Source organism: Micromonospora sp. MH33 (assembly GCF_003013775.1).
Taxonomy (GTDB): domain Bacteria; phylum Actinomycetota; class Actinomycetes; order Mycobacteriales; family Micromonosporaceae; genus Micromonospora; species Micromonospora fulviviridis.
Map to the genome: position 1 here is coordinate 1 of NZ_MUYZ01000026.1, position 41,966 is coordinate 41,966.

A 41,966-nucleotide genomic window follows, 5' to 3' on the forward strand; every position below is an offset into this window, starting at 1 on the left:
GCCGCGATGCCAGCGGCCAGCCCGGCGCCGAGGGCCTCGACCGGCCGGGCGGACACCAGCCGTCGGGGCCGGTCCAGCTCGTCGGCGCGCGCCCGGGCCAGCGGGTGGAACCGGAACAGGGCACCCAGCCGGTCCCGCCACCCGGCGGGCCGTCCCTCGACGCCGAGCAGCGCCCGGGCACTCGCCACGTCGTCGCCGCCGAGGCGGGCGTCCGCGGCGAACTCGCGGGCCCGCAGGACCGACCAGGCGGACACCTGCACCACCACCGCGAACAGCGCCAGCCGCCACACGTCCCGGGCCAGGTCCGGCGCCCGGAGCGCGCTGAGGAAGGTGCCGGCGAACGGGACGATCACGCCCAGCGGGAACGCCCACGCCAGCGCGACGGTGAGCCGGGTCAGGTCCACGTCCGCGTTGCGCAGGTGCGCGAGTTCGTGCAGCACGACGGCCCGGAACCGTGCCGGGGCCGTGCGGTGCGCGTGCACCAGCCCCAGGTCGAGCCGGACATAGCGGCCGGCGACCGTGCCGAAGGTGTTCCCGCTGACCCGGGCCGACCGGGAGACCAGGAACGTGGGCGCCCGCCGCAGGCCCGCCTCCCGTACCAGCGCGGCCAGGTCGGCCCGCAGCGCCTCGGTACCCGGCACCCGGTCCAGTCGGCGCAGGCCGCGCAGCGTTCGCTCGGCCCACGGCGCGGCCAGGTAGACCAGCGCGGTCACGGCCAGGAGCACCGCCAGCCCGGTGAGCAGCTGCCGCCGCACGTCCGCGTCGAGGGTGCCGAGGCACCGGTCCACGGCAGCCGCCGACTCGACGTCGACCGTGCCGGCCCGCACGTCGATCGCCGGTGGCAGACCCCGCAACCCGGCCAGGCAGGCGGCCCGCTCCCGGGTGGCGGCCGGATCGACGAGGACGATCTGCCAGCCGAACATGCTGGTCCCGACCACCGCCGTCGCCGCGGCGACGAACCGGCCCAGGGTGGCCGAGGGGAGCGGCGGGTGCGGCGCCCCCGTGTGCCGCGCCGGCTCACCCACCGTCGGCGTCCGTGCCGAACCGGGCGGCGAACGCCTCGCGCACCGCGTCCCGCAGGACGGCGACCTGGTCCTCGGTGAGCTGCCAGCCCGGGTCGCGGGCCGCCGCGGTGACCGCCTCCTCGATCCGCAGCAACTGGCCCGGCCGCAGCCGCACCGGCGCCGCCGCCAACTCAGGGGGACGACGGGACCGCCACCGCCGGCCGAGCGTCCGCAGGCCACCCCGGACCGCGTCGGTCGCCTCGCCCTGCACGGCGTCGCGCAGCGCCGCGAGGCCGACGCCGCACAACACCATCACGTACGGCAGGACCGGCTCGACGACCTCGGCGAACCCGCCGCCACCGGCCTCCCCGCCGCCCACCCGGGTCAGCGCCCGCGGGTCCCGCCGCCACCGGTCGGGACGGCGCCGGTAGGCGGGTTCGAGGAAGGGCAGCAGGTGCTCCTCCTCGGGCGCGACCGCGCGGATCGCCAGCCGGACGAGTTCGTCCTCGGTGCTCCTGTCGGGAGCGTGCCTGGTGGGGCTCATGCCGTCGCGCCTCCGGGCCGTGGTCGGGAAGTGGCGGCTTCCGGCGTCAGGGTAGGGGCGGAACAGCGCGATCACGATCAGCAATCGGACAGTAACCCTGTGAGTGCGGTCGTGGCAGCCGGCAGGCCAGCCAGCCGACTCCCGGACCGGCTGTGTGGCGGCGGAGCCGGGTCGGTCAGCTACATGGACGGGGCCGGTTGCTCGGGCAGGCCTCCGCGGGCTCGGATGCCGTCCGCAACGGCGACCCCGGCCAGGACGAGGGTGACGGTGAGCCCGGCCACCAGTGCGGGCGCGTGCAGGAGAAGCGGTGCCGCGACGGCCAGTACGAGCAGCGCGACCAGGCGGGACGCCGACACCCGGCTGAACACCTCGTACTCGAACCGGGCCCGACCGACCAGGAACAACGCGGGTCCGCCGAGCATGACGCCGGCCAGCCAGGGCGTGGTCGGCTCGGCGGGGTGGACGATGGCGATCTCGAAGCCGGCGGAGGCGGCGACCACGCCGGCCACCATCACCAGGTGGGTGTACGGCGCGGACCGCACGAATCCACCCGGGTCCCTCGCGGACTCGATGGTGGCCTGCAGCAGGGACCCGGCGCGGTGGACGTAGATCTGCCACAGCAGCACGGTGGCGGCGAACGCGACCAGGAGCACCCCTGTCCGGCCGGCTGTCATGTCGTGGTCGGCGTAGGTCAGGGTGGTGACGAGGATGAGGTCACCGAGGGCGAGAGTGAAGAACTGCTGGTAGCGCTCCGCCAGATGGTCGGCCGCCACCCGGTACTGGGATGCGGGTACCTTCCCGAGCCCAGGAGTGGGGTAGCGGAGCCAGGCCGACCCGTAGTCGACGGCGAGCGCCGCGGTCCACAGCACGCCTCGTGCCGTGCCTGCCACGAGAGCGCCGGCGAGCCACGGCGCGGCGGACAGGACGAACCAGAAGATGAACCGGCTGGCGTGCAGTCGTGCTATGCGGCCGTGCAGCGCGGCGACCAGGAAGATGCCGCGTCCCAGATGGATCGCCACGTACGCGCCCGCGAAGGCCAGGGCGTGGTCCGAGAAGGCGTCGGGCAGCGTGCCGGCCATCAGGATGGTTCCGAGCATGACCCAGAGCGTCATGACGAAGATGGGGGGCCGCTGCCCGTGGTAGAGGTCGGTGGCCAGCGCGGTGACGGACCAGACCCACCAGATCGCCATCAGCAGCACCACGGTCTGGAAGACCCCGGCCGGGTCGAGTCGCTGGGCCAACGATCGTGAGGTCAGGGCGAGGGCGGCGACGAACACCAGATCGAGAAACAGTTCCAGCAGGGTTGCCCGCTGTGGCCCACCGTCTGCGCGGGTCAGCCCTACCGCCCGGTCGGTCGTCATCAGGTGCCCGTCTACTGACTCCGGCATCTTGCGGGACTCGACAGCGGCCCGTGACGGGCGGAACCGGTCGACCCGGACGCGGCTGGCGTGCCCCGATCGACACTAGGTGAGTATCGGACCCAGCGGGCGGGAACGCGGTCCGCCCACCCTCGGCTGACGCCGGTCAGTCACGCCTCGCGTCGGCCCCTCGGCCCGCTGGCCGTTCTGCGGTACGAAGATCAGGAGCAGGAGGAGCACGATCGCGAACAGCACGGCGACGGTCCACCCGCCCTCGGTCCTGGTGCGGTCGCATCCCGTGAGGCGTACGGTGAGCACGTCGCCCCGGATCCCGCCAGCCGCCAGTTGTCGCCGCCGTTCGTGAGCATGGCCCTTTTCGGGCGGCTCTAGCAGGGAGCACCCGATGAGGATCGCCCGGCACAGGATCGTCAGCCTTCTTCGCGAACGCGGCCAGCAGGTCAGGGCCGACTGGGTCGAGCGTGAGCTACCGGAGCGGGTGAACCCCGAGGAGCACGTCGGGTTGTTCGCCACCCTGCGGGTCGATCCGGCCGACCTCGTCGACGCGCCGTCCCCGTGACGGCCGCTCCGCCCGGACCGGTCCCGCGGTCGAGCGCGCCGGCTCCAGGCATCGTCGTACGCCTCCCGATGGCGCTCGGGCGCAATGCGCCCGTTTCGCCCCGACGGGGCTCGGCGATTGCCGAGACTGAGGGGGACAGGCGTAGGCCCGCCAGCGAGCAGGCCGGCCGGGAGGGGAGCCACCGTGACGTCGGGATCGATGAGCCAACGGATCAAGGGCCTGGTCAACAGCCGGCGAGGGCGCGACCTGATGCGGATCGGCCGCCGTCAGGCGGCCAACCCCGGCACGCGGCAGAAACTGCAACAACTCATGGCCCGCATGACCGGCTGGTCGAGCCGGCGCGGCTGAGCCAACCGTCAGGGCGCTACCAGCAGGAGAAGCCGTCGTGAGCGACACCAGCATCGGTGCCGAACGCCAGCGGGGCAGCGACTACGCCGACCTGTCCCGGCAGGTCCGCGCAGCAGGCCTGCTCGACCGGCGGCGAGGCCACTACGCGGTACGGATCGGCCTCGTCGTCGGCTCCTACGCCGGACTGTGGGCCCTGTTCGTCAGCCTGGGCGAATCGTGGTGGCAGCTCGCCGTCGCGGTAGCCCTCGCGGTGGTCTTCGCGCAGGCCGGGTTCATCGGCCACGACGCCGGTCACCGGCAGATAGCCCGCTCGCGACGAGCCAACGACCTGATCGGCATCCTGCACGGCAACCTGTTGACCGGGATCAGCTACGGCTGGTGGGTGGACAAGCACAACCGGCACCACGCCCACCCGAACACCGAGGGCAAGGACCCGGACATCGGCGTGGCAGCCCTGTCCTTCACCGCCGGCCAGGCCCGCCGGCGGGGTCGCCTCGGCGCACTCTTCGTGCGTCACCAGGCGTACCTGTTCTTCCCGCTGCTCCTACTGGAAGGCCTGCACCTGCACGCCAACAGCGTGCGGGCCGTCCTCCGGCCGCGCCCCCTGGCGCGTCGCCCCGCCGAAGCCGGGCTGTTGGCCCTGCACCTGGGCGGCTACCTCACCACCGTGTTCCTGGTCCTGAGTCCGGCGCAGGCCGTCACGTTCATCCTGGTCAACCAGGCCGTGCTCGGCCTCTATCTCGGCTGCTCGTTCGCCCCCAACCACAAGGGCATGCCGATCCTCGGCGCCGAGGACGACCTCGACTATCTGCGGCGGCAGGTCCTCACCTCCCGCAACGTGCGTGGCGGGAAGTTCGTCGACACCGCGCTCGGTGGCCTGAACTACCAGATCGAACACCACCTGTTCCCGAGCATGCCGTGCCCCAACCTGCGTCATGCCCAGCCGTTGATCCGGCGGTTCTGCGCCGAGCACGACCTGGACTACCACGAAACCACCCTGGGTCGCTCCTGGGCGGAGGCACTGCGCCACCTGGACGATGTCGGCTCCCGTGAGCCGCGATCGGCTCGCCAGACGTCGACCCGCCCATAACGCGACTGCCGCGCCGTGGGCGGCGCGCGCGACCGGCGCTGCCGGCCCGAGTCCGCCGTCGAGCGTGCGGCGGTTTCGTTGGCCGGGTACGTGGCACCGGCGTCGGGTCGTCGTCCGCCACGGCTCTCGCCATGCTCACTCGACAGGCCGGTTACCCTGATGCCCGGCTGCCAGAGAATCTAGGCCGAACCCACTAGATATCTTCTGCGGTATGGCATACTCTTCTTCGAGTCGAGAGGAAAGATCCGTCAAGACGCAGACGGGCCGTCCGGCCGTGAGGTCACGACGGGCGGCGAGGGAAGGGAACGACAACAACCGTTCCTCCCGCTAGTAGGTCAGTTCCGGCGTGACACGCGCCGGGTGCAGGTGGGGCCAGGGCTTTTTCGGGGCTCCAGCTGATGTTCGCCGTGTAGGAGCCATGAAGTCGCGTGGGTTCCAAAGCCGGCGGACCGTACGTCAGTAAGGGAAAGAAGTAGCAGAGGAAAGGGAGGGCCATACACCGTTGGATCGCCCGCCGTTGGCCGTCTTGTCGGGCCTGGCGGACACCGCAGTTTCCATCGAACGAGAGGTGGTCTCCGGTCACGCATATGCGATCCTCGCACCCGAAGCCGTCAATGACGGCTGGTGCGGATACGAGAAGCCGACGTTCCGGTCGGCAGATGGTGTTCTGACCCGTAACCCTGGGCCCCGGCGCGTAAGCGCCGGGGCCCTCGACGTGGAGGTGACATGGGGCAAAACCCCGATGACATGTTCGGCGACGAGGACTACCCCGCCTACACCATCGGCCAGGCCGCGGAGATGCTCGGCACCTCGCAGGACTTCCTGCGACGCCTGGACGAGGCCAAATTGATCGACCCGCACCGCTCCAGCGGCGGGCACCGCCGCTACTCGCGGTACCAGTTGCGCCTGGCCGCCCGGGCCCGCGAGATGGTCGACCAGGGCACCGCCCTGGAGGCGGCCTGCCGGATCATCATCTTGGAAGACCAACTCGAGGAAGCCCTTCGGCAGAACGGCCAGCAGTAGCGTGTGCCGGGGGGCAGGAGTGGCCCGGCCCGTTCTCGTGTGAGGTCGTCGGCGGGCGGTGAGTCGGCCGGCCCCGCCAGGGCGACGATCCGCGTCGCCGCCGGGCAGGCCGGCGAGGGCCGCCGCGACTTCCATCTGCCGAGGGAGCTGCAGTTTCTTCGGCTGTCCCGCATCGAGCAGGGGTTGTGTATCGGCCCATGGCCAGGTCTGCAGGACTCGGCCAGCACGGAACTGACGTGGAGCTGGTTCTCCGTGGAGGGGTCACCGGCCGCTGGTGCGCTCCGTGTGGTCATCACCGGGCCCAGTCGACCGGGACAACGCAGGTCAGCGTGGGCCACTCCCTGCCACGCCGGGTCAACGCGCAGGTCGCTAGACTGACGACTCGCGCCCTCGTAGCTCAGGGGATAGAGCATCGGTTTCCTAACTCGAAAATCTATCGTGACCAGACGCGCGGCAGCATCCCGCGTCGCGAAGCGGCGTGGGATGGGTCGTGGTGGAGCGGTGGTTATGCGGCGAGGTCGAGGGTGACGCGGTAGCCGAGGGCTTCGAGTTGGTGGATGTGGTTGCGTTTGCGGCGTTCGGTGTCGGTGCGGCTGAGGTAGAAGTCGGCGCCGAGGTCGTGAAAGCGGGTTTCGGGGTTGGACAACAGGTGCCAGATGATGGTCAGGACTGAGCGGCCGGCCGCGACGATCGCGCGTTTGGCGCCGCGTCGTCGGGCGATGCGCCGATATCGCTCGCCGAGGAACGTGCTGGTGCGGGCGGCGGAAACTGCGATCTGGCCCAGGACGCGGGCGAGGTAGCGGTTGCCGTGACCGGTTGATCCGTTGCCCTTGCGGCGTCCGGCTGACTCCTTGACACCAGGGGCGAACTTGGCCCAGCCAGCCAAGTGGGCCGACGTCGGGAAGCGGGTCATGTCCACGCCGATTTCGGCGATGATCGCGGCAGCGGCGGCTGGGCCGACCCCGGGGATCTCAAGCAGCCGGGCCGCCGCGGGAGCGAAAGGGGCCAGTTGCGCCTCGATCCGGGAGTCGACGTCGCGGATGTCAGCCTCGATCGCTTCGACCCGGGCGATCATCTTGCCCAGTAGGAACGCGTGATGATCGGTGAAATGACCGGTGAGGGCCTCCTGCAACGCGGGGATCTTGCGCCGCAGGCTGGATCGGGCCAGCTCAGCCAACGTATGAGGGTCACGCTGACCGGCGATCAGCGCGGCCATCATCGCCCGCCCGGACGCGCCGAACAGGTCGCTGACCACGACCGACAGCTTGATCTGCGCGTCTTCGAGCAGCTTCTCCGCCCGGTTGCGTTCCGCGCCGGCCTCGGCGATCAGATCAACCCGGTAGCGGGTCAGATCCCGCAGCATCCGGATCGGTGACGGCGGTACGAAACTCGACCGGATCATCTGCCGTTCGGCGACCTTGCACAACCACACCGCGTCCAGCTTGTCGGTCTTCGGCCGGCCCGGTAGATGCTTGACGTCGCGGGCGTTGACCAGCCACACCTCGAACCCGTGCGCTTCGAGCAAGTAGAACACCGGCTTCCAGTAGTCGCTGGTGGCCTCCATCACCACCCGGGTCACCCCCAGCACGGTCAGCCGGTCAGCCAGCCCGATCAGCGAGCGGGTCATCGTGGCGTAGGTCCGCACCTCCTGCAGCCGCCGTCCCGGACGCGCCTCGTCCGGCACCCGTGCGCAGCACACCAGCGACGCCTTACCGATGTCCAACCCCGCGACATGCGTGATGATCTCTTCCTCGTCCTGGGCCTGTTCCAGCACTGACACCTCCCGACCAGCACCAACCAAAAGGGGGGAGATCGCCCGCGGCAGCCACAGAACGGGTGAATCTAACTCGCGTGCTCGCAGCAACAGTGAAGGGCCCATAACGCGGCTGCCCGCGTCCGACTAACCCACGACCTCGTACGGACCAAGGAAGCACGGACGCGTGGTCGGTGGAGGCGCACCTCGACCGCTGTGTGGTCTGCCGGACGAGCATCGCAATGGACGCGTCGACGGCTTCGGTGGTGGAGGCGGTCGCGGTGTCGCTGGGCGGCCGGTTGCCGCGGCAGGGGCGGGTGCGGCGGGCGACGGGCTGGCGGCGGGTCAGGGTGTTGGTGGGTGCGGGGCCTGCGGCGCGGGCGGCGTGGTTGCTGTCGGTGGCGGTCACCGGGGTGCTCACCGCGGGGTTGGCGGTCAGCCCGACGGTGGTCCCGCCGTGGTTGCTCTTGTTGGTCGCGCCGGCGCTGCCTGCGGTCGGTACGGCCCTGTCGTACGGGCCGCGGACCGATCCGCTGCACGAGCTGATCGCGGGAACACCGCAGGGTGGCCTGCGGATCGTGCTGTGGCGCACGCTGGCGGTCCTCGCGGTCGCGGCGCCCGTCGCGGTCCTGGCCGGCGCGGTGACGCGCATCGGTACGCCGGGGTGGTGGCTGCTTCCCTGCGTCGCGTTGACCGCCCTGACGTTGGCGCTCGGCTCGTTGGTCGAGCCCGCGTACGCCGCGCTGGTGGTGGCGGGGGCGTGGGCGGTGGTGGTGCTGGCGCCGCCGGTCGGCGGTCTGGCGGTTCTGGTGTCGAGCGGTCCGGGTTGGCTGGTCGTCACGGCGGTGGCCGCGGTGGTGGTGTATGTGCGTCGGGAACGGGTGGGAAGGCAACCGGCATGACGACGGTGAGCGTCGACGGCCTGCGGGTCAGCTACGGCAAGCGGATCGTCTTCGACGACCTGGACCTCGATCTCGGGGTGGGGGTGCACGGGTTGCTCGGCCCGAACGGCGCCGGCAAGACCACCCTGATGCGGGTCCTGGCCACGGTGCTGCGCCCCGACCGGGGTGAGGTCCGACTGCTGGGCCACCACATCGGCGACCCCGCGGCGTTGCGGCAGGCGCGCCGCCAGCTGGGCTACCTGCCCCAGGCGTTCGGGTTCTACCCGCGCTTCACCGTCCGGGAGTTCGTCGAGTACTTCGCCTGGCTGAAGGAGATGCCACCGGCGCGGATTCCGCTGGCGGTGGACCAGGCGATCGAGCGGGTCGGCCTGCTGGAGCGCGCCGACGACCGGATGAAGCACCTCTCCGGCGGGATGCTGCGCCGCGCCGGCATCGCCCAGGCCATCGTGAACGACCCGCGGCTGCTGCTGTTGGACGAGCCGACCGCCGGTCTGGACCCGGAGCAGCGGGTGCAGTTCCGGGCGCTGCTGCGGGAGCTGGGCCTGGATGCCGTGGTTCTGGTCAGCACGCACTTGGTGGAGGACGTCGTGGCGGCGTGTACCCGGGTGAACCTGGTCGACGGCGGGCGGCTGGTCTTCACCGGCCTGCCCGACGAGCTGATGGCCGCCGGTGGGGACGGTGACAGCGGCGACTCCCCGATCGAACGCGGTTACACGGCGGTGTTGCGCGGTGCTCGGACGGCACCGCGGTGAGGCGTGCGCTGAGGGTGGAGCTACGCCGCGGTACGGCGCCTTTCGCCGCTGCGGCGATGTTCGGCGCCGGCGTGTGGATGCTGGCCGTGCACCCGGACGACTGGGCCGGCCGGTGGGCGGGCCTCGCGAACTACCTGCGGGTGTCGCTGCTGATTCTGTGCGCTCTCATGATCGCGGCTGGGGCGTGGCAGTCCGGGCGGGAACGGCGGCGCGACATCGACGAGCTGATCGCCTCCACCTCCCGCCCGGGCTGGCAACCACTGGTGGTGGCCTGGCTCGCCGTGACCGTTGCCGGTGTCGCCGGACTGCTGGTGGCGTTCGCCGGGGCGGCGGTGCTGGTCGCCCGGGTTGCGACCTACACCGGCGGGGGCTGGTGGTGGACGATGGCCGTCGGTGTCCTCGCCCTGGCCGCCGCCGGCGCGGTTGGCGTCCTCGTGGGCCGGCTCGTTCCGCTGCGGGTGGCGGCCCCGATCGCCGGCCTCGCCACCTACCTGGGCCTGGCCATCGTCGTCTACTGGAACGGTGCGTGCGCTGCGTGGCTGTCTCCGGTCTACGGCGGCTGGGCGGTGTATTCACTCGTTCCCGACCGGGTCAGCGTGTTGCAGGCAGCCTGGCTGGTGGCCCTGACGGTCCTGCTGCTCGCCGCCGCCGCGCGGCGGCGGCGAGCAGCCCTGCTGGCCGGCGGACTCGCCGTCACCGTCGCGGTGCCGATCATCACCGAACCGGGCACCTACCGCCTCCCGGCCGACCCTGCCGCCGTGACGTTGGTGTGCACGAGCAGCGGCCCACAGGTATGCCTCTCCCGGATCAACGCCTTCCTGATCGACGACGTCACCAAGGTTGCGCAGCCGATTTTGGCCCGTCTCGACGGGATACCCGGAGCGCCCCGACGGGCCGCCGACCAGGCCGCCCAGCCGGCTGGCCAGTCCATCGAACGGGACTACGACACGGTCTGGCTCAACCTCGACTACCAGTCCACCGCGCTGGGCGGCCTGACCAGCCGAAAGAGCCTGCGGGCGGACTTCCGGCAGGTGACCCGGGCCAGATGCGAGGACCCGTCCGGGACACGCAGCATCGACCAGCGGGTCTACCGCACCGACACCCTGGCCACCGACTGGATGCTCAACGAGGCAGCGACCCCCGACGACATGCCCCTCACCAGACTCCGCGCATTACCAGAGCCAGCGCAGCTCACCTGGTTCGCCACTTACCTCGACGCCGCCCACCGATGTGACACCTCGGCACTGATTCGCCTCGGCGAGCAGCAGTGACCAGCCGCCTGCTCACGCTGCACCTGCGCTCCCGGGGCGCGTCCATGTTCGTGGTCGGTGTCGGCGTCATCACGCTCCTGGCCTGGGCCGCCGGAACCTGGCTCGACAGCAGGCCCTACTTCGACGGACCAGCCGCCCGCGTCCCCGTGGTCGCACTCGCACCGCTGCTGGCCGCACTCCTGCTCGGGCCCACCCTCGCCGGCGCCGACGAGGACCTCGAGCACAGCACGCCCCTGCCGTGGCGGGCCTGGCGAGCCGGACACCTTCTCGTCACCGTCTTCGTCACCGCCATGGCGCTCAGCCTGGCCGGGCTGCGGGAGTCCCACACATTTGGTGCCCATGCACTGGTGCGCAATGCTCTCGGTTGTATCGGATTGGTCGTTGGCGGCGCAGTGCTGCTCGGCGCGCGGCTGGCGTGGCTGCCCGCCTTCGTCTACGTGTGCGCCGTCTACGCCGCCGCGCCACGCCAGACCGGTGCCGTCGTCGCGGCTTGGGCCTGGCCGATCCAGCCCTCCACCACGGCGACATCCTGGTTGACCGCTGCCACGATCTTCGCCGTCGGTGCGGTGGGATACGTGCACGGCGGGGCCCGCGCCTCGGCTGGCCGCCGCTACCTTCCGAGACGCTGATGGTGTGCCCCACCTGCGCCAGCACGGCGTCTGAACCGCCAGGACTCGACCGCCGAGGTTCCCGCCGCCGTACGGACGCAGGCCCGTCGCCGTTGCGGGCCTGGTCAGATCGGGTGTTGACCGTGGTGGCGCCAGGCGCGGCCGTACGCTGCGATGATGGACACCGGGTATACCTGGGCATCGAGCAGCCGCCTGATCCCGCTGCGGCCAGGGTCGCCGACACGGACGCGGATGGCCTGACACCGGAGCAGTTGCCGGAGGTACGCAAACTGGCTGCGCGGGGCTGGCAGTTGGCTCCGGACGCTCCGATGCTGGTCTTTCTTCCCGCGGTGTGGCCTCCGCAGCTGCGTACCTGGGTGCCGGACCGGGCGACCCGCTACGAGACCTGGACTGAGCTGGACCCGAAGACGTACGAGGTGCTGCGGGAGCAGACCGTGCGGTCAAGCTGGGAGTCCCGCAACGAGGTCGAGAACGATAACGATGCTCTCCTGGCTGACGCGGGCATCACCGGCCGGCCTCGGGGCCGGCTGTGGCTGCTGAAGCCGCCGCCGAGGACACCGAAGGGCCACGCGCCAAGCTCAACCAACTCGGTCGCCCGCCAGATCTTGGCCGAACCCGAACCGGGGTTTGGACGGTTGGGCAGCGGGAAGTTCGGCTCAGCCTTCGGTGACTTCACCGGTCGACGCTGCTGGGCTCGTGGGTCGAAGCTGGCCGATTCGGGCTGCCACAGCGAGCACGCTGAGGATGCCGGTCAGCGCGAGCGCGATGACGGTGGCTGCCAGTGGGTCGGCGATCTGGTTGGCCAGCGGGTACATGTAGTCGGCGGCGAACAGCACGTTGGCGCTGCCCGGGTCCGGGAGCATGCTCAGCACGTTGTCCAGGGTGTTCACCCCGCCGGCGAGGAGAGTCGGTAGGCCGAGCAGCAGGATCAGCCACCGTGCCTGCCGTGCGGTTCGGGCGACCCGGTGAGCCATCCAGGTCATCGCCTGCCACACCACGATCAGCCCGACGACAAACCCGGTGATCGCGCCGGCGAGCACGCTGCTGGGCTCGATCGGGTAGGCGCCGACCGTGACGCCGGTCTGGTTGTCGTATCCGGACACGCGCAACAGCACCCCGTCTCGGGAGGCCCAGAAGACTCCGTGCGCGCTGTTCACGTCGGCCTGACTGTCGGCGCCACCCTGGCTCAGGGCGCCGGTGCGCCAGCCCGCGCTCGTCAAAAGCTGGTGGGCATCGGCCAGGACCGTCGGTGTGTCGGTGACCTGCTCGTAGACCCGGCTCTGGCCCATCGGCGCTGGTCGCCCGCCGTCCCAGCCCTCCATCGCGAAATCCTGGAACTCGCCGTACGTGCGGTAGGCGTAGGCCATGTCGAGGAGGTTGCCGCCCGGGAGTTCGTAGGCGGACGAGGCCGGGCGGCCGACCAACTCGTCGCTGAAGGCGGCGAGGTCGGGTTCTTCGGGGTTGGCGAGCGCCCAGACGGCCAGGGCGCCGGCCCCGCTGAGCACCACGGCCGCCCAGATCGCAACGAGGCCGGTCGCGAGCCGGCCGATCCAGGTGGGCGGCACGAACCGGTACCGCAGACCGTTCACCAACAGGTGGGCCGCCTCACCGCGCGATGGCCGGACCTGCCCCGGCTCGGCGGCGTCGAGCAGGGTGGTGAGGATTTCAGGTCCGCGTTCGCGTCGGTAGAAGCCGGGGTACGCCCAGAGCAGACGGCGGTAGGAGCGCTCCAGGTCAGGCATGCCGGACTCCCCTGGTGAAGCCGAACGCCTCGCGCAGCCGGGACGTGGCCACCTGGGCGTTCGACTCAAGCCGTGCCACCGCGGCTTCGAGCGCCGCCCGGCCGTCGTCGGACAGCACGTAGTAGCGGCGCAGCCTGCCACCCACGGCCTCTTCCCGGTCGACGGCGATCAGGCCCTCCGTGCTGAGTCGGTCCAGCGCCGCGTACAGCGTCCCGGCCTTGAGCTTGACCCGCCCGTCCGACAGCCGGTCGACGGCCTGGATGATCCCGTAGCCGTGCAGCGGGGTGGCGCGCACCAGCGCGGTCAGGATGAAGAACGTCGGTTCCTGCATCGCCATGGTCAGCACTATAGACCATCTTTATATACAGCTCGCCTGCATTTAGACGACTGCCGGCGTGTCGGCCCCTCGCGGCGACACGTGCGGCTTCGGCAGATGGTTGGTGCGATAAGGCAGAGAGGGTGGCGCAACCGGGCTGGGCGTTGGGTCTCACTCGCGGGTCAGCCCCGGTGGCAGCGCGTCTTCGTCGAGTCGGACCCGGCGGGCGTTGGCCACGGGGTCACGTTCGAGGGTGTGGATCAGTTGTTCCGGGCCGCCGAGGCAGGTCCAGGTGTCGTCCCAGAGGGCAGAGACCAGCCATGACCGGTCGGCCGGGAAGAACAGGTCGGGTAGCGCGCCGTGAGCGTGGCGGATGTGCCCACCGGTGCGCCAGGTGAGGGCTTGCTCGGGGCCGGCCTCGACCAGCACGTACGGCCAGTTCCAGTAGAGGAACACCCTCGGAGCGTGCGGGAAGACGACGTCGTGGGTGCCAGTGTCGAGGTATGCCAGCCACCACGGCTGGTCCGGAGTGTGCGTGATGAGGTCCTCGATCAGGGCCTGCTCGTAGGCGGCGGCGGTGATGTCATCGGCCTGGTACGTGGTTGCGTAGGCGTCGAAGACCGGCGGGACGGCGGTGGTGATCGAGACGCCGGCCGTGGTGTGACCGGCGATCCAGCCCACGTCGGAGGTCGCGCCGACGCGCCAGTCCCGCCCGTCCTTCTTGACCTGCACACCGCCATTCAAGTCGCGGCCGCGACGGTTGGCATGTGAACCAGATGATCAGTTCACGACCGCGTCAGGTCAGCGGGATCTGCCGCATTGCGGTTCGGGTGGCAGCGTAGATGGAGGGTGGCGGCTCGGCGAGACAGCGCTCGATATCGCGCCAGCGGCTCATCACGACCTCCAACTGGCCGAAGACGCTCCCCGCGTCAGCGGCTGTAAGGGCAAGCATCTTGGCCCGGTGCTCTCGCACGGCGGCTATTTCCAGTCGGTGCTCCTGGATGTGGCGGTCCCGCGTGATGATCAGCCAGCCGCGGCCCGCGACCTCAGGGATCCACTCCGAGTCCTTCACTGCGGGCGAGGCGATGGGGCACGCAGGGCGTTGGCGTTTGTGGATGACCGTGCCGGGGTCGCCGGGGTACGCGATGTCGGAGCGGAGTCCGGCGAGGACGCGCGCTAGGCCGAGGAGGTCGGCATCGATGTAGAACCGGACCTCGGCAGGCTTGATCCTGCTCACGCCGCGCGTTGGGAGTTCTCGTACGCCAGCGCCCACCGCACGTCAGGCACGTCGAGTTGGTACGTCTCGGCGATCTCCTCGACGTCCAGCCCTGCTTCGTCCTGCTCCCAGAGCACCTCAGTGCTGATCCCCTTGATCGACGGCCGACCGAACCGGACATCAGGGAGGATACGCACCGGTGACTGAGGGTTGGGGTCCGGTCGCCAGCCGGCGGCGACATCGCCGTCCCAGGTGACCCGCTCGACGAACGCCGCCGACGGAGGAGTGAGCAGCAACTGGTTCCCGACCGCAGCCACGAGACAGTATTCCGGGTCAAGGCCGGCCTCGGCCTGCGCTTCCAGCACTAGTTTCTTGCCGGCGACGTAGGGCCGGCGGTCGGCGAGTGGGTAGGGCACCCCGAACTGTTCGCGGAGCAGGTCGATGAATGCCCGCAACTCGACCATCGGCACCCGGTGGGTGCGTCGGTATTCCCGCAACAGTCCGGCCTCGACGAACTCGGCCCAGGTGACCGAACGGCCGCCGCGCGGCTCCGTGCGTAGCACGGGCTTGTGGCGGCGCCCCTTACGCTCGTCGCCCTCCAGCCAGTAGTGCAGCGTCGACTGCGCCACCCGCAGCAGCCGGGCAGCCTCCGCCTCCGAGAAGACCTCACGCTCCAGGACGCTCACCACCGTGCCAGTGTCCCACGCGTTGACTCCTCCGTGGGGCACGGCAGACCCCCTGTGCGCTGCGTTCATGTTCGGGTGAAACCGAGTGTCCGGTATCCGGGCATACGGCGTGGGAGTGAGGCGGCGAGGATGGGAGTGGCCGGGTCGTGGTAGTCGTGGACCTCGGCGAGGTCCTTGCCGGGCGCGGCGCGGATGACGCGGCCGGCGCACTGGACGAGTAGGCCGTCGTAGGAGATCGGGCCGGCGAGGAAGAGCGTGTCGAGCGCGGGGGCGTCGAAGCCTTCACCGATGAACGGTGTGGTACCGATGGCGAGCAGGCCGTCACCGGCCTTGGCGCCGTCGAGCCGGTCAACGACGGTCCGCCGTTCGCGGGTGCTCATCGCGCCCTGGAGCACGAGCGGCTGATGTCCGCGTGCGGCGAGCAGAGCGTTGAGGGCCTCGACCTGGGCGACCCGTCGGGTCAGCACGAGACAGTTGCGGCCGCGCGCCAGGGCCGCGGCGACATCTTCGGCGATCTGGGTGTTGCGGGGCTCGTCGAGGGCCAGCCTTCGGTGCACCTCGGCGAGTGCGCCGGGCGCGTCCAGGTCGACGTCGCCGGGTTGGAAGGTGGTTTCGTGGATGTGCAGCGCTCGACGGGGTCCGGCTTCGGTGTGCATCGCGGCCGCGAGGGTGCCTTGTTCCTCCTCGGTCAGGGTGTGGCGGACGGGTCCGAGTTGCCAGGTGACGAGTTGGCCGAGGCCGTCGCGTCGGGTGGGGGTGGCGGTCAGGCCGAGCCAGAACTGCGCGGCGATCCGTTTGACCGAGTGCTCGTAGGCTGCGGCGCCGAGGTGGTGGCATTCGTCGACGATGACGTGCCCGTACCCCTGGGTCAGGGTCGAGACGTCGTCGCGCCGGGCGAGGGAGGGCAGCAGCGCGATGTCCACCGTGCCGGTGAGCTTGCGTCGGCCGCCGCCGAGTTGGCCGGACTTGATTCCGAGGAACTGCTCGATGCGGAGGCGCCACTGGTCGGCGAGAGCTTTGCGGTCGACGAGGACCAGGGTGGAGGTGTTGCGTTCGGCGATCACGGCGCAGGCCATGACGGTCTTGCCGGAGCCCGGAGGGGCGACCAGGATTCCGTCGTCGTGGGCGAGAAGCGCGCCGACCGCGTTGGCCTGTTTGCTGGTGAGTTCGGCGGTGAACGCGGTGTCGATCTCGGTCCCGGAGTTTCGTGCGTCCGTGACGGCCAGTCGCGACCCGGCGTGTTCGACGATGGTGGCGATGGTGTGCCGCAGGCCCCGCGGGAGTATCAGGCGGTCGTCGAGGGTGAGGTCGTAGCCCTGGATGAAGCGGGGGGTGTCCCAGGTGGACTTGCGGAGTCGCTGCAGTTCGTAGAACTTTGGGTTGGCCATGGCGGCGGCGTGCTTGAACGTCGCCAGCGCGGCAGGGGTGAGCTGTCCGGCGTCGATGCTCAGCCCGGCACCGGCCTCCGCGTGGACCACCGGAGGCAGCGGTGGATGGACCTGGGTCGCGGCGGACCGGCTCATCGTGGCGACGTCGGCACCGGTGACAGCTTGCTTGGCCTGCCGGGCGATGTGTTCGGCGTCGCCGGGGCTGAGCCGGTCCAGTGTTGACAGGAACGCCCACTGGTCGGTGTGCGGCTCGAGTGTGCCGAGGTCGAGGAAGGTGGTGAGTCCGTCCTTGCGGCGGCGTCCCTGTAGCGGTGCGGCGATGAGGTTGCCGAAGCCACCCTCGGGCAGGACGTCCTGGTTGGGGAACAGCCGGTCGTACGAGCGCAGGTCCATCGACCCGCGCAGCACCATCGCCTCACGCAGCAGGACCGTGCCGACGGCCCGCGCGGTGGCCGCGGCAACAGCGCCGGTGAAGAAGACCCACACGTGGGCGCCGCGACCCGACTGGGAGATCTCCAACGCGGCGGGCACCGCGTTGGCTCGTGACGCCTTCGCGTAGGCGAGGGCGTCGAGCATCGCCGTCGGGCCGTCGAAGTCGGCCACGACGAAGTGGCAGGTGTTGCCGGGCATCAGCGGGTACAGGCCCATGAACATGTCGCCGACCAGATGCGCCGCGACGACCTCCGTTGTCCGGGGCAGGTAGGTGGCAGCGCGCCGGTCCATACCCTTACGCCAGCCTCCGGCGACCGCGGGCATCCATCCGGCGGCGCCGGTACGGGCGTTGTCCCACCGCACGGCGTACACGTCGACCCGGGCCCGGAACCGGTCGGCGAACAATGCCAGCTTGTCCCGGGTCGGCGAAGCCATGGTGACCAGCCCCGGCGGCTCAACCGGCGCGGACAACTGCTCCGGCGCCGCTGTCGTGTCCTGGCCACGCAGCTCCAGCAGACGCGCCAACCGGGCGTTCTCCGCCCGTAACCGCTCCACCTCCCGCCGAAGATCGACGAACTCGGCCACCGAACCCATGCCGACCATCCTCACGCATCGGGCTCCGAACACCCCGGCACCGGTCCGCTATCCTCCGCCGATGGCATCGAAGGGGGCCGCCGCGCTGGAGGCGATGATCGAGGAAGCCACCGCCGACACGGACGGTCACGAGGACGAGCGCGCCGGCCTGTCCGCCATGATCGAGGAGCATCTGGCGGTGCCGTTCACCACCACCGTCCTCTGTGTCGAGGTCACCGTGCGGCAGGTCGAGCTGACCGCGGACAGTATCGCCGCGGTCTGCGCCCGAGGCCGCCACCGCCAACGGGTCGGCCTTCTCGATTTGCCGCTGCCCACCCCCGCGCCGGACGGTGCCGGGTGGATCGACGCCTACCGGCACTGGGCCGGAAGGTAGGCCGGCAGTGGGCGAGTACCAGTACTACGAGTTCACCGCCGTCGACCGGCCCCTCACCGGCCGGGAGCGGGCCGAGCTGCGGTCCCTGTCGACCCGGGCCGACATCACCGCCACCAGCTTCGTCAACACCTACGAGTGGGGCAACTTCAAGGGCGACCCGCGAACGCTGATGGAACGGTACTTCGACGCGCACCTGTACCTGGCCAACTGGGGCACCCGCCAGCTCATGCTGCGGCTACCGAAACACGTGCTCGACCCCGCCACCGTCGCCCAATACTGCCAGGGCGACAGCGCATCCGCCTGGACCACCGGCAAGCACATCATCATCGACCTCCACGACGAGGACGAAGACGGCATCGACGAGTGGGACCTCGACGGCCACGGCCTGCTCACTTCCATCATCCCGGTCCGGGCCCGCCTCGCCGCCGGCGACCTGCGCCTGCTCTACCTGGCCTGGCTGCGCTGCGTACAGTCCGAGGAGATCGCCGACGACGAGCTCGAACCGCCCGTCCTCGCCGGACTGGGCACCCTCGACGCGGCCCTCACCGCCGTCGCCGAGTTCCTGCGCATCGACCCCGATCTGATCGCGGCCGCGGCGGCCGGGTCGTCGCCGGCCGCCTCCGGTGAACCGACCGCCACGCAACTACGCACCTGGGTCGCCGGGCTGCCCGCCCGGGACAAGGACGCCATCCTGACCGACCTGATCACCAGCGGCGACAGCCACCTAAGCAGCCGACTGCTGCGCCGCTACCGCGACGAACACCGCACTGATACGCCCACCCCGGCAGTCGCCCGTACCGCCGGGCAACTGCTCGCCACCGCCGCGGAGTTGCGCGCCGGACGGGAACGACGGGACGCCGAGCAACGCGATCGCGACTGGATTCGCCGCGAACGGTCCGCTGCGGCAGCCCGGCAACGACACCTTGACACCCTCGCGGTCGACCAACCCGCCGCCTGGCAGCGGGTCGACGAACTCATCGGCACGAAGAAACCCCGCGAGTACGACACCGCCGTTCAACTCCTCGTCGACCTGCGCGACCTCGCTGAACGAGACGGAGACAGCACATCGTTCCGAAATCGCCTGGCCGAGCTACGGACGGTGCACGCCCGCAAGCCCAGCCTGCTCGAACGCCTCAACCGCACAGGTCTCGAAACCTGACGCATGGTTCCCCGCTGACCGTCGCCAAGGTGCGACGAGGATCGTGGAGGGCCGGTGCGGTGTGCCAGCGTGACGCCCCAGACAGTCGACGCCGGCGGCGGTGCGCTCCAGGCGTCCGTCGGGACCCGCAACCGGACATCGAACCGCGTCGTTTGGCGGGGTGGACCCGGAGGGTCGGGTGACTGTCTGGGTGTGTGCTGCCGATGTCATGGCCAGCTTGGAGTAGGACGCCCCGGCCCTCGCTGATGACCGCTGTATCAGCACTGGATGGAGACTTGCGACCGATCGCCCTTTCCGAAGTTGTGACTACTGAACCGCGGCGGGTCCACGCCCCTTGATCAGACAACCGAAGAGGGTGAGGCCCGGTGGGCAGCCTGTGGGCCGGCGTCGACGTCGGCAAGACCCACCACCACGTGTGCGTCGTCGACGACGACGGCACCGTCGTTCTGTCCGAGAAGATCCCCAACGACCAGCAGGCCATTTCCGGCATCGCCGGACGGCTCGGTAAGCGCCGTAAGCCGATCCGCTGGGCCGTCGACCTGCGGGGTGGACCTGCCTCGCTGCTGTTGGCGGTCCTGTTCGACCGGGGCGCGGACGTGCGCTACGTCAGCGGCACCGTCACCTCGCGGATGGCGGAGGCGTTCCACGGCGAACGCAAGACCGACGCTCACGACGCGTACGGCATCGCCCAGACCCTGCGCATGCGCGCTGACCTACCGACCCTCACCCTCGCGGATGGGGTGCAGCAGCAGTTGAAGCTGCTCGTCTCCCGCCGCCTCGACCTGGTCGCCGACCGGGTCCGCATCACCGCCCGCATCCAGGACCTCCTGACCATGATCAGCCCCGCCCTGGAGAAGACGCTGAACCTGCGCAGTAAAGGTGCGGTGCGGCTGCTCGCGCAGTGGCAGACCCCTGGCGGGCTGCGCCGCGCCGGTGAGGCCCGCATCCTGGCCTACCTGCGCCAGCACGGCGTGCGGGCCGCCAAGGCACTGACCGTAAAAGCTCTCACCGCCGCGCGGACCCAGACCGTCGCCGTCGCGGGAGAAGCCACCGCGGCCAGCATTGTGGCGGAGATGGCGACCGATCTGGAGGCGGTCAACGATCGCATCGCCGCGATTGAGGAAACCATCGCCGCGGTTGTTGCCGACCACGAGTTGGGTGAGATCGTCACCAGTCTGCCCGGCATCGGCACCACTCTCGCCGCCGAGTTCCTCGCCCACGCCGGCACCCTCACCACCTACCCGAGCGCTGCGGCACTCGCCGCCCACGCCGGGCTCGCGCCGATCTCCCGCGACTCCGGCCGCAGGCAGGGCCACCAGGTCCGGCCACACCGCTACCACCGTGGTCTGCGCCGGGTGTTCAGCATGTCCAGCTTCACCGCCCTGACCCACTGCCCACGGTCACGCGCCTACTACGACAAGAAGAGAGCCGAGGGAAAGACCCACCGCCAAGCCACCGCTGCCCTGTCCAGACAACGCCTCAACGTCCTTTGGGCCTGCATCCGCGACAAGACCCCCTACCAGCCCAAACAACCAAGATCAGCAGAGGTGGCGCTGTACGAACTCGCGTAGAGACTCCGCTTGCGTGAGATCTGCGGCCGAGCCGTTGCTTGGCTGATGCGGTGGGTGATGTGCCGGTTTATGCTCATGCCGAATTCGCGACGCCGATAGCCCGGACCAAATGCTGTGGAAGGGCTTCGCATTGCTTCCGGGTGCCCTCTGAAGTAATGACCCTTTGGAGATGAAACGGCCGCTCAGGTGCACCGAGTGGAATCGGCTCAACTCGACGCCACCCGCGTGCCGATACCGCCTTGACTGCAGTAAGGTAGGTGGAGTCGCTCATGCGACCGAGAGTTTTCACCCGCATGAGTAGGGTGGCGAGAGAAACCTGCCACCGACGCTCACGGCCAGGGCTTGATACGGTCATTGCGGTTCCCTTCGCTGATTGGTCTGTCGCCTGGTTGGCCGACCGCGACAAATAGAAAGTTCCGGGATCGAACTGATTGATGTCACCAAGCCGGATCAGCGCGGCCGGCTCAGGCCGCCCGCCGGGCTCGGGCCCGTGCGGATCCCGCGGCCAGGGCTCGGCCGGCCATCAGGAGTGCCAGGGGGACGAGCGCGATGATCGCCAGGATGGACAGCAGCGAGTAGTTGGTGGCGGCCAGCAGCGGCCCGGCGAGGAACGCTGCGGTGGCACCGCACAGATTCGACAGTGCGTCGACCCCGCCCTGGGCGGAGGCGCGTGTCTCGGTGGAGACGACCGAGCTGAACAGCGCGGACCCGGCGACGCTCACGAACGACCAGCCCACGCCGAGCAGGATCAGCGACACGATGATCGTTCCGGTGTCGTCGGGCCGTACCGCGCTGATCAGGAGTGAGGCGGCGAAGATGCCGATACCGGTGCTGATCGCCGATCGGTGCCCGAACCGGTCGGCCATCACGCCGACCAGTGGTGACGGCGCGTACATCCCGGCGACGTGCAGGCTGATCGTGAGGCCGATGATGGTGACCGAGCCGCCATGCTGGGCGACGTGGACCGGGGTCATCGTCATGATTGCGACCATGACGATCTGGGCGGTCAGGACGGCGGCCAGCGCGACCCGGGCTTGCCGGTTCGTGCGCAGCTCGGCGAAGACCTGCCGGATGCGGCCCGGTCGCTTGCCGGTCGCGGCGGCGGAATCCGTGGTCGCGCTGCGCTTGAGCAGCAGCAGTGGGTCAGGGCGCAGCCAGACGAAGACGACGGCGCCGGCGAGGGCCAGGCAGATCGCGGCGATCAGGAACGCGCTGGCGAACACGGTGAGCCCGGTGGCGGCCCCGATGAGCTCACCGGGCGCGCCGAGGTTGGGGCCGAGTACGGAACCGAGAGTTCCCACCCAGACGACCAGTGCCAGGGACCGGGCTTTGCGCTGGGGCTTGGCCAGATCGGTGACGGCGAACCGGGACTGCAGGCTCACTGCCAGGCCGACGCCGATCAGGAGGAGGCCGACGAAGAGCGGCACAACCAGGCTCCACTGCGCCGCCGCGACCAGCAGCGCCCCGCCGCCGGCGGCGGTCCACCAGCCGGTGGCCAGCGCGATGCGGCGCCCGCGCCGCGCGGCGAGGTCGCCGAGCGGCAGTCCGAGCAGTGCCGCGCCGAGCGTGCTCGCGGTACGGGCCAGACCGGCCCAGGCCTCGTTGTCGGTGACCTGACCGGCCAGCAGCACGCCGATGGAGGGCGCGACACCGACCCCCACGGTGCCGATGATTTGTGCGATGACGAGCACGGTCATCGTACGCTTCTGCACGGATTCGACGTCCGGCAGTGGCGCATTTCTAGGGCTCGCGGAAAGTTGAGTTTCTGACACGGACGGTCCTGTCTTCGTGATTTTCGGGATGAGGATCGCGTCGGGTAGGAATTCGCGGAACGTGGAGGATGGCGATGCCCGAAAAGGCTGGAGATCAGGCCGTCAGGTAAATGCGGATGTCCAGGCCGTGTTCAAGTAGGGCATCAGGGCGCTGACGACGTTCCTGGTGAGCAGTTCGCCGGACAGGTACGCCTGGGCGTCCTCGAACGCGGCGAGGCGGTGCAGCACCTGCAGGTCCTCGGCGCGGAACCAGCAGTTGCTGGGTCCGTGCGCCGGGAATCGTCTCCAGGAGTGGCTGCCGGTGCCGCCGGTAGATCCCGGCTGCGGCAGTGGGGTTCCCATGCAGCCGCCGAGAGTTGCCGCAAGGTCGGCCATGGGGATTTCTTCCTCATTTCTGGCCCGGCGCTGGTGGGCGTTTTGTGTGGCATGACCAGGCACCGAGGATATGGATGGACCCGATGGCACGGTAGGGATGCAGTGCGAATACGGCTATAGGCCTGTCTTATCGCAATGCCGCACGAGGAAAGAGTGCAATTGTAGGAATGTCTTGTTCGGATGTCGGCCGGGCTCGTGTGCCTGTTGACCTGGCGGGCTCCCCACATTCTCACTCGGAGCCGTCCCACATCCATGTGGCATACATAGGTCCGAGGTGGTTGGCCCCGGTGCCGGCACGGCGCAGCAGCCGGCCGAGCAGGGACTTTCCTACCAGGTCAGAGGGTCGCGGATAGCCGGCTCACCGGGGCGAGGGAAACAGAATCGCCGCCCGCGATGACGCGGGCGGCGATCAACACTGAGGGGCGTCTCGTAACCCTGGAACCTGTCAAACGAGGCATCGATGGCGCATGAGTATAGATGATCTCCGCAGCCCGGGCCGAGCGTATCTTCCCGTCACCGGGTTGCCGCCCGCCCAGTTCCGCCGGCTGGTCCGGCTGGTCGCCGACCGCGGCGGGAACGTCACCGCCGACGGCCGACCGGGCCGGCAGTGGGTCCTCGACCTACCCGACCGGGTGCTGCTGGTCGCCGCGTATTGGCGCGCCAACCTGGCCATGCGCCAGATCGGCCCGCTGTTTGGCGTCTCGCACTCCGCAGCCCGCCAGGTCATCGCTACCGTCGGGCCGTCGGCGACCCGCTGCCGCCGGGCAACCGCAACGACACGATCGTCTACCGCACCAGCGGATCGACCAGAAGCTGGCCGGCGGGTGATCGCGGACGGCGGCTATCGCGGCAACGAGGCGTCTCTTTATGCCGGATCAGGCGGTCTCGTAGATCCGGATCTCCGGCTCGGCCTTGAGCAGCGGCGACAGTCCGGCGACCACATCCTTGGTGAACAGGTCGCTGGACAGGTACGCCTGCGCGGCGGCCCTGGTCTCGAAGCCGTGTAGCACCTGGACGTCCTCGGCGCGTACCAGTAGCTGCTTGCTGATCGCGCCTGGCACGGTGTCCAGGAACGGCTGCTTGTACTGCTGGTAGACGCCTGCCGCGGCCGGGCGGTCGGCCTCGTTGATGGTCAGAGTGATCTCCAGGAGAGCCATGACAGTTCCTTCGCTGCTATTTGGTCGCCGTATTTCTGTTGAGACCGAGGTTATGGCGTGACCGTGGCGGCCGGTAGAGACCGATGGCGAATGCCGGTATAGCGAACTCGTATGGCTACACGGCGCCGGCGAGGCGGTCCGCGAGGGTCTCCAGCTCGGGTGCCTGCGGCGAGCGGGGATCCCACACCGCGGCATAGAAGATTTCCACTTCGTGGCCCTCGTCGTGCAGCGGTCGGCGTTTCGCGTTGGGGTCGGCCAGCTTCGACTCCGGCAGTACCGCGGACCCGAGCCCGAGTTGCGCCCATTCCTCCAGGACCCGGTAGCTGGCCGCCTCACCTGGGTAGACGCGTATCGGCAGCTCGTGCGACGCGAACAGGTCGCGGGTGAACGAGGTCAGGCCGCAGGTGTCCGGCACCATGATCAGCTGGTTGCCGCCGATCTCGGTCAGCTCGACCGGGGCGTCGTCGGCGGCGCGGGAGTCGACCAGCACCATCGGTTCGGATCCGATGATCCGCTGCTGGTAGCGGGGCAACGGCGCGACCGACGGGATGAGGATCAGGTCCAGCTCGCCGGCGATCAGGCCGTCGCGCAGGTCGGCCATGTCGGTCTCGCGCAGCACGAGTTGACGCGAGCTCGGGGCGTTGTCGAGGCCGCACACCGCGCTGTAAGCGGCGGCGACCACCTTCGGGTTGATCAGCGGGGACACCCCGATGCGCAGGACATCGTCGGGCGGGGTGTTCCACCGCCGGGCCTCGGCGGCGACCGCGTCGAGCCCGGCGAGGGCCCGCTCCACCAGCGGCAGGATGTGCGCGCCGAACGCGGTCGGCGTCACGCCGCGCGGGGACCGCTCGAACAGGCGTTCGCCGAGGCTTTCCTCCAGCTTCGCGACGCCGTTGGATAGGGCCGGCTGGCTCACGCCGTACGCCCGGGCGGCCGCGCTGAACGACCCCGTCTCCGCCACCGCCTGCGCGTAGCGCAGCCCTTCGACACTCAGCCGGTCACTCATGAGCAGACTTTATAGCGCGCCAACCTATAGCGATTGCTTATATCCTCATTCACTATTCTGTTCTTCCGGTGACCGCGGCTCGTTCCTACTTTTAATGCTGTGTCTGATTCCAGAAATGCCCATGTTGCTGTCCAGGTGAGGGAACCGGGCGCACGGCCGGAAATCGCCCCCGTGCGGCCGCGTACGCCGGCGCCCGGCGAGGTGCGGGTCGATGTCGAGGCGACCGGCATCTGCGGCGCGGACGCCGGCACGGTCGCCGACCGTACGCCCGGGGGAGGTTTCCCGATCACCCCGGGGCACGAGGTCGCCGGGATGATCGCCGAGGTCGGCCCGCAGGTGGCCGGCTGGCAAGTGGGGGAGCGGGTGGCCGTCGGCTGGTTCGGCGGCAGCTGCGGGCATTGCACGGCCTGCCGCACCGGTGATGTGGTGCACTGCCCGGACCGGCAGGTGCCAGGCTTGTCCTACCCGGGCGGGTGGGCCAGCACCATTACCGTCCCGGCCGCGGCCCTCGCGCGGGTCCCGGACGGGCTGGCCGCTGTCGAGGCGGCACCGTTCGGCTGCGCCGGGGTGACCACCTTCAACGCCCTGCGGCACGGCGGCGCCGAGCCCGGCGACCGGGTCGCGGTGGCCGGCATCGGCGGCCTGGGCCACCTAGCCGTGCAGTTCGCCGCAGCCATGGGCTACGAGACCATCGCGATCGGCCGCGGCGAGGACAAGCGGCAGGCCGCCCAGGACCTGGGCGCCCACCATTACATCGACTCCCGTGCCCAGGATCCCGGCACCGCGGTGCGCGAGCTCGGTGGAGCCCGGTTGATCGTCTCCACCGCCGCCAGCAGCAGCCTACTCACGAACCTGATCGATGGGCTGACCCCTCACGGCCGGCTCACCGTCGCCGGATTCGACGCGGCCGCCGTGCAGTTGCCGATGGTCAAGTTCGTCATGCACGCCCGCAGCCTCACCGGCCACCTGACCGGCAGCCCGGCCGACACCGAACAGGCGATGCGCTTCGCGGTCGCCACTGGAGTCCGCCCGCTGGTGCAGACGCTGCCGCTGGCCGAGGCCGAGCGGGCTCTCAAGGTCCAGCAGGCGGCCGACGCCCGATTCCGGATGGTGCTGACCCCATGAGCGACGTCGTCGTCATCGGTGCTGGCGCCGCGGGGCTCACCGCGACGACTGCGTTGCGCGCGGCCGGTCTCGACGCGATCTGCGTGGAGGCTCGCGACCGGGTGGGTGGCCGGTTGGCCACGACTGAGGGGTACGACTTGGGCGCCACCTGGTTCTGGGACGGCGAACACCGCGTCGCCGACCTCGTCGCCCGGCTCGGCGTCCCGATCTTCGACCAGCACCGCTTCGGCGACGCTATCGTGCAGGACCACACCGGGATCCGGCGCTTTGCCGGCAACCCTATCGACGTGGCGGCCTACCGCTTCGGTCCCGGCGCCAACGCCCTGGCCGCGGGTCTTGCCGCCCAGCTCCCGGAAACGGCGCTGCGCATGTCGACCCCGGTCACCGGCATCCACCTCGACGGTGACACCGTCGAACTGCGCACGGCGTCCGAGGCCTTGCGCGCCCGCCAGGTCGTCCTCGCGGTCCCGCCCGCGCTTGCTGTGGCCCGCATCGACTTCCACGACGGGCTTGACACCGACTTGCTTCGCAGAGCCGAAGCCACCCCGGTGTGGATGGGCGCCGTCGCCAAGGTCGTCGCCTGCTACAGCACCCCGTTCTGGCGTACGAAGGGACTCGCCGGCGCGGCGATCAGCCGGACCGGACCGTTGCGCGAGATCCACGACATGTCCGGCCCGGACGGCACCCGCGCCGCGCTGTTCGGCTTCACCCCCGCCGCCGCCCTGCGCCCAGGCTTCGAGGCCGCGGTGACCGCCCAGCTCACCCGCATGTTCGGCCCGGAAGCCGCCCGGCCCGAGACGCTGCACGTGCAGGACTGGAGCGCCGAGCGGTGGACCTCCCCGCCCGGCGTGGAGCAGCGGATGGACTACCGGCTCTTCGGCCACCCCCGCTACCAGCGTCCAGCCCTGAGCGGACGGCTGCACTGGGCCTGCACCGAGACCGCCCCCGACCACGCCGGCCACATCGAAGGCGCGCTCCACGCCGGAGAACAGGCCGCCCGCGCCGTGCTGACCGCCCTCGAAACCAGGATTGGATGACCACGACATGTTCGAGATCCCGGACCTGCTGCGTGAGTACGACCGCGCCCGCGCCTACACCGACCAGCTGTGGACCGACCTGAGCGCCGACGAGGTGGCGTGGCGCCCGCACGAGAACTTCAGCGCGATCGGCTGGCACCTGGGTCACCAGGCGCACGTCGCCCACTTCATGATCCGCAACCTGACCGCGGCCGAGCCGAGCCCCGACCCGGAACTCGACCCGGTGATGGACTCCGCGAATCCGGAACCGGGCCGTGGCCGGCTGCCGGACCTGAGCCGGCTGGCAGCGTTCCGCGCCGATGTGGCCGACAGCATCCACCGCCGTGTCGGCGCCATCCGCGACGGCCGGGTCGGCGCGCCCCGGCAGCTCACCATCGTGGCGAAGACGCTGCTGACCGCGCTGATCAACCACGAGTACCAGCATGATCAGTGGATCGGTGAGGTCCGCTCCGGCGATCTGGGGCACGCGCTGCCGGACCGCCCGAAGTCCGACCTGATCACCGAACTCGACGGCTACCTCGTCGTGTGCGATCCGCGCTGGTAGCCGCTGGCGGAGGCCGGGATGTAGGTCTCGGCCAGGTGCTGGCGGAGCACGTCGGTGAACCCGTCGGCGTCACCGGCGTGCAGGCGCTCGACGAGGATCTCGTGCTCGGTCAGGATCTCGTCGCACCGGGCCAGGAGCCGGTCGCCCTTGCTGAACAGCAGGAACCGCTGCCGGTCGGACAGCCGGTCGTTGAGTTCGAGCAGGATGTCGTTGTCCGCGGCCTCCACGAAGGCACGGTGGAAGCCGATGGTCAACTCGATGAACTGCCGGATGTCCTTGGCCTCGAAGGCGGCGCGCTGCTGGTCGATCGACTGACGTAGCCGCTCGGCGAGCAGTTCCCGGACGGGGACGCTCGCCCGGCTGGCCCCCGTCGACTCCAGCATCAGGCGGGCGTCCTCCAAGTCGGCCACCGCCCGCTCGCTGAGACCCTGCACGAGCGCGCCGCGCTTGGGGTAGATGACGATCCATCCCTCGTCCTGCAGGCGGGTGAGCGCGGAGCGGACCGGTGTGCGACTGACCCCGATCTCGGCCGCGAGGGCCTCCTCGCCGAGCATGGTCCCGGCTGGGTGCACGCCGTTCAGGATGCCGCCACGGATCGCCTGGTAGGCCCGTTCCGCCGCACTCGCACTGTCTGCCAACGACGCTCCCATCACGATCACCGGATCCACGCACCACAAGTATCCATCGGCCCGCGGAGGGAGTCGTCACCGGCGGGCCGTTCGCGAGCGGACGACCAGCAACGCACCGAGAGCGCCGCCCACCGCGATCGCGGCCACGAGCAGATCCGGGACGCCGCTAGTGGCCTGCCGCACCCGGTCCTCGAGCGCCGCTTGGTCGGAGGCGCCGAGAATGCCGCTCAGCGAGGTGGTGCCATCGGTGGCCAGCAGCAGAACGCCGATCGCCGCCGTCAGCGTGCCGCCGACCAGGCCGGCCCAGGTGTTGCTCCAGCGGCCCAGGCGGATTCCGCGAGGCCGGACCATTTTGCGTACGAACGGAAGCCGCCCCCACAGCACGGCCAGAACCAGCAGCGGCAGGGTCATTCCGGCCGCGAAGACGAGCAGGACGATCCCGCCGTACAGGGCGTCGCCACCGACCGCTGCCACGGTCAGCACCGCGCCGAGCAGCGGGCCGGCGCACACCCCGGCGAGGCCGTAGATCGTGCCGAGCGCGTAGACGGATGCCGCCGAGGTGCCCTGCGTCCCACTGCGGGGCAGACCTGGAATCGGGAGGTTGGCCAGCATGACCAGGCCGAGCAGGATCACCACGACGGACGCGGCCGTGACGAACGTGTGCCGGTGCTGGTTGACGAACGCGCCCACGGTTCCGGCGAGCACACCCAGCGGCACCAGGGTGGTGATCAGCCCGGAGTAGAAGATCACGGTGCGGCTGAGCAGCAGGGCCGGGCTGGTGAAGGCGTAGGAGAAGAAGGCTGGCAACAGCATCGCCGAGCATGGGCTGAGCAGGGTGAGCACCCCGCCGAGGAAGGCGCCGAGAAGTCCCAGTTCCACGGCTTAGCCCGCCTTGGCGATCGCGTCGTCCAGGTAGCTCCGGAACACCGAGGAGGGCTGTGCGCCGGACAGGGTGCGGTCGCCGGCGACGAAGAAGGGGACGCTGGTGACGCCGAGCTGGGCGGCCTCGCTGTTGCTCGCATCGGCTGCGGCGCGCAGGCCGGGGTCGTCCAGATCCGTGGTGAACTTCGCGATGTCGGGCACGCCGGCCTTCTGCGCGTACGCGATCAGCTTCGCGCGCGGCAGGTCCGGGTGCTTGTGCTCGGGGGCGTCCTTGTACACCGCCCTGATGAACTCGAAGAACTTCCCCTGCTCGGCGGCGGCCCGAGCGGCGACGGCGGCCTGCTCGGACTGCTCGCCGAAGTACGCCACGTCGTGCACCTCGATGCGTAGCTTCCCGGTGTCCACGTACTCCTTGAGCAGCATCGGCAGCGTTTCCCGGTTGAAGACGGCGCAGTAGGGGCAGCGCATGTCGGTCCACTGAACGAGGACCACCGGGGCGTCCACGGCGCCGACCGCCATCGGGTCGGCCTGCGCACGGCGTACGAACGTGAATTCGCCCGCCCTGGCGCCCCCGGCACCCGCGCTGGCGCTGGGCGAGGCCGTCGGCGCCGCCACCTGGCGCCGTCCGTTGGTGAGGTGACCGGCCAAGACTACGCCGAGGAACGCGACGACCGCGACGGCCGCGACCGCGAGGCGTCGGTTTAGGCGCCGCCTGGCCGTCAGGAACCGGGCCGACTGCTTCGAGCTCTTCACGTTTTTAGGATACATGATGTATACATAAGGCTCCAGTCCTCACAGCGGCAAGGAAGCCTCGCACCCCGATGACCCCCACCGACTACGTCGCCAACCCCCAAGCCCGCCTGGCGCTGCACCAGCGAACCCTGAGCGTGGTGATGGCCTCGCAGGTGTTCAGCGGCGCCGGCCTGGCCGCCGGCGTCACCGTCGGCGCGCTGCTCGCCGAGCAGATGCTCGGCGCCAGCGCCCTGTCCGGCCTACCGGCGGCCCTGTACACCGGCGGGTCCGCCATCGCGGCGTTCGCCGTCGGCCGTCTGTCCCAGCGGCTCGGCCGCCGAGTGGGCCTTGCTGTCGGATACGCCGCCGGTACGCTCGGCGGCGCTGGAGTCGTCGCCGCGGCGGGCCTCGACAGTGTCGTCCTGCTGCTGATCTCCTTGCTGGTCTACGGTGCGGGCACCGCCACGAACCTGCAGGCCCGCTACGCCGGTGCCGACCTGTCCGCGCCGGGCCGCCGTGGCCGGGCGGTCAGCTCGGTGCTGGTCACCACCACCGTCGGCGCGGTCATCGGGCCGAACCTGGTCGCATCCACCGGCCGGTCCGCAGAGTACTTCGGCCTGCCCGCCCTCGCGGGGCCGTTCGCGCTGGCCGCGATCGCCTATGCGCTGGCCGGCGCGATCCTGTTCCTGCTGCTGCGCCCGGACCCGCTGCTGATCTCCCGGACACTGCACACCGAGACCGCAGCGACCGCGCCAGCGAGCCAGGCAGGTGGCGTGCCCGCGGGTGTGATCGCGGGGGCCGCGAGCATGATCCTCACGCAGCTCGTCATGGTCGCGGTGATGACCATGACCCCGGTTCACATGCAGGCCCACGGACACGATCTGGCCGCGACCGGTCTGGTGATCTCGCTGCACATAGCCGCGATGTACCTGCCGTCGCTGGTCACCGGCATCCTCGTCGACCGCCTCGGGCGGGTGCCGGTCGCGGTCGCCTCTGGTGTCACCCTGCTCGCCGCGGGCCTGGTGTCGGCCACCGCCCCGGACGACTCGGTGCCGCTGCTCGCCCTGGCCCTGATCCTGCTCGGCCTCGGCTGGAACCTCGGCCTGGTCTCCGGCACCGCCATGATCACCGACGCCGCCCCGGTCGAAACCCGCGCCAAGATCCAAGGCACCGTCGACCTCTGCATCGCCCTGGCCGGCGCGACCGGCGGCATCGCCAGCGGCCTGGTCATGACCGCCACCAGCTATGCCGCCCTCTCCATCACCGGGGGAGTGCTCGCCCTCGGTGTCATCCCGTTTGTCCTCTCCCGCACCCGACGGGCCGCGGCGTGACCACTGGGCTCGCCAGGCGGTCGCTGGCCTGGCCGTGGATCTCCACGCCAGCCCGGCTCGGGCTGGCCGCCGTCTGGCTGGTGGCGGGCGCCACCAAGGTCGGTGACCTGGCGGAGTCGGCGCGGGCGGTCAACGCTTACCAGCTGATGTCGTACGACGTGGCCAAGGCCGTCGGCGGGATCCAGCCGTTCCTCGAGATCGCGCTCGGCCTGCTCCTGGTGATCGGACTGTCGACCCGGCTCACCGCGGCGATCTCCGCCGCACTGCTGGTGATCTTCACCGCCGGGATCGCGTCGGCCTGGGCACGCGGCCTGCGCATCGACTGCGGGTGCTTTAGCTCCGGCGGTGAGCTGGGCGCCGGCCGCGACACCGAGTACGGCCTGGAAATCCTGCGCGACCTCGGGTTTCTGGCACTGGCCGGGCTGCTGCTGTGGCGCCCGCACACCTGGTATTCGCTCGATGATCTGTTGACGAGAAAGCGGTAAATTCCATGGCCAAGGCGAGTCGGAACCGGGGCGTGAAGGCCAGGGAGATCATCGAACGGCAGCGGGCAGCGGACCGCGTCAGGTCAGCGAGATCTGCCTCATCGTGGTTTCGGGTGGCTGCGTAGATGAAGGGCGGCGGCTCGGCAGAATAGCGTTCGATATCGCGCCAGCGGCTCATCACGACCTTCAACTGGCCGAAGACGCTGCCCGCGTCGGCTGCTGTCAGGGCGACCATCCTGGCCCGGTGCTCTCGCACGGCGGTGATCTCCAGTCGGTGCTCCTGCATGTGGGGTCCCGGGTGATGATCAGCCAGCCGCGGCTCGCGACCTGCGGGATCCATGGTCACGGCGGTGGTGCTGGGACGAATCGGGCTGGCGCAGTTGTGCGAGGCCGATGGCACCTCGGCCCAGTTGGCGGACGAGGTGCGCGGCATGGTCTCCGCCACCGCCGGCCGTGTGGTGCCCACCGTCGTCGACGCGGCCCGCGACGAACTCGACGGGTAGGCCACGATCGGGAGGACGTCATGCCGGACAAGCACCAGCAGGCCGAGGAGATGCGCGACGACGTGCCCTCGACCATCGCCCGCTCCGATGACAAGGCGGTCCGCACCTACAAGAAGACGCTGGAGTCGGCCGAGGACACCATCGGTGATCCCCAGAACATGAACAAGGACGAGCTGGTCCAGGCGATCGAGAAGGCCAACGCCCCAGCAACCGCCCGCGCCCGGCGGAAGTGAGCCGCCCCCGTCCTCCGCACGTCACCGTGCGACGGTGATCGATCCCCATGCCGGCCGTAGGATGCTGCAGCCGACGGTGCCCTGGTCCCACGGCTGACACCGGCCCCCGGCACCGGTCCGGGATGGGGCCGGTGTGCAACCCTCGTGCGCCCTGCCCAGACGGTCCAGCCCAGGCCCGGGCATGGCCGCCGGGACAACGGGTAGCGGGTCGACGTGAGTCCTCTCCTGCTCAGCTATGCCCTGGTCGGTGGTCTCGCCGTCCTGCTCGCCTTCGGATCGGGCGCCATCCGTCGGACCCTGCTCACCGAGCCCCTGCTCGCCCTTTGCCTGGGGATTCTGGCGGGCCCGGTCCTGAGCCTCATCGACGTCGCCGATCGGCTGGGCCCCGAGCTGATGCGGGAGGTCAGCCGAGCACTGCTGGCGGTGTCCCTGATGGCGGTCGCCCTGCGCTTCCCGATCACCGGCTACCGGACCGTGCTGCGACCGGTGCTCGTGCTGCTCTCCGCCGGCCTGGTGGGCATGGCCGTGGTCACCGCCGGCCTGTCGTGGCTGTTGCTCGGCCTCCCGCTGGGTATCGCCGCGGTGCTCGGTAGCTGTCTGGCCCCCACTGATCCAGTCCTGGCCTCCGGCATCGTCTCCGGCGGCCCCGCCGAGCGGCAGCTGCCCGACCGGCTCCGGCAGGTCATCAGCGGGGAGTCCGGCGGCAACGACGGCCTCGCGTTCCCCCTCGTCGTCCTCGCCCTGGCCGTCGTCGGCACGAAGCCGTGGGCCGACCAGGTGAGGTTGGCGCTGTGGGGTGTGCTCGGGGCGGTGCTCGTCGGCGCGGTCCTCGGCTGGCTGGCCGGCCACGGCCTGCGCGCGGCGAGCCGCCGGGACAGCCTCGACCAAGGCTCCCTGGTGGTCTTCGCCGTCCTGCTCGGGGTCGCCGCGCTCGGCGTCGCGCGGGTGCTCCACACCGACGGCATCCTGGCCGCCTTTGTCACCGGGCTTGCCTACAACGGAGTCATCCGGAACCAGCCGCGCATCGCCGAACAGAAGCTGGACGGCGCACTGACCCGCTACCTGGTGCTGCCGCTGTTCTTCCTGCTCGGCGTCGAACTGCCCTGGCGCGACTGGATCGACGCGGGCTGGCGGCTACCGCTCTTCGCCGGCGCCGTGCTGGCCCTGCGGCGGTTGCCTGTGGTGCTCGCGCTCAAGGCGCCGCTCGGCCTGCGCTGGCGGGAACTGGCCTTTCTTGGCTGGTTCGGTCCGATCGGGGTGTCGGCGCTATTCTACCTGTCCTTCATCCGCGACGAGGGCGCCCGCGATCCGCTGCTCTGGGCCGCGGGCAGCCTCGTCGTCGCCCTGAGCACACTGGTGCATGGATTGACGGGCATGCCGGGCCGGCGCTGGTACGCCCGAGATGGGCGACCGGCGGACAACTGAGCCGATCCTCTTCCCTCACCGGCCTGCGGCAGGAGCCCGCCACCGCGAAACGTCGCGTCTCGGAGCGACAACGGTCGGTGGTACGGCGTTTGACGCCCGGTGGCACGGAAATCGCCGGCCCCTGGTGGAGCGTCCTGCCCGCCGCCGGTGTGTTGCTCGGCACGGCGTTGGCCGCCGCGGTACTCGAGGGCGCCCTCGACCCGGCCGGCGGCCCGACCCTGCCGCACCGGGCGGGGCGACCGCTGTGGGAGGCCGCGCGGCTGCTCCGGCAGCGCAGGCGCAGGATCGTGGCGGCGGACACCCTGCTGTGGCGGCTCGGGCTGGCCGGGCCGTTGCTGGTGGCCCTGCTCACCGAAACTGCCGCTACCGAGCCGAACTGGCCGGATCAGTCGGTGCCGGAGTCAGCGGCGACCGACCCGGACGGCAAGTCGTCCATGACCTGCCGAAGCCGTTGGCGCGCTCGCCCGAGCTGAGGCGAGAAGGGGATCCGTTCCAACAGCGGGCCTGCGGTGGCGAGGTCCCGGCGGAGGCGATCACGAACCCCAGGCCCGGCTTGCCCGAGCAGGCGCCCGTACGCCTCCAGCACCTGCGCCGCCGTCATGTGCTGCTGCGACTCGTGAGAGACGACCAGCAGTGAGTAGAACACGTCCAGCACCTGGTCCAGGTCGGCATCCTGATATACGACGGCCAGGGGAGGGGCCTGCGCCTCGGGAGGTCCTTCGGCGAGCCAGCGGGCCGCGACGTCTCGCAGCGCGTGGATCGCACGCCGGGCCGTCTCCGGGTTGTGCTTGGCGGTGGAGCCGCTCGTCCATGCGATGTTGGCCAGCTCCTCGATACCAGTGCTGGCGTCGCTGTCCAGGTCCGGGCTGGCGCCGATGACTATGCTCGCGCCGACCTCGTCGGCTACCCGCTCCGCGCCAGCGCGATCGTCGTTCCGCACGGTCGCCATGACATCGCCGAAGGCCAGGTGACCGCCGAGCGTGACGTGCAGGTGGACCTCGGCGCGAGGGACCTGGTGCAGCGCGCCGGCCAGCCGGTCAAGGTCGATCCGGGTGACGTAGCCGCTGGTGGTGCTGCGGTAGGTGGCGCGCACCGGGTCCGCGGACAACTCCTGCCGCCGGGTGCGCACGATCAGGGGCAGTTCCAGCTGCCGGGCCCGCAGGGTCCGGTCGCGGATCTGGCCCAGCACGTTCACCGGCCGCATCTGATCGATGGTCGTGTACACCAGCGCCAGCAGGCCGACCAGGGCGAGGCCGGTAAGCAGGGTGGCGGGAGCCGCCCCGATGATCGGCGCGGTGTCGCCAGGCACCGCGGTCACGACGACGTAGGCGTAGAGCGTGAGGCCGACGAAGAACCCGAGCATCGCCTGGTTGCCCCGGCGACGGACGAACTGGTTGAAGACCACGGGAGACAGGCTCGTGGCTGTCTGCTGGACGGCCAGCAGCAGAACCGAGAAGGTGATCGAGGTGACGGTGACCAGGCCGGTGGCCACCGCCTGCAGGGCCGTGGTGGCGGAATCCCGGCCGATCACGTGGCCGATCAGGGACCGGATTCGGTCCACGCCGGGGGTGTGGGTCTGGTCAGCGACGATCGACGCCACCGCGAGAACCGTGAAGGCGGCGACGAAGGCCAAAGGGATCCCCGCGAATTCGCGCAGCGCCCGCGCCAGGCGTTGCTCGCTCCGGCCACCGGTGCTGCCGGACACAGCCGTCCGTAGGCGCACCTGACCATTCACCGACCTTCCCTCGTCCGCCTGGCTCCCCCTCACCCGGAGACCCGCATACGGGCCCGTTGTCGCAGGTGCGCCAAAGGCACGTCGAGCGCGCAGGCCGAGGGCAGACGCAGAGCGACCCGGGCCGATTGTCGAACTGCCGCAGCAGGTGGATCCGGTCGAGATGGCGGTAAGGCCTCCAGCGGCCTAATCCTGGCATCACCCGCGCTCGTCTCCGGCCACTTCCTCGGATCCGGGCTTCCCTGCGCTCGGTTAACACGCTTGGCAGCGGGTAGCGGTAGCGGACGTGCCGCCGATCGGACGGCGACGAGAACAGCATGAGGTGACGGTTGGCGGAGTTCGCGCTGTTCGTTGCGGTGCTCGGTACGGTGGCAGTTCTCGCCGTGCTGTCCAACCGTCTGGCCGACCGCCTGCGGCTGCCCGCGCCAGCGCTTTTCCTGTTCGCCGCCGCGATCCTCTCCGATTTGTATCCGAAGCTTAGCCAGTTGCCCCTGTACACCGTGCGGCACCTTGTCGAGATCGCTCTGGTGCTGGTGCTGTTCAGCGGGGGCATGAGCATGGGCTGGCGGCGGCTGCGGTCGTCGCTGGCGCCGGTCGCGGTGGTCGGCGTCGTGGGAACGTTGCTGACCGCCGGCGCGCTGGCGGTGGTGCTGCGTTGGCTCTTCGGGTTCGACTGGCTCGCCGCGCTGCTCGTCGGTACGGCGCTGTCGCCGACCGACCCGGCCGCGGTCTTCTCGGTGCTCGGCCGGCGCACCGTGGTGGGTCGCAGTGGCACCGTCATCGAGGGCGAATCCGGTGCGAACGACCCGGTGGGCATCGCCCTGATGGTCAGCCTGCTCGCGGCCGGAACCGCCGGCGGTTGGTCGGCTGTCGCCTCTGGCGCCGCTGAGTTCGCCCTGCAACTCGTGGTGGGCTCGACGTTCGGCCTGGCCGGCGGCTGGCTCATCCGGCAGCTGATGCGCCGGGTGAGCCTGCCCGACGAGAGCCTGTATCCGCTGCAGGTGCTCTTCGCCGCCGGGTCGGTCTACGGCGTGGCCACCCTTTCGCGCGGCTCGGGGTTCCTCGCCGTGTTCCTCGCCGGCATCGTGGTCGGTGACGCCCCTGCGCCGTTCAAGCGGGAGGTCCGCCGCTTTCACGGCGCCCTGGCCAGCCTGGGTGAAATCCTGGCGTTCGGCCTGCTCGGTCTCGTCGTCTCGCTGCGCAGCATGATCACCGAGAACGCCTGGCTGACCGGCCTGGCGCTCGCCGTGCTGCTCACCTTCGTGATCCGGCCGCTGGTCGTCGGTGGCCTGCTCACCGCTGTGCGGCTGCGCTGGGGTGAACGGATCTTCATCGTCTGGTCGGGGCTGAAGGGTGCTGTGCCGATCCTGCTAGGCACCCTCATTCTCACTACCGACCTGGAGCAGGATCTGCGGTTGTTCGACATCATCTTCGCCGTAGTGGCGTTCTCGATCGTGGTGCAGGGGGGACTGGTCCCGCTGGTGGCCCGCTGGTGCCAGGTGTCGATGCGGACCATCCCGCTGCAACCCTGGTCGGTCGGCATCCGGGTTCAGGGCGAGCCGATGGGTCTGCGGCACTACACAGTAACGCCTGGTGCGCCCGCCGACGGCCGGCCGCTGTTCGAGCTCAGCCGGGACGAGGGCGTGTGGGTCAGCCTGGTGAGCCGCGGCGGCGAGCATGTCCGGCTCGGCCGGGACACGGTGCTGCAGGTCGGGGACAGGGTCCTGGTGGCCGGCGGGGAGCAGTCGGCGGCGGAGCGCGTATTCACCGGCTCCGCCGAGTGAGACGTTTCATCACCGGCCCACCGGGTACCGCCGGACACCGGGCGAAAGGGCGGTGGGCAGCATGAACTTCGGCAAGTTGGGTGACCTGGCGGTGGGCACCGCGGGCGACGCGGCCGGCAGCGTGGTGGATCCGAAGGCCGCTCTCGGCAGGCTCCGCTCGGCTGTCACCCCGCGCACGGTCGTCACGCTGACCGCCGGCCTGCTCCTCGGCTATCTGGTGGCCCGGCCCAGGCGTCGCTCCTAAGAACGTCAGGTGCCGAGCAGCCGGCGGATCTCCCAGCGGCCCCGTGCCCGCCGCGACGGCGAGGAACCGCCGCAGCGTCGCCGGCGCTTCCGCCGGCCGGATACTTGCCTGGGCCGGGCCGAGCACCAGCAGCCCGTCGGATGAGCCGGGCGAGTCGGTGAGGACCTGGCCCTATGCTCCGCCCCGGGCGGCGTCCCCTGTCCGTAACAGCGCGAAGGAGAGGCGCAGCCGGACGACTTCGTCGGGCCGCTCCCGCAGGGCCTCGCGGTACATCTGGGCGGCGTCGTACCGCTGCTGGCCCTCCAAGTCCCGGGCCAGCCGCACTGCGACCGCCGTCGGGTCAGCCCCGGCGGCGCCAGCCGGTCGCCGGTCACGGCCACCGCTGTCACCAGGGTCGCCAACCCGACGGCGCAGACCCGCCAGGTCGCCTGGGCTCGCCCGGCCCCTGCGCCGAACGACCCTCCGGGCGGCGGCGACCACCTTCCCGGCGTCGGGGACACAGCGGGCGACGCCGGCACCGAGCAGCGCCGCCACCGGTACAAAACCCAGCGCAGCAGCGCCGGGCCGCGCAGCGGCGGCTGGCTCGTGGGCCTGCGGCGGCAGCGCCCCCGAGCGGGTGACGTCACCCGAGTCCCGCAGCCCGCTGCCGGCTGCGACGGAAGAGTCGTGCCATGAGCCGCCGGGCCTCCGACCGCCGCCTGCTGCTGGTCGCGCTGCCGTCGCTGCTCGCCGTGCCCGACTGCGCCAGCATCGACCCGCCGCCACCGCCGCAGGTACGCGCCGGTCGCCCCGACCGGGCCGCCACGCTCATCGCCCAGTACGGCTGCGGCTCCTGCCACACCCTTCCCGCCCTCGTCTCCGTGCACCTGGCGATGATCGTGCGGCAGAAGCACACCCAGTTCCGCGGGCCGGGACGGACCGAGCAGAACGTGGTCGGCTCCCTGTTCTACCCCAGCTACACTCTGCGCTCGCTGGCGCTGTTCGCCTGGGTGCTGGCGGTGCTGTTCGCCCTGGGCGGGCTCGTGCAGATCAACCCGGTCTGGCAGTACGGACCCTTCGCCCCGGCCCAGTCCACCGCACCGGCGCAGCCCGACTGGTACGTCGCCTGGGGCGACGGGGCACTGCGACTCTTCCCGCCGTGGGAGATCCACATCGCCGGCCACCTGGTGCCGGCGCCGTTCTTCCCCGGCGTGGTGCTCGGCGGCGTCACCTTCGGCGCCCTGTACGCCTGGCCGTTTCTGGAGCGGTGGTGCACGGGTGACCACCGCCAGCACCACCTGCTCGACCGGCCCCGCGACCACCCGGTCCGGATGGGCGTCGGGGTGCTCGCGTTGACCTTCTTCGGGGTGCTGGTCGTGGCGGCCGGCGACGACATCCTCGCCCGGCTGCTGCAGGTGCCGGTGTACGACCTGCTCAACGTGCTGCGCGTCCTGGTACTGGTGCTGCCCGTGCTCGCCGGGATGCTGGCCTTCCTGCTGGCCCGGGCGCTGCGCAGGTGGGGCAACGCCGCGCTCGGTGTCTCACTGCCCGCGGCCGCCCTCGAACAGCGTCGTGCCGGGCGCGGCGAGGGCGGGGATGGGCCGCAGCAGCAGTGAATGCGGTCACTGCGCTGATCGGGCACCCCGGCTGGCTGGGCTGGGTGGCACTGAAGGCGTTCCTGCTGTACGTCACCGCGGTGGTGGGGCTGCGCGCCGGCGGTCGCCGGACCCTGGCCGAGCTGTCCGCGTACGACTTCGTGGCCGCCGTGGCCGTGGGTGCGATCGTCGGTCGGCTGCCGAGCGCCCCCGATGCCAGCTACCTGTCTGGTGCCGTGACACTGCTGGCCATTCTGGCTGCCCATGCCCTGATCACCTGGGTGCGACTTATCCCCGCCGGCAGACGGTTGATCGAGCAGGGACCGGTGGTGGTCGTCTCCCACGGGCGGGTGCTCGCGGGCAATCTGCATCGCGCCGGTATGACCCGGGGCGACCTCGACGGCCTGCTGCGGGAGCACGGCGTGGCTGATGCCGCTGAGGTGCACCTGGCCGTCTTGGAGGGCTGGGGGCGCCTGTCGGTGCTGCGCCGCGAGGCGAGCGGGTGAGGGCCCAGGCGGACGGCGGGAGATTGCCAGGCATGTTTGGTTTGCCACCCGGAAGGCCGGGTAGCCGCCGGGCTGTCCGCCCTCGCCCGCTGTGTCCGGTACCGGGCCGGGCGCTGGTCGGTGCAGCCACCTGGCCGCGACCGACGGGTCGGACGAACCCCGGAACAAGGAGGATGACGTGCAGGAAATAGTGGGTGAGAGCTTGGCCCGACGGCTGGTGGAGTGGGGGGTCGACACCGTGTTCGGGCTGCCCGGCGACGGAATCAATGGCCTGATGGAGGGCTTCCGCCGGCAGCGGGAGAAGCTGCGGTTCGTGCTGGTGCACCATGAGGAGGCGGCGGCTTTCATGGCCACCGGTTACGCCAAGGCCACCGGCCGGTTGGGTGTGTGTGCGGCCACCTCAGGGCCAGGTGCCATCCACCTGCTCAACGGCCTGTACGACGCCAAGCTCGACCACGTGCCGGTGCTGGCGATCACCGGCATGCAGGAGACTTCGGTGCTGGGTTCGCACTACCAGCAGGAGGTGCACACCACCCAGCTCTACCAGGACGTCGCGGCGTACAACCTGATGGTCACCAACCCGCAGCAGATGCCGGCGGTGGTGGACCTCGCCATCCGAAACGCGTTGAGCAAGCGGACGGTCGCGCACCTGACCTTCCCCAACGACGTGCAGGTGGCGCCCGCAGACGAGGACCCGTACCGCCACGTCAGCCCCGGCAAGCCGCCGATGAGCGCGACGGTGGTGTCCTATCCGCAACTGCCGCCGAACCCGAGGGAGCTTGCGAAGGCGGCCGAGGTCCTCAAAGCCGGCCGCAAGGTCGCCATGCTGGTCGGTGTCGGTGCCCGTGGCGCCCGGGAGGAGGTCCTCGCCGTGGCCGAGGCCCTCGCGAGCCCGATCGTGAAGACGCTCCCGGGCAAACTGGTGGTGCCCGACGACCATCCGCTCACCACCGGCGGCCTCGGCCTGCTCGGCACCAGGCCGAGCGAGGAGCTGATGGAGGAGTGCGACACCCTGCTGATGGTCGGCACCTCCTTCCCGTACGGGAAATACCTGCCCTCCCCGGGCCAGGCCAAGGTCGTGCAGATCGACGTCGACCCCAGCCTGATCGGCATGCGGCTGCCGGTCAACGCCCCGGTCTGCGCGGACGCCCGGGAGGCGCTGCGGCAACTGCTACCGATGCTGGCGAACCGTCCGGACCGGTCGTTCCTGGAGACCTATCAGCGGAAGATGGACGCCTGGCGGTCGGACATGGCGAGCCTGCGGGACCCAGATCGCGACCCGATCGCCCCGCAGTACCTGATGGGTTGCATCGACGAGGCGGCCGCCGACGACGCGATCTTGACCTGCGACTCCGGCACGATCGCCACCTGGTCGGCACGGCACTGGACCATCCGCGGCGATCGAGAGTTCTACCTCTCCGGAAACCTGGCGACCATGGCACCCGGCCTCCCTTACGCGATCGCCATGCAGCACGCCTACCCTGGTCGGCAGGTGATCGCCTTCGTCGGTGATGGTGGATTCGCCATGCTCATGGCCGAGTTTCTCACCGCGGTCCGGCACGAGCTGCCGATCAAGGTCGTCATCAACAACAACAATTCGTACGGGCAGATCCTCTGGGAGCAGATCATCCTGGGCTACCCGGAGTACGCGGTGCGGCACCGCCAGCCGGAGGCGGACTTTTCCCCCTGGGCGCGCGGCTGCGGCGCCTTCGGGGTCAAGGTCATCGATGCCAAGGCGGTGCCTGGCGCCATCCGGGAGGCCCTCGCGCACCCCGGTCCGGCGCTTGTCGACTGCGACGTCAACCCGAACGAGCCGCCGATGCCCGGCAAGGTCAGGTACGACCAGGCCAAGCACTTCACCGAGGCGTTCCTGCGCGGCCAGCCGAACAAGATGGCCACCCTGGCCACGGTCGCCCGCGACAAGATCAACGAGCTGCGGTCATGAGTGAGGTCCTGCTCCCCGAACCGGTCCTGCGACCGCCCGAACCGGCCCAGGACATCGACTTGGCGGCGCTCGCCGCCGACCTGCGCGCCGAGGTGGACGGTGAGGTCCGTTTCGACGACGGCTCGCGCGCCGCGTACTCCACCGACGCCTCCAACTACCGGCAGATCCCGCTCGGCGTGGTGGTGCCCCGCACGGTGGAGGCGGCGGTGTCGGCCGT

General features: G+C 70.5%; 44 protein-coding genes and 2 pseudogenes. 27 read left to right on the forward strand and 19 right to left on the reverse strand.

Going from position 1 to position 41,966, the window contains the following annotated elements; all coding sequences use genetic code 11:
* The 3 genes from B0E53_RS07005 to B0E53_RS07015 all read right to left on the reverse strand — a co-directional run.
* The coding region (locus tag B0E53_RS07005; protein ID WP_146167607.1) for a M48 family metalloprotease at positions 1–1,025 on the reverse strand (1,025 nt) is incomplete at its 3' end.
* On the reverse strand, positions 1,018–1,548 hold the full coding sequence (locus B0E53_RS37385; protein WP_168215249.1) for a hypothetical protein: 531 nt from the start codon (positions 1,546–1,548) through the stop codon (positions 1,018–1,020). The genes B0E53_RS07005 and B0E53_RS37385, both read right to left, overlap by 8 nt.
* Positions 1,549–1,727: 179 nt before the next feature.
* Positions 1,728–2,909, reverse strand: a complete 1,182-nt coding sequence (locus B0E53_RS07015; RefSeq protein ID WP_107075245.1) for a low temperature requirement protein A — start codon at positions 2,907–2,909, stop codon at positions 1,728–1,730.
* 400 nt (positions 2,910–3,309) lie between these two features.
* Here B0E53_RS07015 and B0E53_RS37390 point away from each other — a divergent pair, with 400 nt between their 5' ends.
* The 4 genes from B0E53_RS37390 to B0E53_RS07030 all read left to right on the forward strand — a co-directional run bounded on the left by B0E53_RS37390 (position 3,310) and on the right by B0E53_RS07030 (position 5,944).
* Positions 3,310–3,483, forward strand: a complete 174-nt coding sequence (locus B0E53_RS37390) for a hypothetical protein (RefSeq protein ID WP_168215250.1) — start codon at positions 3,310–3,312, stop codon at positions 3,481–3,483.
* A 198-nt stretch (positions 3,484–3,681) separates the two neighbouring features.
* Positions 3,682–3,831 (forward strand): hypothetical protein, encoded by a 150-nt coding sequence (locus B0E53_RS37395; protein ID WP_210405964.1) that lies wholly within the window; start codon positions 3,682–3,684, stop codon positions 3,829–3,831.
* A gap of 37 nt (positions 3,832–3,868) precedes the next feature.
* Entirely contained in the window at positions 3,869–4,921 is a 1,053-nt protein-coding gene (locus B0E53_RS07025; protein ID WP_107075247.1) for an acyl-CoA desaturase, read from the forward strand.
* A gap of 726 nt (positions 4,922–5,647) precedes the next feature.
* A complete protein-coding gene (locus B0E53_RS07030; RefSeq protein ID WP_107075248.1) occupies positions 5,648–5,944 on the forward strand; it encodes a helix-turn-helix domain-containing protein in 297 nt (98 codons plus the stop codon).
* A gap of 505 nt (positions 5,945–6,449) precedes the next feature.
* Here B0E53_RS07030 and B0E53_RS07035 read toward each other — a convergent pair.
* Positions 6,450–7,718 (reverse strand): IS110 family transposase, encoded by a 1,269-nt coding sequence (locus B0E53_RS07035; RefSeq protein ID WP_107075249.1) that lies wholly within the window; start codon positions 7,716–7,718, stop codon positions 6,450–6,452.
* A 221-nt stretch (positions 7,719–7,939) separates the two neighbouring features.
* On the opposite strand from B0E53_RS07035, the gene B0E53_RS07040 reads away from it, so the two are divergent.
* From B0E53_RS07040 to B0E53_RS07055, 4 genes are read left to right on the forward strand one after another with little or no spacing between them, the layout of a single operon-like run.
* Positions 7,940–8,599, forward strand: a complete 660-nt coding sequence (locus tag B0E53_RS07040) for an anti-sigma factor (protein ID WP_246835280.1) — start codon at positions 7,940–7,942, stop codon at positions 8,597–8,599.
* Positions 8,596–9,351, forward strand: a complete 756-nt coding sequence (locus B0E53_RS07045) for an ABC transporter ATP-binding protein (protein ID WP_107075250.1) — start codon at positions 8,596–8,598, stop codon at positions 9,349–9,351. Before B0E53_RS07040 ends, B0E53_RS07045 begins: the two co-directional genes overlap by 4 nt.
* Entirely contained in the window at positions 9,348–10,622 is a 1,275-nt protein-coding gene (locus B0E53_RS07050) for a hypothetical protein (protein ID WP_107075251.1), read from the forward strand. The genes B0E53_RS07045 and B0E53_RS07050 overlap by 4 nt, the downstream gene beginning before the upstream one ends.
* Positions 10,619–11,251 carry a hypothetical protein gene (locus tag B0E53_RS07055; protein WP_107075252.1) on the forward strand — a complete coding sequence of 211 codons (633 nt, stop codon included), beginning with the start codon at positions 10,619–10,621 and terminating at the stop codon, positions 11,249–11,251. Before B0E53_RS07050 ends, B0E53_RS07055 begins: the two co-directional genes overlap by 4 nt.
* Positions 11,252–11,907: 656 nt before the next feature.
* On the opposite strand, the gene B0E53_RS07060 is transcribed toward B0E53_RS07055, so the two are convergent.
* From B0E53_RS07060 to B0E53_RS07085, 6 genes are all read right to left on the reverse strand, one after another.
* On the reverse strand, positions 11,908–12,993 hold the full coding sequence (locus B0E53_RS07060; RefSeq protein WP_107075253.1) for a hypothetical protein: 1,086 nt from the start codon (positions 12,991–12,993) through the stop codon (positions 11,908–11,910).
* Positions 12,986–13,336: a PadR family transcriptional regulator gene (locus B0E53_RS07065; RefSeq protein ID WP_210405973.1), complete on the reverse strand. Its 351-nt coding sequence runs from the start codon at positions 13,334–13,336 to the stop codon at positions 12,986–12,988. Before B0E53_RS07065 ends, B0E53_RS07060 begins: the two co-directional genes overlap by 8 nt.
* A gap of 144 nt (positions 13,337–13,480) precedes the next feature.
* Positions 13,481–14,041, reverse strand: a complete 561-nt coding sequence (locus tag B0E53_RS38565; protein ID WP_210405966.1) for a hypothetical protein — start codon at positions 14,039–14,041, stop codon at positions 13,481–13,483.
* A 64-nt stretch (positions 14,042–14,105) separates the two neighbouring features.
* Complete coding sequence (locus B0E53_RS07075) at positions 14,106–14,546, reverse strand: hypothetical protein (RefSeq protein WP_107075254.1); 441 nt, start codon at positions 14,544–14,546, stop codon at positions 14,106–14,108.
* Positions 14,543–15,214 carry a DUF433 domain-containing protein gene (locus B0E53_RS07080; protein ID WP_107075255.1) on the reverse strand — a complete coding sequence of 224 codons (672 nt, stop codon included), beginning with the start codon at positions 15,212–15,214 and terminating at the stop codon, positions 14,543–14,545. Before B0E53_RS07080 ends, B0E53_RS07075 begins: the two co-directional genes overlap by 4 nt.
* Positions 15,215–15,276: 62 nt before the next feature.
* The gene (locus B0E53_RS07085; protein ID WP_107075256.1) at positions 15,277–17,625 is read right to left on the reverse strand and encodes a DEAD/DEAH box helicase; all 2,349 of its coding nucleotides are present in this window, start codon (positions 17,623–17,625) and stop codon (positions 15,277–15,279) included.
* Between the two features lie 61 nt (positions 17,626–17,686).
* Between B0E53_RS07085 and B0E53_RS07090 the strand changes: the two genes are divergently transcribed.
* The 3 genes from B0E53_RS07090 to B0E53_RS07100 all read left to right on the forward strand — a co-directional run bounded on the left by B0E53_RS07090 (position 17,687) and on the right by B0E53_RS07100 (position 20,728).
* Complete coding sequence (locus tag B0E53_RS07090; RefSeq protein WP_246835282.1) at positions 17,687–17,998, forward strand: hypothetical protein; 312 nt, start codon at positions 17,687–17,689, stop codon at positions 17,996–17,998.
* Between the two features lie 7 nt (positions 17,999–18,005).
* Positions 18,006–19,157, forward strand: coding sequence for a hypothetical protein (locus B0E53_RS07095; RefSeq protein ID WP_107075258.1), 1,152 nt, complete (start codon positions 18,006–18,008; stop codon positions 19,155–19,157).
* Between the two features lie 365 nt (positions 19,158–19,522).
* Complete coding sequence (locus B0E53_RS07100; protein ID WP_107075259.1) at positions 19,523–20,728, forward strand: IS110 family transposase; 1,206 nt, start codon at positions 19,523–19,525, stop codon at positions 20,726–20,728.
* A 464-nt stretch (positions 20,729–21,192) separates the two neighbouring features.
* Here B0E53_RS07100 and B0E53_RS07105 read toward each other — a convergent pair whose 3' ends face one another.
* Positions 21,193–22,500 (reverse strand): MFS transporter, encoded by a 1,308-nt coding sequence (locus B0E53_RS07105; protein ID WP_210405967.1) that lies wholly within the window; start codon positions 22,498–22,500, stop codon positions 21,193–21,195.
* Positions 22,501–22,602: 102 nt separating this feature from the next.
* On the reverse strand, positions 22,603–22,842 hold the full coding sequence (locus B0E53_RS07110; RefSeq protein WP_210405968.1) for a hypothetical protein: 240 nt from the start codon (positions 22,840–22,842) through the stop codon (positions 22,603–22,605).
* Positions 22,843–23,352: 510 nt separating this feature from the next.
* Between B0E53_RS07110 and B0E53_RS07115 the strand changes: the two are divergent.
* Positions 23,353–23,618: pseudogene (locus B0E53_RS07115) on the forward strand (transposase family protein); the annotation flags it as partial.
* A gap of 132 nt (positions 23,619–23,750) precedes the next feature.
* Here the strand turns inward: B0E53_RS07115 and B0E53_RS07120 are convergent.
* On the reverse strand, positions 23,751–24,032 hold the full coding sequence (locus tag B0E53_RS07120; protein WP_107075261.1) for a hypothetical protein: 282 nt from the start codon (positions 24,030–24,032) through the stop codon (positions 23,751–23,753).
* A gap of 115 nt (positions 24,033–24,147) precedes the next feature.
* Positions 24,148–25,038 carry a LysR family transcriptional regulator gene (locus B0E53_RS07125; RefSeq protein ID WP_107075262.1) on the reverse strand — a complete coding sequence of 297 codons (891 nt, stop codon included), beginning with the start codon at positions 25,036–25,038 and terminating at the stop codon, positions 24,148–24,150.
* Between the two features lie 171 nt (positions 25,039–25,209).
* On the opposite strand from B0E53_RS07125, the gene B0E53_RS07130 reads away from it, so the two are divergent.
* The 3 genes from B0E53_RS07130 to B0E53_RS07140 are packed head-to-tail and all read left to right on the forward strand — an operon-like array spanning position 25,210 to position 27,744.
* The gene (locus tag B0E53_RS07130; protein ID WP_210405969.1) at positions 25,210–26,163 is read left to right on the forward strand and encodes an alcohol dehydrogenase catalytic domain-containing protein; all 954 of its coding nucleotides are present in this window, start codon (positions 25,210–25,212) and stop codon (positions 26,161–26,163) included.
* Positions 26,160–27,200: an FAD-dependent oxidoreductase gene (locus B0E53_RS07135; RefSeq protein ID WP_107075263.1), complete on the forward strand. Its 1,041-nt coding sequence runs from the start codon at positions 26,160–26,162 to the stop codon at positions 27,198–27,200. The genes B0E53_RS07130 and B0E53_RS07135 overlap by 4 nt, the downstream gene beginning before the upstream one ends.
* A 7-nt stretch (positions 27,201–27,207) precedes the next feature.
* The gene (locus B0E53_RS07140; protein ID WP_107075264.1) at positions 27,208–27,744 is read left to right on the forward strand and encodes a DinB family protein; all 537 of its coding nucleotides are present in this window, start codon (positions 27,208–27,210) and stop codon (positions 27,742–27,744) included.
* Here the strand turns inward: B0E53_RS07140 and B0E53_RS07145 are convergent.
* The 3 genes from B0E53_RS07145 to B0E53_RS07155 form a co-directional block, all read right to left on the reverse strand.
* On the reverse strand, positions 27,714–28,382 hold the full coding sequence (locus tag B0E53_RS07145; protein WP_210405970.1) for a GntR family transcriptional regulator: 669 nt from the start codon (positions 28,380–28,382) through the stop codon (positions 27,714–27,716). The genes B0E53_RS07140 and B0E53_RS07145 overlap by 31 nt on opposite strands.
* A 66-nt stretch (positions 28,383–28,448) precedes the next feature.
* Complete coding sequence (locus B0E53_RS07150) at positions 28,449–29,252, reverse strand: cytochrome c biogenesis CcdA family protein (RefSeq protein ID WP_107075265.1); 804 nt, start codon at positions 29,250–29,252, stop codon at positions 28,449–28,451.
* A gap of 3 nt (positions 29,253–29,255) precedes the next feature.
* Complete coding sequence (locus tag B0E53_RS07155; RefSeq protein ID WP_210405971.1) at positions 29,256–30,008, reverse strand: thioredoxin domain-containing protein; 753 nt, start codon at positions 30,006–30,008, stop codon at positions 29,256–29,258.
* 68 nt (positions 30,009–30,076) lie between these two features.
* On the opposite strand from B0E53_RS07155, the gene B0E53_RS07160 reads away from it, so the two are divergent.
* The 6 genes and pseudogenes from B0E53_RS07160 to B0E53_RS40365 all read left to right on the forward strand — a co-directional run.
* Positions 30,077–31,318, forward strand: a complete 1,242-nt coding sequence (locus tag B0E53_RS07160) for an MFS transporter (RefSeq protein ID WP_107075267.1) — start codon at positions 30,077–30,079, stop codon at positions 31,316–31,318.
* Positions 31,315–31,803, forward strand: a complete 489-nt coding sequence (locus tag B0E53_RS07165; protein WP_107075268.1) for a MauE/DoxX family redox-associated membrane protein — start codon at positions 31,315–31,317, stop codon at positions 31,801–31,803. Before B0E53_RS07160 ends, B0E53_RS07165 begins: the two co-directional genes overlap by 4 nt.
* 350 nt (positions 31,804–32,153) lie before the next feature.
* Positions 32,154–32,306, forward strand: coding sequence for a hypothetical protein (locus B0E53_RS37400; protein WP_168215252.1), 153 nt, complete (start codon positions 32,154–32,156; stop codon positions 32,304–32,306).
* A 20-nt stretch (positions 32,307–32,326) separates the two neighbouring features.
* The gene (locus B0E53_RS07170; RefSeq protein WP_107075269.1) at positions 32,327–32,539 is read left to right on the forward strand and encodes a hypothetical protein; all 213 of its coding nucleotides are present in this window, start codon (positions 32,327–32,329) and stop codon (positions 32,537–32,539) included.
* Positions 32,540–32,752: 213 nt separating this feature from the next.
* Positions 32,753–33,964 carry a cation:proton antiporter gene (locus B0E53_RS07175; RefSeq protein ID WP_107075270.1) on the forward strand — a complete coding sequence of 404 codons (1,212 nt, stop codon included), beginning with the start codon at positions 32,753–32,755 and terminating at the stop codon, positions 33,962–33,964.
* A 110-nt stretch (positions 33,965–34,074) separates the two neighbouring features.
* Positions 34,075–34,314 (forward strand): annotated as a pseudogene (locus tag B0E53_RS40365) (NADH-quinone oxidoreductase subunit H); the annotation flags it as partial.
* A 35-nt stretch (positions 34,315–34,349) separates the two neighbouring features.
* Here the strand turns inward: B0E53_RS40365 and B0E53_RS07185 are convergent.
* Positions 34,350–35,669 (reverse strand): DUF2254 family protein, encoded by a 1,320-nt coding sequence (locus B0E53_RS07185; protein WP_168215253.1) that lies wholly within the window; start codon positions 35,667–35,669, stop codon positions 34,350–34,352.
* Between the two features lie 356 nt (positions 35,670–36,025).
* Here B0E53_RS07185 and B0E53_RS07190 point away from each other — a divergent pair, with 356 nt between their 5' ends.
* Entirely contained in the window at positions 36,026–37,480 is a 1,455-nt protein-coding gene (locus B0E53_RS07190) for a cation:proton antiporter (RefSeq protein ID WP_107075273.1), read from the forward strand.
* A 61-nt stretch (positions 37,481–37,541) separates the two neighbouring features.
* On the forward strand, positions 37,542–37,724 hold the full coding sequence (locus B0E53_RS07195) for a hypothetical protein (RefSeq protein ID WP_146167609.1): 183 nt from the start codon (positions 37,542–37,544) through the stop codon (positions 37,722–37,724).
* A gap of 171 nt (positions 37,725–37,895) precedes the next feature.
* On the opposite strand, the gene B0E53_RS37405 is transcribed toward B0E53_RS07195, so the two are convergent.
* Positions 37,896–38,048: a hypothetical protein gene (locus B0E53_RS37405; protein ID WP_168215254.1), complete on the reverse strand. Its 153-nt coding sequence runs from the start codon at positions 38,046–38,048 to the stop codon at positions 37,896–37,898.
* A gap of 347 nt (positions 38,049–38,395) precedes the next feature.
* Between B0E53_RS37405 and B0E53_RS07200 the strand changes: the two genes are divergently transcribed.
* The 4 genes from B0E53_RS07200 to B0E53_RS07215 form a co-directional block, all read left to right on the forward strand.
* Entirely contained in the window at positions 38,396–39,319 is a 924-nt protein-coding gene (locus B0E53_RS07200) for a cytochrome b N-terminal domain-containing protein (RefSeq protein ID WP_107075275.1), read from the forward strand.
* A gap of 44 nt (positions 39,320–39,363) precedes the next feature.
* Positions 39,364–39,804, forward strand: coding sequence for a YetF domain-containing protein (locus tag B0E53_RS07205; RefSeq protein ID WP_210405972.1), 441 nt, complete (start codon positions 39,364–39,366; stop codon positions 39,802–39,804).
* A 178-nt stretch (positions 39,805–39,982) separates the two neighbouring features.
* Positions 39,983–41,749 carry a thiamine pyrophosphate-binding protein gene (locus B0E53_RS07210; RefSeq protein WP_107075277.1) on the forward strand — a complete coding sequence of 589 codons (1,767 nt, stop codon included), beginning with the start codon at positions 39,983–39,985 and terminating at the stop codon, positions 41,747–41,749.
* The coding region (locus tag B0E53_RS07215; protein ID WP_146167610.1) for an FAD-binding oxidoreductase at positions 41,746–41,966 on the forward strand (221 nt) is incomplete at its 3' end. The genes B0E53_RS07210 and B0E53_RS07215, both read left to right, overlap by 4 nt.

Excerpts from the sequence above, each read along its gene's own strand:
- B0E53_RS07085 (WP_107075256.1), bottom strand. The coding sequence starts at position 17,625 with ATGGGTTCGGTGGCCGAGTTCGTCGATCTTCGGCGGGAGGTGGAGCGG.
- B0E53_RS37385 (WP_168215249.1), bottom strand. The coding sequence starts at position 1,548 with ATGAGCCCCACCAGGCACGCTCCCGACAGGAGCACCGAGGACGAACTC.
- B0E53_RS07200 (WP_107075275.1), top strand. The coding sequence starts at position 38,396 with ATGAGCCGCCGGGCCTCCGACCGCCGCCTGCTGCTGGTCGCGCTGCCG.
- B0E53_RS07030 (WP_107075248.1), top strand. The coding sequence starts at position 5,648 with ATGGGGCAAAACCCCGATGACATGTTCGGCGACGAGGACTACCCCGCC.
- B0E53_RS07160 (WP_107075267.1), top strand. The coding sequence starts at position 30,077 with ATGACCCCCACCGACTACGTCGCCAACCCCCAAGCCCGCCTGGCGCTG.
- B0E53_RS07090 (WP_246835282.1), top strand. The coding sequence starts at position 17,687 with ATGGCATCGAAGGGGGCCGCCGCGCTGGAGGCGATGATCGAGGAAGCC.
- B0E53_RS07195 (WP_146167609.1), top strand. The coding sequence starts at position 37,542 with ATGAACTTCGGCAAGTTGGGTGACCTGGCGGTGGGCACCGCGGGCGAC.
- B0E53_RS07120 (WP_107075261.1), bottom strand. The coding sequence starts at position 24,032 with ATGGCTCTCCTGGAGATCACTCTGACCATCAACGAGGCCGACCGCCCG.
- B0E53_RS07140 (WP_107075264.1), top strand. The coding sequence starts at position 27,208 with ATGTTCGAGATCCCGGACCTGCTGCGTGAGTACGACCGCGCCCGCGCC.
- B0E53_RS07135 (WP_107075263.1), top strand. The coding sequence starts at position 26,160 with ATGAGCGACGTCGTCGTCATCGGTGCTGGCGCCGCGGGGCTCACCGCG.
- B0E53_RS37395 (WP_210405964.1), top strand. The coding sequence starts at position 3,682 with ATGAGCCAACGGATCAAGGGCCTGGTCAACAGCCGGCGAGGGCGCGAC.
- B0E53_RS07040 (WP_246835280.1), top strand. The coding sequence starts at position 7,940 with ATGGACGCGTCGACGGCTTCGGTGGTGGAGGCGGTCGCGGTGTCGCTG.
- B0E53_RS37390 (WP_168215250.1), top strand. The coding sequence starts at position 3,310 with ATGAGGATCGCCCGGCACAGGATCGTCAGCCTTCTTCGCGAACGCGGC.
- B0E53_RS07170 (WP_107075269.1), top strand. The coding sequence starts at position 32,327 with ATGCCGGACAAGCACCAGCAGGCCGAGGAGATGCGCGACGACGTGCCC.
- B0E53_RS07015 (WP_107075245.1), bottom strand. The coding sequence starts at position 2,909 with ATGACGACCGACCGGGCGGTAGGGCTGACCCGCGCAGACGGTGGGCCA.
- B0E53_RS07045 (WP_107075250.1), top strand. The coding sequence starts at position 8,596 with ATGACGACGGTGAGCGTCGACGGCCTGCGGGTCAGCTACGGCAAGCGG.
- B0E53_RS07125 (WP_107075262.1), bottom strand. The coding sequence starts at position 25,038 with ATGAGTGACCGGCTGAGTGTCGAAGGGCTGCGCTACGCGCAGGCGGTG.
- B0E53_RS07110 (WP_210405968.1), bottom strand. The coding sequence starts at position 22,842 with ATGGGAACCCCACTGCCGCAGCCGGGATCTACCGGCGGCACCGGCAGC.
- B0E53_RS07060 (WP_107075253.1), bottom strand. The coding sequence starts at position 12,993 with ATGCCTGACCTGGAGCGCTCCTACCGCCGTCTGCTCTGGGCGTACCCC.